General features: G+C 71.4%; 51 protein-coding genes and 1 pseudogene (2 of these 52 running past the window's edge). 16 read left to right on the forward strand and 36 right to left on the reverse strand.

Translation table 11 applies throughout. From position 1 onward, the window contains the following. Nucleotides 1-155, forward strand: the 3' end of a protein-coding gene (locus tag ACZ3ZE_RS00550) for a DUF7847 domain-containing protein (RefSeq protein WP_361626017.1). Its footprint begins 910 nt before the window's first position; only the last 155 of its 1,065 coding nucleotides appear in the window; the start codon falls outside the window, past its left edge; the stop codon is at nt 153-155. 64 nt (nt 156-219) lie between these two features. Here ACZ3ZE_RS00550 and ACZ3ZE_RS00555 read toward each other — a convergent pair whose 3' ends face one another. The 9 genes from ACZ3ZE_RS00555 to ACZ3ZE_RS00595 all read right to left on the reverse strand — a co-directional run bounded on the left by ACZ3ZE_RS00555 (nt 220) and on the right by ACZ3ZE_RS00595 (nt 7,671). Next, nucleotides 220-558, reverse strand: coding sequence for a metal-sulfur cluster assembly factor (locus ACZ3ZE_RS00555; RefSeq protein WP_017238620.1), 339 nt, complete (start codon nt 556-558; stop codon nt 220-222). Further along, nucleotides 555-1,022 carry a Fe-S cluster assembly sulfur transfer protein SufU gene (sufU, locus tag ACZ3ZE_RS00560; protein WP_329419606.1) on the reverse strand — a complete coding sequence of 156 codons (468 nt, stop codon included), beginning with the start codon at nt 1,020-1,022 and terminating at the stop codon, nt 555-557. Before sufU ends, ACZ3ZE_RS00555 begins: the two co-directional genes overlap by 4 nt. A 10-nt stretch (nt 1,023-1,032) precedes the next feature. Then, nucleotides 1,033-2,301: a cysteine desulfurase gene (locus ACZ3ZE_RS00565; RefSeq protein ID WP_361164476.1), complete on the reverse strand. Its 1,269-nt coding sequence runs from the start codon at nt 2,299-2,301 to the stop codon at nt 1,033-1,035. After that, on the reverse strand, nt 2,298-3,062 hold the full coding sequence (gene sufC / locus ACZ3ZE_RS00570; RefSeq protein WP_046907885.1) for a Fe-S cluster assembly ATPase SufC: 765 nt from the start codon (nt 3,060-3,062) through the stop codon (nt 2,298-2,300). Before sufC ends, ACZ3ZE_RS00565 begins: the two co-directional genes overlap by 4 nt. Nucleotides 3,063-3,069: 7 nt before the next feature. After that, nucleotides 3,070-3,387 carry a bifunctional 3-phenylpropionate/cinnamic acid dioxygenase ferredoxin subunit gene (locus ACZ3ZE_RS00575; RefSeq protein ID WP_361164472.1) on the reverse strand — a complete coding sequence of 106 codons (318 nt, stop codon included), beginning with the start codon at nt 3,385-3,387 and terminating at the stop codon, nt 3,070-3,072. Then, the gene (gene sufD / locus ACZ3ZE_RS00580; protein WP_361164469.1) at nt 3,387-4,568 is read right to left on the reverse strand and encodes a Fe-S cluster assembly protein SufD; all 1,182 of its coding nucleotides are present in this window, start codon (nt 4,566-4,568) and stop codon (nt 3,387-3,389) included. Before sufD ends, ACZ3ZE_RS00575 begins: the two co-directional genes overlap by 1 nt. A gap of 72 nt (nt 4,569-4,640) precedes the next feature. Continuing rightward, the gene (gene sufB, locus ACZ3ZE_RS00585) at nt 4,641-6,056 is read right to left on the reverse strand and encodes a Fe-S cluster assembly protein SufB (RefSeq protein ID WP_329419615.1); all 1,416 of its coding nucleotides are present in this window, start codon (nt 6,054-6,056) and stop codon (nt 4,641-4,643) included. Beyond that, nucleotides 6,053-6,790 carry a helix-turn-helix transcriptional regulator gene (locus ACZ3ZE_RS00590; RefSeq protein WP_361164463.1) on the reverse strand — a complete coding sequence of 246 codons (738 nt, stop codon included), beginning with the start codon at nt 6,788-6,790 and terminating at the stop codon, nt 6,053-6,055. The genes sufB and ACZ3ZE_RS00590 overlap by 4 nt, the downstream gene beginning before the upstream one ends. A gap of 104 nt (nt 6,791-6,894) precedes the next feature. Then, nucleotides 6,895-7,671, reverse strand: coding sequence for a formate/nitrite transporter family protein (locus ACZ3ZE_RS00595; protein WP_361164460.1), 777 nt, complete (start codon nt 7,669-7,671; stop codon nt 6,895-6,897). A gap of 110 nt (nt 7,672-7,781) precedes the next feature. Between ACZ3ZE_RS00595 and ACZ3ZE_RS00600 the strand changes: the two genes are divergently transcribed. From ACZ3ZE_RS00600 to ACZ3ZE_RS00610, 3 genes are all read left to right on the forward strand, one after another. Next, on the forward strand, nt 7,782-8,717 hold the full coding sequence (locus ACZ3ZE_RS00600) for an ABC transporter ATP-binding protein (RefSeq protein ID WP_467256899.1): 936 nt from the start codon (nt 7,782-7,784) through the stop codon (nt 8,715-8,717). Continuing rightward, complete coding sequence (locus ACZ3ZE_RS00605; RefSeq protein WP_361164454.1) at nt 8,714-9,481, forward strand: ABC transporter permease; 768 nt, start codon at nt 8,714-8,716, stop codon at nt 9,479-9,481. The genes ACZ3ZE_RS00600 and ACZ3ZE_RS00605 overlap by 4 nt, the downstream gene beginning before the upstream one ends. Nucleotides 9,482-9,600: 119 nt before the next feature. After that, nucleotides 9,601-10,569, forward strand: a complete 969-nt coding sequence (locus ACZ3ZE_RS00610; RefSeq protein ID WP_467257492.1) for a COX15/CtaA family protein — start codon at nt 9,601-9,603, stop codon at nt 10,567-10,569. A 39-nt stretch (nt 10,570-10,608) separates the two neighbouring features. Here ACZ3ZE_RS00610 and ACZ3ZE_RS00615 read toward each other — a convergent pair whose 3' ends face one another. From ACZ3ZE_RS00615 to ACZ3ZE_RS00630, 4 genes and pseudogenes are all read right to left on the reverse strand, one after another. After that, nucleotides 10,609-11,532: an Imm49 family immunity protein gene (locus tag ACZ3ZE_RS00615; RefSeq protein WP_467256901.1), complete on the reverse strand. Its 924-nt coding sequence runs from the start codon at nt 11,530-11,532 to the stop codon at nt 10,609-10,611. A 171-nt stretch (nt 11,533-11,703) separates the two neighbouring features. Next, a pseudogene (locus ACZ3ZE_RS00620) lies at nt 11,704-11,954 on the reverse strand (amidohydrolase); the annotation flags it as partial. A gap of 78 nt (nt 11,955-12,032) precedes the next feature. After that, on the reverse strand, nt 12,033-12,353 hold the full coding sequence (locus ACZ3ZE_RS00625; protein ID WP_361164448.1) for a hypothetical protein: 321 nt from the start codon (nt 12,351-12,353) through the stop codon (nt 12,033-12,035). A gap of 115 nt (nt 12,354-12,468) precedes the next feature. Continuing rightward, entirely contained in the window at nt 12,469-13,416 is a 948-nt protein-coding gene (locus ACZ3ZE_RS00630; protein WP_361164445.1) for a heme o synthase, read from the reverse strand. Between the two features lie 349 nt (nt 13,417-13,765). Here ACZ3ZE_RS00630 and tkt point away from each other — a divergent pair, with 349 nt between their 5' ends. Genes tkt through pgl form a run of 5 tightly spaced genes read left to right on the forward strand, consistent with a single transcriptional unit; the run spans nt 13,766 to nt 20,374 of the window. Then, on the forward strand, nt 13,766-15,853 hold the full coding sequence (tkt, locus tag ACZ3ZE_RS00635) for a transketolase (protein WP_361164442.1): 2,088 nt from the start codon (nt 13,766-13,768) through the stop codon (nt 15,851-15,853). 36 nt (nt 15,854-15,889) lie between these two features. After that, the gene (gene tal / locus ACZ3ZE_RS00640; protein ID WP_361164439.1) at nt 15,890-17,008 is read left to right on the forward strand and encodes a transaldolase; all 1,119 of its coding nucleotides are present in this window, start codon (nt 15,890-15,892) and stop codon (nt 17,006-17,008) included. Between the two features lie 5 nt (nt 17,009-17,013). After that, on the forward strand, nt 17,014-18,546 hold the full coding sequence (zwf, locus tag ACZ3ZE_RS00645) for a glucose-6-phosphate dehydrogenase (protein ID WP_132918533.1): 1,533 nt from the start codon (nt 17,014-17,016) through the stop codon (nt 18,544-18,546). Next, complete coding sequence (opcA, locus tag ACZ3ZE_RS00650; protein ID WP_361164435.1) at nt 18,543-19,595, forward strand: glucose-6-phosphate dehydrogenase assembly protein OpcA; 1,053 nt, start codon at nt 18,543-18,545, stop codon at nt 19,593-19,595. The genes zwf and opcA overlap by 4 nt, the downstream gene beginning before the upstream one ends. Continuing rightward, a complete protein-coding gene (gene pgl / locus ACZ3ZE_RS00655) occupies nt 19,592-20,374 on the forward strand; it encodes a 6-phosphogluconolactonase (protein ID WP_467256903.1) in 783 nt (260 codons plus the stop codon). Before opcA ends, pgl begins: the two co-directional genes overlap by 4 nt. A 22-nt stretch (nt 20,375-20,396) precedes the next feature. On the opposite strand, the gene ACZ3ZE_RS00660 is transcribed toward pgl, so the two are convergent. From ACZ3ZE_RS00660 to ACZ3ZE_RS00680, 5 genes are all read right to left on the reverse strand, one after another. After that, nucleotides 20,397-22,043, reverse strand: coding sequence for a PH domain-containing protein (locus tag ACZ3ZE_RS00660; RefSeq protein ID WP_467256905.1), 1,647 nt, complete (start codon nt 22,041-22,043; stop codon nt 20,397-20,399). Then, complete coding sequence (locus tag ACZ3ZE_RS00665) at nt 22,040-22,543, reverse strand: PH domain-containing protein (protein ID WP_361164426.1); 504 nt, start codon at nt 22,541-22,543, stop codon at nt 22,040-22,042. Before ACZ3ZE_RS00665 ends, ACZ3ZE_RS00660 begins: the two co-directional genes overlap by 4 nt. 3 nt (nt 22,544-22,546) lie before the next feature. Further along, a complete protein-coding gene (gene pgi / locus ACZ3ZE_RS00670) occupies nt 22,547-24,211 on the reverse strand; it encodes a glucose-6-phosphate isomerase (RefSeq protein WP_467256907.1) in 1,665 nt (554 codons plus the stop codon). A gap of 75 nt (nt 24,212-24,286) precedes the next feature. After that, nucleotides 24,287-25,051, reverse strand: coding sequence for an SIS domain-containing protein (locus ACZ3ZE_RS00675; RefSeq protein ID WP_361164423.1), 765 nt, complete (start codon nt 25,049-25,051; stop codon nt 24,287-24,289). A 211-nt stretch (nt 25,052-25,262) separates the two neighbouring features. After that, the gene (locus ACZ3ZE_RS00680; protein ID WP_467256909.1) at nt 25,263-26,195 is read right to left on the reverse strand and encodes an N-acetylglucosamine kinase; all 933 of its coding nucleotides are present in this window, start codon (nt 26,193-26,195) and stop codon (nt 25,263-25,265) included. Nucleotides 26,196-26,255: 60 nt separating this feature from the next. On the opposite strand from ACZ3ZE_RS00680, the gene ACZ3ZE_RS00685 reads away from it, so the two are divergent. Next, nucleotides 26,256-27,107: a MurR/RpiR family transcriptional regulator gene (locus tag ACZ3ZE_RS00685; protein ID WP_361164417.1), complete on the forward strand. Its 852-nt coding sequence runs from the start codon at nt 26,256-26,258 to the stop codon at nt 27,105-27,107. A gap of 72 nt (nt 27,108-27,179) precedes the next feature. On the opposite strand, the gene ACZ3ZE_RS00690 is transcribed toward ACZ3ZE_RS00685, so the two are convergent. From ACZ3ZE_RS00690 to uvrC, 10 genes are all read right to left on the reverse strand, one after another. Further along, nucleotides 27,180-27,515: an RNA polymerase-binding protein RbpA gene (locus ACZ3ZE_RS00690; RefSeq protein WP_079060169.1), complete on the reverse strand. Its 336-nt coding sequence runs from the start codon at nt 27,513-27,515 to the stop codon at nt 27,180-27,182. Between the two features lie 77 nt (nt 27,516-27,592). After that, nucleotides 27,593-27,823: a preprotein translocase subunit SecG gene (gene secG, locus ACZ3ZE_RS00695; RefSeq protein WP_361164414.1), complete on the reverse strand. Its 231-nt coding sequence runs from the start codon at nt 27,821-27,823 to the stop codon at nt 27,593-27,595. 97 nt (nt 27,824-27,920) lie between these two features. Then, nucleotides 27,921-28,715 (reverse strand): triose-phosphate isomerase, encoded by a 795-nt coding sequence (gene tpiA / locus ACZ3ZE_RS00700; protein ID WP_361164411.1) that lies wholly within the window; start codon nt 28,713-28,715, stop codon nt 27,921-27,923. A gap of 7 nt (nt 28,716-28,722) precedes the next feature. Continuing rightward, nucleotides 28,723-29,934: a phosphoglycerate kinase gene (locus ACZ3ZE_RS00705; RefSeq protein WP_467256911.1), complete on the reverse strand. Its 1,212-nt coding sequence runs from the start codon at nt 29,932-29,934 to the stop codon at nt 28,723-28,725. A gap of 110 nt (nt 29,935-30,044) precedes the next feature. Then, a complete protein-coding gene (gene gap, locus ACZ3ZE_RS00710; protein ID WP_361164405.1) occupies nt 30,045-31,055 on the reverse strand; it encodes a type I glyceraldehyde-3-phosphate dehydrogenase in 1,011 nt (336 codons plus the stop codon). 246 nt (nt 31,056-31,301) lie between these two features. After that, the gene (locus ACZ3ZE_RS00715) at nt 31,302-34,262 is read right to left on the reverse strand and encodes a M14 family metallopeptidase (RefSeq protein WP_467256913.1); all 2,961 of its coding nucleotides are present in this window, start codon (nt 34,260-34,262) and stop codon (nt 31,302-31,304) included. A gap of 167 nt (nt 34,263-34,429) precedes the next feature. Continuing rightward, nucleotides 34,430-35,419: a DNA-binding protein WhiA gene (gene whiA, locus ACZ3ZE_RS00720; RefSeq protein WP_046911893.1), complete on the reverse strand. Its 990-nt coding sequence runs from the start codon at nt 35,417-35,419 to the stop codon at nt 34,430-34,432. Continuing rightward, nucleotides 35,410-36,435, reverse strand: a complete 1,026-nt coding sequence (locus ACZ3ZE_RS00725) for a gluconeogenesis factor YvcK family protein (protein WP_361164398.1) — start codon at nt 36,433-36,435, stop codon at nt 35,410-35,412. The genes whiA and ACZ3ZE_RS00725 overlap by 10 nt, the downstream gene beginning before the upstream one ends. Then, nucleotides 36,432-37,340 carry an RNase adapter RapZ gene (gene rapZ, locus ACZ3ZE_RS00730; protein WP_361164758.1) on the reverse strand — a complete coding sequence of 303 codons (909 nt, stop codon included), beginning with the start codon at nt 37,338-37,340 and terminating at the stop codon, nt 36,432-36,434. The genes ACZ3ZE_RS00725 and rapZ overlap by 4 nt, the downstream gene beginning before the upstream one ends. 107 nt (nt 37,341-37,447) lie before the next feature. Next, a complete protein-coding gene (gene uvrC, locus ACZ3ZE_RS00735; protein ID WP_361164395.1) occupies nt 37,448-39,439 on the reverse strand; it encodes an excinuclease ABC subunit UvrC in 1,992 nt (663 codons plus the stop codon). 58 nt (nt 39,440-39,497) lie between these two features. On the opposite strand from uvrC, the gene ACZ3ZE_RS00740 reads away from it, so the two are divergent. Next, nucleotides 39,498-40,253, forward strand: a complete 756-nt coding sequence (locus ACZ3ZE_RS00740; RefSeq protein WP_467256915.1) for an SDR family NAD(P)-dependent oxidoreductase — start codon at nt 39,498-39,500, stop codon at nt 40,251-40,253. Between the two features lie 154 nt (nt 40,254-40,407). Here the strand turns inward: ACZ3ZE_RS00740 and ACZ3ZE_RS00745 are convergent, their stop codons facing one another. Then, entirely contained in the window at nt 40,408-41,211 is an 804-nt protein-coding gene (locus tag ACZ3ZE_RS00745) for a hypothetical protein (RefSeq protein WP_361164389.1), read from the reverse strand. A 5-nt stretch (nt 41,212-41,216) separates the two neighbouring features. Further along, the gene (locus ACZ3ZE_RS00750; protein ID WP_361164386.1) at nt 41,217-41,822 is read right to left on the reverse strand and encodes a papain-like cysteine protease family protein; all 606 of its coding nucleotides are present in this window, start codon (nt 41,820-41,822) and stop codon (nt 41,217-41,219) included. Between the two features lie 235 nt (nt 41,823-42,057). Between ACZ3ZE_RS00750 and ACZ3ZE_RS00755 the strand changes: the two genes are divergently transcribed. After that, nucleotides 42,058-42,987 carry a hypothetical protein gene (locus ACZ3ZE_RS00755; protein ID WP_361164383.1) on the forward strand — a complete coding sequence of 310 codons (930 nt, stop codon included), beginning with the start codon at nt 42,058-42,060 and terminating at the stop codon, nt 42,985-42,987. Nucleotides 42,988-43,023: 36 nt separating this feature from the next. On the opposite strand, the gene ACZ3ZE_RS00760 is transcribed toward ACZ3ZE_RS00755, so the two are convergent. Continuing rightward, complete coding sequence (locus ACZ3ZE_RS00760; protein WP_361164380.1) at nt 43,024-43,449, reverse strand: Rieske (2Fe-2S) protein; 426 nt, start codon at nt 43,447-43,449, stop codon at nt 43,024-43,026. A gap of 136 nt (nt 43,450-43,585) precedes the next feature. Between ACZ3ZE_RS00760 and ACZ3ZE_RS00765 the strand changes: the two genes are divergently transcribed. Next, entirely contained in the window at nt 43,586-44,479 is an 894-nt protein-coding gene (locus tag ACZ3ZE_RS00765; RefSeq protein WP_467256916.1) for a carbohydrate kinase family protein, read from the forward strand. Between the two features lie 60 nt (nt 44,480-44,539). On the opposite strand, the gene uvrA is transcribed toward ACZ3ZE_RS00765, so the two are convergent. Further along, nucleotides 44,540-47,551, reverse strand: a complete 3,012-nt coding sequence (uvrA, locus tag ACZ3ZE_RS00770; RefSeq protein ID WP_467256917.1) for an excinuclease ABC subunit UvrA — start codon at nt 47,549-47,551, stop codon at nt 44,540-44,542. Nucleotides 47,552-47,717: 166 nt separating this feature from the next. Here uvrA and ACZ3ZE_RS00775 point away from each other — a divergent pair, with 166 nt between their 5' ends. The 3 genes from ACZ3ZE_RS00775 to ACZ3ZE_RS00785 all read left to right on the forward strand — a co-directional run bounded on the left by ACZ3ZE_RS00775 (nt 47,718) and on the right by ACZ3ZE_RS00785 (nt 50,490). Beyond that, nucleotides 47,718-48,410 (forward strand): maleylpyruvate isomerase family mycothiol-dependent enzyme, encoded by a 693-nt coding sequence (locus ACZ3ZE_RS00775; protein ID WP_361164371.1) that lies wholly within the window; start codon nt 47,718-47,720, stop codon nt 48,408-48,410. A 47-nt stretch (nt 48,411-48,457) separates the two neighbouring features. Then, complete coding sequence (locus ACZ3ZE_RS00780) at nt 48,458-49,114, forward strand: MBL fold metallo-hydrolase (protein ID WP_361164368.1); 657 nt, start codon at nt 48,458-48,460, stop codon at nt 49,112-49,114. A gap of 83 nt (nt 49,115-49,197) precedes the next feature. Continuing rightward, entirely contained in the window at nt 49,198-50,490 is a 1,293-nt protein-coding gene (locus ACZ3ZE_RS00785; RefSeq protein WP_467256918.1) for an MFS transporter, read from the forward strand. A gap of 113 nt (nt 50,491-50,603) precedes the next feature. On the opposite strand, the gene ACZ3ZE_RS00790 is transcribed toward ACZ3ZE_RS00785, so the two are convergent. The 4 genes from ACZ3ZE_RS00790 to uvrB form a co-directional block, all read right to left on the reverse strand. Next, the gene (locus tag ACZ3ZE_RS00790) at nt 50,604-51,632 is read right to left on the reverse strand and encodes a TerC family protein (protein WP_467256920.1); all 1,029 of its coding nucleotides are present in this window, start codon (nt 51,630-51,632) and stop codon (nt 50,604-50,606) included. Nucleotides 51,633-51,853: 221 nt separating this feature from the next. Then, nucleotides 51,854-53,716 (reverse strand): TerD family protein, encoded by a 1,863-nt coding sequence (locus ACZ3ZE_RS00795; RefSeq protein ID WP_361164359.1) that lies wholly within the window; start codon nt 53,714-53,716, stop codon nt 51,854-51,856. A gap of 34 nt (nt 53,717-53,750) precedes the next feature. Then, nucleotides 53,751-54,329, reverse strand: a complete 579-nt coding sequence (locus tag ACZ3ZE_RS00800) for a TerD family protein (protein WP_361164356.1) — start codon at nt 54,327-54,329, stop codon at nt 53,751-53,753. A 128-nt stretch (nt 54,330-54,457) separates the two neighbouring features. Continuing rightward, a protein-coding gene (uvrB, locus tag ACZ3ZE_RS00805; RefSeq protein ID WP_361164353.1) for an excinuclease ABC subunit UvrB crosses the window boundary here: on the reverse strand, nt 54,458-56,533 show its 3' portion. 57 nt of this gene lie beyond the right edge of the window; the window shows 2,076 of its 2,133 coding nt (coding positions 58-2,133); its start codon lies off the right edge, out of view; the stop codon is at nt 54,458-54,460.

Consider the following 56,533-nt stretch of genomic DNA (forward strand, 5'->3'; position numbering starts at 1 on the left):
CCGGCGCGATGGGCATCGCCCTGATCGGCGGCACCGCCTCCCAGGCCCTGCTGGCCCCCCTCCAGCCCCTGGTCTCCGCCCTGCTCTACGTGGACCAGCGCATCCGCAAGGAGAACCTGGGCCCGGTACTGGCCCAGACGGCCGGTCTGCTCTGAGACACGCGTGAGGGCCGCACTCCCGAAGGAGTGCGGCCCTCAGCACGTGAGCGCGGCGGTGCCGTCAGACGTTGAACCCGAGCGCGCGCAGCTGCTCGCGGCCGTCGTCCGTGATCTTGTCCGGGCCCCACGGGGGCATCCAGACCCAGTTGATCTTCAGCTCGTTGACGATGCCGTCGGTGGCGGACTTCGCCTGGTCCTCGATCACGTCGGTCAGCGGGCAGGCCGCCGACGTCAGGGTCATGTCCAGCGTCGCGACGTTCGAGTCGTCGATGTGGATGCCGTAGATGAGGCCCAGGTTGACCACGTCGATGCCCAGCTCGGGGTCGACGACGTCGTACAGCGCCTCGCGGACTTCTTCTTCGGAGGCCGGCTTCATCGTGGCCTCGGCGTTCTCGGTCATGCCGACTTCCTCTCAGCGACACCGTCACCCAGGGCCTGGGCGGTCGCGTCCTTCCACGCCATCCAGCTGAGCAGCGCGCACTTCACCCGGGCCGGGTACTTCGAGACACCGGCGAACGCGACCGCGTCCTCCAGGATCTCCTCCATCGCGTCGTCGGGCTCGAGCTGGCCCTTGGACTGCATCAGCTCCAGGAAGGTGCCCTGGATCTTCTGCGCCTCGGCCAGCTCCTTGCCGACGAGCAGTTCGTTGAGGACGGAGGCCGAGGCCTGGCTGATGGAGCAGCCCTGGCCCTCGTACGACACGTCCTCGATCCGCGAGCCGTCGTACTTCACGCGGAGCGTGATCTCGTCACCACAGGTCGGGTTGACGTGGTGCACCTCGGCGTCGCCGTCCCGCAGACCGCGCCCGTGCGGGTGCTTGTAGTGGTCCAGGATGACGTCCTGGTACATCGAATCCAGCTTCACGAGGCGTCCCCTAGCCGAAGAAGTTCCGTACGTGCTCCAGACCCTCGACGAGGGCGTCGACCTCGCCGGGGGTGGAGTACAGATAGAACGACGCTCGCGTGGTCGCGGGAATTCCGTACCGCAGGCAGACCGGCCGCGCGCAGTGGTGCCCGACCCGGACCGCGATGCCCTGCTCGTCGAGGACCTGGCCCACGTCGTGCGGGTGGATGTCGCCGAGCGTGAAGGAGATCGCCGCGCCGCGGTCCTCGGCCGTGGTGGGGCCGATGATCCGCAGGTCCGGAACCTCCTGGAGGCGGCGGACGGCGTACTCGGTGATCGCGTGCTCGTGGCGCGCGATGTTCTCCATGCCGATCGCCGACAGGTAGTCCACGGCCGCGCCGAGGCCGACGGCCTGGGCGATCGGGGGCGTACCCGCCTCGAACTTGTGCGGGGCCGGGGCATAGGTGGAGGAGTGCATCGAGACGGTCTCGATCATCTCGCCGCCACCGAGGAACGGCGGCAGGTCCTCCAGGAGCTCCTGGCGTCCCCACAGCACGCCGATGCCGGTCGGGCCGCACATCTTGTGGCCGGTGAAGGCCACGAAGTCGGCCTGCAGCGCCTGCACGTCGAGCACCATGTGCGGGGCGGCCTGGGAGGCGTCGATGCAGACCAGCGCACCGACCTCCTGGGCCCGGCGGATGATCGTCTCGACCGGGTTGATCGTGCCGAGGAGGTTGGAGACCAGGGTGAAGGAGACCACCTTGGTCTTCTCGGTGATGAGCTCCTCGATGTTGGACAGGTCGAGCCGGCCCTCGTCGGTGAGCCCGAACCACTTCAGCTTCGCGCCGGTGCGCTGCCCGAGCAGCTGCCACGGGACGATGTTGGAGTGGTGCTCCATCTCCGTGATGACGATCTCGGTCTCGTGGTCCACGCGGTAGGGCTCGTCGGCCCAGCCCAGCATGTTGGCCACGAGGTTGAGCGACTCGGAGGCGTTCTTGGTGAAGATCACCTCGTCGCGGCTCGGCGCGTTGATGAAGGCGGCGACCTTGTCGCGGGCGCCCTCGTACAGCGCGGTGGCCTCCTCGGCGACCGTGTACACACCGCGGTGCACGTTGGCGTTGTGCCGCTCGTAGTACGCGTTCAGAGCGTCGAGGACCTGGCGCGGCTTCTGCGAGGTGGCCGCGGAGTCCAGGTAGACGATCTTCTTGTCGTCGTGGACCAGACGATCCAGGAGCGGGAAGTCCTTGCGGATCGCCTCGGTGTCGAGGAGGCCGGTCAGCCCCGGATGGGCGGAAGTCACGCGGATGCGCCACCCTTCACGTACTTGTCGTAGCCCTCGTTCTCCAGCTGGTCGGCGAGCTCGGCGCCACCGGACTCGACGATGCGGCCGTTCGCGAAGACGTGCACGAAGTCGGGCTTGATGTAGCGGAGGATCCGCGTGTAGTGCGTGATCAGCAGGGTGCCGACCTCGCCGGTCTCGCGGACGCGGTTGACGCCCTCGGAGACGATGCGCAGCGCGTCGACGTCGAGGCCGGAGTCGGTCTCGTCGAGGATCGCGATCTTCGGCTTGAGCAGTTCGAGCTGGAGGATCTCGTGGCGCTTCTTCTCGCCGCCGGAGAAGCCCTCGTTGACGTTGCGCTCGGCGAAGGCCGGGTCCATCTGGAGCTGCTCCATCGCGGACTTGACCTCCTTCACCCAGGTGCGCAGCTTGGGCGCCTCGCCGCGGACGGCGGTGGCGGAGGTGCGCAGGAAGTTGGAGACCGAGACACCGGGGACCTCGACCGGGTACTGCATGGCCAGGAAGACACCCGCGCGGGCGCGCTCGTCGACCGACATCTCCAGGACGTCCTCACCGTCGAGGGTGACGGTGCCGCCGGTGATCGTGTACTTCGGGTGGCCGGCCAGCGAGTACGCCAGGGTCGACTTGCCGGAGCCGTTCGGGCCCATGACGGCGTGGGTCTCGCCCTGCTTGATGGTCAGGTCGACACCCTTGAGGATCTCGCGCGGACCGTTCTCGGCCTCGACGGAGACGTGCAGGTCGTGGATTTCAAGCGTTGCCATGGGTGACTCAGGACTCCTGGGTGACGGAGACGAGCACATCGTCCCCTTCGATCTTTACGGGGTATACGGGGACGGGGCGCGTCGCGGGGAGGCCGGACGGCTTGCCGGTGCGGAGGTCGAACGCGGAGCCGTGCAGCCAGCACTCGATCTGGCAGTCCTCCACCTCGCCCTCGGAGAGGGAGACGTTCGCGTGCGAGCAGATGTCGTGGATCGCGTACACCTCGCCCTCGGTGTGGACGAGGGACACCGGCGTGCCGTCGAGTTCCACCCGCTTCGGGGTGTCCTCCTCCAGCTCGCTCAGCGCACAGGCGCGGACGAAGGCCATCAGACGGACGCCTCCAGCTCGGCCTCGATCTTGGCCAGCAGGCGCTCCTGGACGTCCGGCAGACCGATCTGCTGGACCAGCTCGGCGAAGAAGCCGCGGACGACGAGGCGGCGGGCCTCGGTCTCCGGGATGCCCCGGGACATCAGGTAGAAGAGCTGCTCGTCGTCGAAGCGACCGGTGGCGGAGGCGTGGCCCGCGCCGGCGATCTCGCCGGTCTCGATCTCCAGGTTCGGCACCGAGTCGACCCGGGCACCGTCGGTGAGGACCAGGTTCCGGTTGAGCTCGTAGGTGTCCGTGCCCTCGGCGGCGGCCTCGATGAGGACGTCACCGATCCAGACCGCGTGGGCGTTCTGGCCCTGCAGCGCGCCCTTGTAGGCCACGTTGGACTTGCAGTGCGGGACGTTGTGGGTGACCAGGAGGCGGTGCTCCTGGTGCTGGCCCGCGTCGGTGAAGTACAGGCCGAAGAGCTCGGCCTCGCCGCCGGGGGCCGCGTACGTCACGCGCGGGTGGATGCGCACGACGTCGCCGCCGAAGGTGACGACGACCGACTTGAAGGAGGCGTCGCGGCCGATCAGCGTGTTGTGCTGGGCGACGTGGACGGCCTTCTCGTCCCAGTCCTGCACGGAGACGACGGTCAGCTTGGCGCCGTCGCCGAGCACGTAGTCGACGTTGGCGGCGAGCACCGCGTCACCGGTGTGGTCGATGACCACGACGGCCTCGGCGAAGGCGCCGAGCTCGATCACCTGGTGGCCGAAGGCGACTCCGCCCTGGCCGTGCACCGCGATGCGGATCGGCTCGGTGAGGACGGCCTCCTTGGCGACGGTGACGACCGAGGCCTTCTCGAAGGAGGTGTACGCCTGGGCGGCGACGCGGTCGACCGGCGTGCCGGCCTTGCCGAGGCGCGCGTCGTCGCGGCCCACGGTCTCCACGGTGACGCCCTCGGGGGCCTCGACGTCGACGCGGACGCCCTCGCCGGACACGACGGCGGTGCCGTCGTGCAGGCCGCGCAGGCGCTCCAGCGGAGTGAAGCGCCACTCCTCCTCGCGGCCGTGCGGGACGGGGAAGTCCGCGACATCGAAGGAGGGCGGGGCGCTCATGCGCGTGGCGACGGTGGACTCGGCGGCCACCGCGATCGAGCCCGCGGTGGTGGAGCCCGCGGGGATGTTCTGAGCCTCAGCCATGGCTGTCGTGTTGCTCTCTTCCTGCGTACGTAAAGAAAATCGGTCGCTGCGTGGCGGTGCGGGGCGGGGCTTTTAGCCGACCGCGCCTTCCATCTGCAGCTCGATCAGCCGGTTGAGCTCCAGCGCGTACTCCATCGGCAGTTCCTTCGCGATGGGCTCGACGAAGCCGCGGACGATCATGGCCATCGCCTCGAACTCGGTGAGGCCGCGGCTCATCAGGTAGAAGAGCTGGTCCTCGGAGACCTTGGAGACGGTGGCCTCGTGGCCCATGGAGACGTCGTCCTCGCGCACGTCCACGTAGGGGTACGTGTCCGAGCGGGAGATCGTGTCGACGAGCAGCGCGTCGCACAGGACGTTCGACTTGGAGCCCGGGGCGCCCTCGCCGATCTCGATGAGACCGCGGTAGGAGGTGCGGCCGCCGCCTCGCGCCACCGACTTGGAGACGATGTTGGAGGAGGTGTTCGGGGCCATGTGGACCATCTTGGCGCCGGCGTCCTGGTGCTGGCCCTCGCCCGCGAAGGCGATGGAGAGGGTCTCGCCCTTGGCGTGCTCGCCCATCAGGTAGACGGCCGGGTACTTCATGGTGACCTTGGAGCCGATGTTGCCGTCGACCCACTCCATGGTGGCGCCCTCGTAGGCGACGGCGCGCTTGGTCACCAGGTTGTAGACGTTGTTCGACCAGTTCTGGATGGTCGTGTAGCGGCAGCGGCCGCCCTTCTTCACGATGATCTCGACGACGGCGCTGTGCAGCGAGTCGGAGGAGTAGATCGGGGCGGTGCAGCCCTCGACGTAGTGGACGTAGGCGTCCTCGTCGACGATGATCAGCGTCCGCTCGAACTGGCCCATGTTCTCCGTGTTGATACGGAAGTAGGCCTGGAGCGGGATCTCGACGTGCACGCCCTTCGGCACGTAGATGAAGGAGCCGCCGGACCACACGGCCGTGTTCAGGGAGGCGAACTTGTTGTCGCCGACCGGGATGACGGTGCCGAAGTACTCCTTGAAGAGCTCCTCGTGCTCCTTCAGCGCGGTGTCGGTGTCGACGAAGATGACGCCCTGCTCCTCCAGGTCCTCACGGATCTGGTGGTAGACGACCTCGGACTCGTACTGCGCGGCGACACCGGCGACGAGGCGCTGCTTCTCCGCCTCCGGGATGCCCAGCTTGTCGTACGTGTTCTTGATGTCCTCCGGCAGGTCCTCCCAGGACTCGGCCTGCTTCTCGGTGGACCGCACGAAGTACTTGATGTTGTCGAAGTCGATGCCGGAGAGGTCGGAGCCCCAGGTCGGCATGGGCTTCTTGCCGAAGAGCCGCAGGCCCTTGAGACGCAGCTTCAGCATCCATTCGGGCTCGTTCTTCTTCGAGGAGATGTCGCGGACGACGTCCTCGTTGAGACCGCGCTTGGCGGTGGCACCGGCGGCGTCGGAGTCGGCCCAGCCGTACTCGTACCGACCCAGGCCCTCGAGCTCGGGGTGGCTGATCTCGGTGGTCATGCGGGGTTCCTCCCGGCCGTACTTACGGATGCTGATGATGAAGTGGTCTGTGGGCCCTGGGGGCCGCCGTGCGGGATGAAGGTCGTGCAGACGCCGTCACCGTGGGCGATGGTGGCCAGGCGCTGGACGTGGGTCCCGAGGAGGCGGGAGAAGATCTCCGTCTCCGCCTCGCACAGCTGGGGGTACTGCTCGGCGACGTGGGCGACCGGGCAGTGGTGCTGGCAGAGCTGCTCGCCGACCGGCGCGTGACGCGCAGTGGCAGCGTACCCGTCGGCGGTCAGCGCCTTGGCGAGGGCCTCGGTGCGCTCCCGCGGGTCGGCGGACTCGACGGCCTCGCGGTACGACTCGGCCTGGGCCTCGACGCGGTCGCGGGCGAAGGCGGCGACGGCCGCCTCTCCACCGGCGTTGCGCTCGATCCAGCGGAGCGCCTCGACGGCCAGGGAGTCGTACGACTGGTCGAAGGCGTCGCGGCCGCAGTCGGTGAGCGCGAAGACCTTCGCGGGGCGGCCGCGGGTGCGGGTCCCGTAGACGCGCTTCTCGCGGGCCTCGACCACGGAGTCGGCGACCAGCGAGTCGAGGTGGCGGCGGACGGCGGCCTGGGTGAGGCCGAGCCGCTCGGCGAGATCGGCGACGGTCGAGGGCCCGTGGTCCAGGATCGACCGCGCGACCCGGTTGCGCGTCGAACGCTCTCGGGTCGCGAGTTCCTCCACCGGAGCCGCGCCAACGTTTTTCACAACGCCATTGTTGCGTAATTAATCGGCGAGTGACAAGCCGCACCCCGAGCGGGTCACGGTGCCTTGCATCACTCAGGTAAGGCTTACCTGACCTGCGGGAATGATCATTCGTGGGATGTTTCCGGCCGCCCGGTGAACCAGTACGCCCCGCCCACCAGCAGCCCTCCGCCCACGATGTTGCCCGGCACGGTGAAGAGCAGATTGCGCAGCAGATCGCCGAAACCGGCCGTGCCGTCGAGGATCGCGAGCGAGAACAGCGCCATGTTCGCCACGCAGTGCTCGAAACCCACCGCCACGAAGACGAGCACCGGCAGCCACAGCACGAACAGCTTCGCCGCGTCGCCCCGCGCCCGGTAGAACATCCAGACCCCCAGGCACACCAGCAGGTTGCAGAGCACCGCCCGCCAGAACAGCTGCCCGCCGCCCAGCGCCTCCTTGCCCGCCACCAGCTCCGCCAGCATCGCCTTCGCCGACGGCGCCGACAGCACCCCGGAGGCGTGCACCATCGCCCCGAAGGCGAAGGCCCCGACGAGGTTCCCGCCCAGCGACAGGGCCCAGCTGCCCGCCAGGTCCTTCCAGCCCGTACGGCCGGACAGCGCGCCCAGCAGCATCACCATGACGTTGCTGGTGAACAGTTGCGCCCCCGCGAACATCACGATCGTCAGCGCGATCGGGAAGACCGCCCCCTCCAGCAGCCTCACCGCCGGCGAGTGCCGGGCCACGAAGGGCGAGACCGCCACCAGCAGCAGCACCTCACCCACGCCGATGTACGCACCGGCCAGCACCGCCGAGACCGCGTACCGGCCGGGGCGCGCCAGTTCGTGCGCCTTGTGCTCGGCCTGTCCGGCCGTCTCCCGCAGGTTCTCCGCCACACTGATCACTCTGTCGACGCTAGATCCGGCCGCGGCGGCGACGTGCGCGAAAAGGTCCCGTCTCAAGGGACCCGGGCCCCGCGCCGGAGGGACCTTCGCCCCCTCTCTAGACTTCCGGCATGCGAAACGAGTCCGTCGAATCCGCCGTCCGGGTCCGGGGCCTGGTCAAGCGGTACGGGACGAAGACCGCCGTCGACGGCCTCGACCTCGACGTCCGGACCGGCACCGTCACCGCCGTCCTCGGCCCCAACGGCGCCGGCAAGACCACCACCGTCGAGACCTGCGAGGGCTACCGGAGGCCGGACGCCGGCAGCGTGCGCGTCCTCGGCCTCGACCCGGTCGCCGACGCCTCGGCGCTGCGCCCCCGGATCGGCGTGATGCTCCAGTCCGGCGGCGTCTACTCCGGCGCCCGCGCCGACGAGATGCTGCGCCACATGGCGAAGCTGCACGCGCACCCGCTGGACGTGGACGCGCTGATCGAGCGCCTCGGCCTCGGCTCCTGCGGCCGGACCACCTACCGGCGCCTCTCCGGCGGCCAGCAGCAGCGCCTGTCGCTCGCCATGGCCGTGGTCGGCCGCCCCGAGCTGGTCTTCCTCGACGAGCCGACCGCCGGACTCGACCCGCAGGCCCGCCGCGCCACCTGGGAGCTGGTCCGCGAGCTGCGCGCCGACGGCGTGACCGTCGTGCTCACCACCCACTTCATGAACGAGGCGGAGGAGCTCGCCGACGACGTCGCCATCATCGACGCCGGCCGGGTCGTCGCCCAGGGCAGCCCCGAGGAGCTGTGCCGGGGCGGCGCCGAGAACACCCTGGGCTTCACCGGCCGCCCCGGCCTCGACCTCGGCTCGCTCCTGAAGGCGCTGCCGGACGGCACCGCCGCGGCGGAGCCGACCCCGGGCACGTACCGGCTCACCGGCACCGTCGACCCGCAGCTGCTCGCCACCGTCACCAGCTGGTGCGCGCAGCACGGTGTGATGCCGGACCGGCTCTCGGTCGAGCGGCACACCCTCGAAGACGTCTTCCTCGAACTGACCGGCAAGGAGCTGCGCGGATGAGCACGGGTACGTACGCGCCGAAGCCGGGGGCCGCGCCCGTCGGCCGGATGATCGCCGCGCAGACCGCGCTGGAGACCCGGATGCTGCTGCGCAACGGCGAGCAGCTCCTCCTCACGGTGATCATCCCCTCCCTCCTGCTCGTGCTCTTCTCGACGGTGGACATCGTCGACACGGGCACGGACAAGGCCGTCGACTTCCTCGCCCCGGGCGTACTCGCGCTCGCCGTGATGTCGACCGCCTTCACCGGGCAGGCCATCGCGACCGGCTTCGAGCGCCGCTACGGCGTGCTCAAGCGGCTCGGCGCCTCGCCGCTGCCGCGCTGGGCGTTGATGACCGCCAAGACGCTGGCGGTGCTGGTCACCGAGGTGCTCCAGGTGGCGCTCCTGACGGCGATCGCGCTGGGGCTCGGCTGGTCGCCGCAGGGCGACCCGTTCTCCGTCCTGGTGCTGCTCGTCCTCGGCACCGCGGCCTTCTCGGGGCTCGGCCTGCTGATGGCCGGCACCCTCAAGGCCGAGGCGACGCTGGCCGCGGCGAACCTGGTCTTCCTGCTGCTCCTGGTGGGCGGCGGGGTGATCGTGCCGCTGGACCGCTTCCCGGAGGCGGCCCGCTCGGTCCTGGAGCTGCTGCCCATCTCGGCGCTCTCCGACGGCCTGCGGGACGTGCTGCAGGGCGGGGCGGCACTGCCCTGGGGCGACGCGCTGATCCTCGCGGTCTGGGCGGTCCTCGGGCTCGGCGCGGCGGCACGTTTCTTCCGCTGGGAGTGAGCGGGGAGCGCGCCCCCGGTGCGCCCCGCGGGCGCCGAGGGTGAGCGTGCGGTGACGTTTCGCGGCGCAAAAGCCCGTAACGCACCCCTCGTGAAAACGCGCACAAGCCCGTGCCTACGATAGGGCCCGTGCAGACCCCCCTCGCCTTCATCGCCCAGCGCTGGACCCCGTCCCCCCGGACGCTCCGGCGCGCCGCGCTCTCCGCCGTCGTGATGAGCGTGGTCATCATCGTCACCGGCGGCGCGGTCCGGCTGACCGGCTCCGGTCTCGGCTGCGACACCTGGCCCAAGTGCACGGACGACAGCCTCATCGTCACCGCCGAGCAGGGCTTCCACGGCTTCGTCGAGTTCGGCAACCGCATGCTGACCTACGTCCTGTCGGCGGCCGTCGGCTGGGCGATCATCGCCGCCCGCTCCACCAAGCCGCGGCGGCGCGGCCTCACCCGGCTCGGCTGGGCCCAGTTCTGGATCGTGATGAGCAACGCCGTCATCGGCGGCATCACGGTGTGGATGGGCCTCAACCCGTGGACGGTCGCCGGCCACTTCCTGGCCGCCAACTCGCTCCTCACCGTGGCCGTCATCACCTGGCACCGCACCGGCGAGGGCGACGGCACCCCGAAGCCGCGCGTCCCGGGCCCGGTGCGCAAGCTGTCCTGGGCGATCGTCCTGGTCTCCGCGCTGCTCATCGCCCTCGGCACGACCGTGACGGGCGCCGGCAAGCACGCCGGCGACTCCAGCGACGTGCCGCGCATGCCGTGGGACTGGACGGACGCGGCCCACATCCACGCCATCGCCGCCTGGGCGGTCTGCGCCCTGGCCGTCGCCATGTGGCTGGTCCTGCGCGTGGTCGACGCCCCCGACGACACCCGGGCGCGCGCCCGCGACCTGCTGATCGTGCTCGTCGCGCAGGGCGTCATCGGCTACGTCCAGTACTTCACCGGCGTGCCCGAGGTCATGGTCGCCGCGCACATGCTCGGCTCCTCGCTGATGTGGATCGCGGTCCTGCGACTCGCCCTGAGCCTCCGCGAGCGCCCGGTGACCACGGCCCCGATCCCGACCCAGCCGGACGCACAGCTCACCTCCGCCTGAGCCCTTGGGGCGGCCCACCACCCACACGGCCCCGCCCGCCTACCCGACGGTCTCCCGCTCCGGCTCCACCAGCAGCGCGTCGGGCAGGTAGGCGGAGCGGACGCCCGGTGCCCAGCCGTGGGCCTGGCGGGCGAGGGCGGCCAGGGCCGCCGTCCGGACCGGCAGCAGGCTTCCGGGGGCCTGGTCCCCCGCCGCCTCGGCGCTCGCGCGGTACGCGTCGAGCCGGTCCGCGAGGGCCCCGTCGAAGGCGTCCCGGTCGGCGTCGAGGAGCACCCGCAGCAGCCGCTGGTCCGGGTCGAGCTCCCCCGCCTCGTCGAGCGCCCGGGCCAGCGCCCCGCGCTCCTCGGCGTCCGGCAGCCGGAGCGGGACGGGCCGCTCCCAGGACTGGTCCGCGCTCAGATAGGCGCAGAGGGCGTCCATTTCCGCGAGCTCGGCCGGCCGGGAGACCGACTCGAAGCGCGAGTACGGGACTCCGGAGCGGATCGCGGGCGCGTAGTCCGCGTGGAGCAGCGGCCCGACCACCCGCCGCGGCGTCCAGAGCGCGCCGCCGAGCAGGCAGAGCGCGAAGGTCTCGGTCCAGGTGCGCGCGGTGGGCACCTCGTGCCCCGCGTCCCAGCTCTCGTCGAAGAGCTGCTCGTCGCTGCTGAGCGTCTCGTCGACGAGGGGGAGGAACCTGACGTCCCAGTCCCCCTCGGGGAAGCAGCCGAGCCCGAGGGCTCCGATGGCGCACTCGGCCGCGGTGAGCAGCGCCTGGCGGGGGTCCGGCCCGTCCGGCCCGGGGCCCGCCACGGAGCACGCCCCGACGTGGTCGAGCAGCTCGTCCCGCGCCTTCGCCAGGCCGCTCAGCGACACGCCGCCGCCGTAGCGGAGGTCGTGCCAGTGTCCGAAGGTCCGGCTGCGGATGCCCTCCAGGGCCCGCTCGATCCGCTCTCCGTCGACCTCGTGGCTTGTCACGTCCCGCACGGCTTGCCGCCTCCCCCATGATCCATTCGCTTGGACCCGAAGCTACCAGCGGCCACTGACAGCGCCCCGGGCCGCCCGTCCGGGCCGCCGTTCACACCAGCCGGTACACCCGCCGCGCGTTGCCCGCCGCGCGTCCGTACGGGACCAGGTGCCGTCGCCGACCCACTCGCCCAGGTAGTGGGCCGGCGGGCAGTGCGGTTCGAGGCCGAGGAGCGGCGGGCACCAGCGGCGTACGGCGAAGCCGGTCTGCGTGTCGAAGAAGGTGGTGCCGGCCGCCGGGAGCGGCGGGGGCGTCCTGCGGTGGGCGGAGCGGGTCATGGGGGGGGCGCCGGCGCGAGGTGCGTCTCGAAGGTGCCGAGGCCGAGCTCCGTACGGAGCACCCCGTGGCAGTACTGGTCCACCAGGCTCGGAGTGTCGATCATTCGGGGGGCTCCCACGTGTGGACGGGTTTCCACCCCTCCTGACGGGTGAGCCCCGCGTGAGGTTGTCGCCTCCCGGCGTCAGCTGTTGGCCGGGCCGCCGATCTGGATACCGGCCATACGGGTCCACTCGTACGGGCCCGTGACGACCTTGGCGGCGAACTCGCCGTCGAACTCGTCGTGCAGCGTGAGGCCCGCCTTCTCGGCCGCCAGCCGGGCGGTCTCGTGCGTCGGGGCCACCAGGTCGCCCCAGCCGCCGTCCTCGCCGACGAGGACGATCCGGGTCCCCGCCTGGCCGATGTGGGCGAGCTGTCCCTCGGCGCCGCCGTGCTGACCGGCGAACGCCTGGATCTCCTTGGCCAGCTTGGCCGCCCTGCGCTCCACCTGCTTCGTGTCTGCCATGGCAAGGATGCTACTCGCGGGTAGATCAACTGGCGACGGCCGGGGCACGTGGCGTGGGCCACGCACCCCGGCCGTCGGCCGGAGCGATCCCGGAGCGATCAGGGAGAAGAGCGCGTCAGCGCAGGAAGGGGTCCACCGCGACCGCCACGAAGAGCAGCGACACATAGGTGATGGACCAGTGGAAGAGGCGCATCTCCTTCAGCTTGGCGCCCTGGGCGCCCGCCTTCGCCCGGTGGAGCAGGGCGTGCGCCTCCCAGAGCCACCAGCCGCCGGTGGCCAGCGCCACCGCGGTGTAGAACCAGCCGGTGTAGCCCAGCGGGGTGAGCAGCAGGGAGACGGCGACCATGATCCAGCTGTAGACCACGATCTGCTTGGCGACGACCTTGTTGGAGGCGAGCACCGGCAGCATGGGCACGCCCGCGCGGGCGTAGTCGTCCTTCACCTTCATCGACAGCGGCCAGTAGTGCGGCGGCGTCCAGAAGAAGATGACGAGGAAGAGGATGATCGCGGCCCACGACATCGAGTTCGTGACGGCCGACCAGCCGATGAGCACCGGCAGGCAGCCGGCGATGCCGCCCCAGACGATGTTCTGGGCGGTGCGCCGCTTGAGGATCATCGTGTAGACGACGACGTAGAAGAGCAGCGCGCCGAGCGAGAGGGCGGCGGACAGCCAGTTGACGAGCAGGCCGAACCAGAGCGTGGAGACCACGGCGAGGGTGAGTCCGAAGACCAGGCCCTCACGCGGCGTGAGCACACCGGTGACGAGCGGACGCTGGGACGTGCGGTCCATCAGGGCGTCGATGTCGCGGTCGATGTACATGTTCAGCGCGTTGGCGCCGCCCGCCGACAGGTATCCGCCGAAACACGTGGCGAGTACCAGCCACAGGTCCGGCACGCCCTGCTCGGCGAGGAACATCACCGGAACCGTGGTGATGAGCAGCAGCTCGATGATCCGCGGCTTGGTCAGCGCCACGTATGCCTTGACGCGGGCCCCGAACGGCCGATGGCCCCCCGGGCTGGGAGTCAAGACGACCCCTGCGGGTCGGGACTCGACGGCCGTCACGCACACCCCTGACAGAGAAATTCCCAGCAAGCTCCCCGGATGAAGACGGGGTGAAGACTTGCGCGTACCACGCCACTGTAGACGTTGCCCATACGCCGATCTTCGCGGGGGTGGGGTCGTGTTGGCGGGACCCACACGCACCTGCGACAGGGGTGTGTCCCAAGGCGTGGGACGCACCTGTGTCCGGCTCGGGAGGCGAAGTCCCGCAAGCCCCGGCAGTCTTTGCTGTGAGCGCACATATGAGCGGCATGAACACGAAAAGAGGGACGAATTCCGGGGGTAGGCTCGACATCGCCGGGACACCCTCAGTCACCGGCTACAGACATGCGGAGAGGAGCCCTGACTCAGGGTGAGCACTAAGCCGACGACCACAGACCTCGAGTGGACCGAACTGGACCAGCGGGCCGTGGACACCGCCCGCATCCTTGCCGCCGACGCCGTGCAGAAGGTCGGCAACGGCCATCCCGGTACGGCGATGAGCCTCGCGCCCGCCGCGTACACCCTCTTCCAGAAGGTGATGCGGCACGACCCCGCCGACCCGGAGTGGGTGGGCCGTGACCGCTTCGTGCTCTCCGCCGGGCACTCGTCCCTGACCCTCTACACCCAGCTGTACCTGGGCGGCTTCGGTCTCGAGCTCGACGACCTGAAGGCGTTCCGCACCTGGGGCTCCAAGACTCCGGGCCACCCGGAGTACGGCCACACGGCCGGCGTGGAGACGACCACCGGCCCGCTGGGCCAGGGTGTCGCCAACGCCGTGGGCATGGCCATGGCGGCGCGTTACGAGCGCGGCCTGTTCGACCCGGAGGCCGCCCAGGGCGCCTCTCCCTTCGATCACCACATCTACGTGATCGCCGGCGACGGCTGCCTCCAGGAGGGCATCTCCGCCGAGGCCTCCTCGCTCGCCGGACACCAGAAGCTGGGCAACCTGATCCTGCTGTGGGACGACAACCACATCTCGATCGAGGGTGACACCGAGACCGCCGTGTCCGAGGACACGATGAAGCGGTACGAGGCCTACGGCTGGCACGTCCAGCGCGTGGAGCCGCAGGCCAACGGCGACCTGGACCCGGCCGCCCTGTACGCCGCGATCAAGGCCGCCGAGGCCGAGACCGAGCGCCCCTCCTTCATCGCGATGCGCTCGATCATCGCCTGGCCGGCGCCGAACGCCCAGAACACCGAGGCCTCGCACGGCTCGGCTCTCGGCGACGAGGAGATCGCGGCCACCAAGCGCGTCCTCGGCTTCGACCCGGAGCAGACCTTCGAGGTCTCCGACGAGGTCATCGGGCACACCCGCTCCCTCGGCGACCGCGGCCGCGAGGCCCGCGCCGCCTGGGAGAAGTCGCTGGCCGAGTGGCGTACCGCCAACGCGGACCGGGCGGCCGAGTTCGACCGCATCCAGGCCAACGAGCTGCCGGCCGGCTGGGAGGACAAGCTCCCGGTCTTCGAGGCGGGCCAGGGTGTCGCGACGCGTGCCGCGTCCGGCAAGGTCCTGCAGGCGCTCGGCGCGGTGATCCCGGAGCTGTGGGGCGGCTCGGCCGACCTCGCCGGCTCCAACAACACCACGATCGACAAGACGTCCTCCTTCCTCCCCGAGGGCAACCCGCTCCCCGAGGCGGACAAGTACGGCCGGACGATCCACTTCGGCATCCGCGAGCACTCCATGGCCGCGGAGATGAACGGCATCGCCCTGCACGGCAACACCCGCGTCTACGGCGGCACCTTCCTGGTGTTCTCCGACTACATGCGCAACGCCGTCCGCCTGTCCGCGCTGATGCACCTGCCGGTGACGTACGTGTGGACGCACGACTCGATCGGCCTCGGCGAGGACGGCCCGACCCACCAGCCGGTGGAGCACCTGGCCTCGCTGCGCGCGATCCCGGGCCTGAACGTGGTCCGCCCGGCCGACGCCAACGAGACGGCGATCGCCTGGCGCGAGATCATGAAGCGTCACACCAAGGTGTTCGGCAAGGGCGCCCCGCACGGTCTGGCCCTCACCCGCCAGGGCGTGCCGACGTACGCGCCGAACGAGGACGCGGCCAAGGGCGGCTACGTGCTGTTCGAGGCCGATGGCGGCGAGGCCCGACTGGTGCTCATCGCGACCGGCTCCGAGGTGCACCTGGCCGTCGAGGCCCGGGAGCAGCTGCAGGCCGCCGGCGTCCCGACCCGCGTGGTCTCGATGCCGTCGGTGGAGTGGTTCGAGGAGCAGGAGCAGGCGTACAAGGACTCGGTCCTGCCGCCGGCCGTGACGGCGCGTGTCGCCGTCGAGGCCGGGATCGGCCTGACCTGGCACAAGTACGTCGGCGACGCCGGCCGGATCGTCTCGCTGGAGCACTTCGGTGCCTCGGCGGACGCGAAGGTGCTGTTCCGCGAGTTCGGCTTCACGCCGGAGGCGATCGTCGCCGCCGCGCGGGAATCCCTCGCCGCCGCCGCGCGCTGACGCCCATACGTACGACTTAATGGAGATGCAATTCCCATGACAGACGCTCTCAAGCGCCTCTCCGACGAAGGCGTCGCGATCTGGCTGGACGACCTCTCGCGCAAGCGGATCACGTCCGGCAACCTGGCCGAGCTCATCGACCAGAGCCATGTGGTGGGTGTGACCACCAACCCGTCCATCTTCCAGAAGGCGATCACCTCGGGCGACGGTTACGAGCAGCAGCTCGTCGACCTGGCCGTCCGCAAGGTGACCGTGGACGAGGCCATCCGGATGATCACGACGGCCGACGTGAGGGACGCCGCCGACATCCTGCGCCCCGTCTTCGACGCGACCGAGGGCCAGGACGGCCGGGTCTCCATCGAGGTCGACCCGCGGCTGGCCCACCAGACGGCTCCCACCATCGCCGAGGCCAAGCAGCTGGCCTGGCTGGTGGACCGTCCCAACACCCTCATCAAGATCCCGGCCACCAAGGCGGGTCTGCCGGCGATCACCGAGGTCATCGGCCTCGGCATCAGCGTCAACGTGACGCTGATCTTCTCGCTGGAGCGTTACCGCGAGGTCATGGACGCCTACCTGGCGGGCCTGGAGAAGGCCCGCGAGCGCGGCCTGGACCTCTCGAAGATCCACTCCGTGGCGTCCTTCTTCGTGTCCCGCGTGGACACCGAGATCGACAAGCGCCTCGACGTCCTCGGCACCGACGAGGCCAAGGCCCTCAAGGGCAAGTCCGCCCTGGCCAACGCGCGTCTCGCCTACGAGGCGTACGAGGAGGTCTTCTCCTCCGAGCGCTGGGCCGCCCTGGACAAGGCGCACGCCAACAAGCAGCGTCCGCTGTGGGCCTCGACCGGCGTCAAGGACCCCGCGTACAAGGACACCCTGTACGTGGACGACCTGGTCGCCCCGGGCACGGTGAACACCATGCCGGAGGCCACCCTGGAGGCCACCGCCGACCACGGCCAGATCGTCGGCGACACGATCCGCGGCACGTACGAGGAGGCCCGTTCGGTCCTCGCCGCCGTGGCGAAGCTGGGCATCTCCTACGACGACGTCGTCCAGATCCTCGAGGACGAGGGCGTCGACAAGTTCGAGGCCTCCTGGAACGACCTGCTCAAGTCGACCGAGGCGGAGCTCGCCCGCCGCGCACCTTCGGAGGCGTAATCACCTTGAGCGCAGTCACCGGAGCGAACCCGCTCCGTGACGCCGCAGACCGACGGCTCCCGCGCATCGCGGGGCCGTCGGGTCTGGTGATCTTCGGTGTCACGGGCGATCTGTCCCGCAAGAAGCTCATGCCCGCGGTCTACGACCTCGCCAACCGCGGTCTGCTCCCGCCGGGCTTCTCGCTGATCGGCTTCGCCCGTCGCGAGTGGCAGGACGAGGACTTCGCGCAGGAGGTCCACGACGCCGTCAAGCAGCACGCCCGCACCCCGTTCCGCGAGGAGGTGTGGCAGCAGCTGATCCAGGGGATGCGCTTCGTCCAGGGCGACTTCGACGACGACGACGCCTTCGACCAGCTGAAGACCACCATCGAGGAGCTGGACAAGGCGCAGGGCACCGGCGGCAACTTCGCCTTCTACCTGTCCGTGCCGCCGAAGTTCTTCCCCCTGGTCGTCCGGCAGCTGAAGAAGCACGGCCTGGCCGACCAGAAGAACGGCTCCTGGCGCCGTGCGGTCATCGAGAAGCCCTTCGGTCACGACCTGACCTCCGCCAAGGAGCTCAACGAGGTCGTCCACGAGGTCTTCCCGCCCGACGCGGTCTTCCGCATCGACCACTACCTCGGCAAGGAGACCGTCCAGAACATCCTGGCGCTCCGCTTCGCCAACACCCTCTTCGAGCCGATCTGGAACCGGTCGTACGTCGACCACGTGCAGATCACCATGGCCGAGGACATCGGCATCGGCGGCCGGGCCGGGTACTACGACGGCATCGGCGCCGCCCGTGACGTCATCCAGAACCACCTGCTCCAGCTGCTGGCGCTGACCGCGATGGAGGAGCCCGCCTCCTTCGACGCCGACGCGCTCGCCGCGGAGAAGACCAAGGTGCTCGGCGCGGTGAAGCTGCCGAAGGACCTGGGCAAGTCCACGGTGCGCGGCCAGTACGCGGCCGGGTGGCAGGGCGGCGAGAAGGCCGTCGGCTACCTCCAGGAAGACGGCATCGACCCCCAGTCGAAGACCGACACCTACGCCGCCATCAAGGTGGAGATCGACAACCGCCGCTGGGCGGGCGTCCCCTTCTACCTGCGCACCGGCAAGCGGCTCGGCCGCCGGGTCACCGAGATCGCGGTGGTCTTCCAGCGCGCCCCGCACTCGCCGTTCGACCAGACGGCGACGGAGGAGCTCGGCCAGAACGCGCTCGTCATCCGCGTCCAGCCGGACGAGGGCGTCACCATGCGGTTCGGCTCCAAGGTGCCGGGCACGCAGATGGAGGTCCGGGACGTGTCGATGGACTTCGCCTACGGCGAGTCCTTCACCGAGTCCAGCCCCGAGGCCTACGAGCGGCTCATCCTCGACGTCCTGCTCGGCGACTCCAACCTCTTCCCGCGTGTCGAGGAGGTCGAGCTGTCCTGGAAGATCCTCGACCCGATCGAGCAGTTCTGGGACAAGCACGGCAAGCCCGCGCAGTACCAGTCCGGGACCTGGGGTCCGGTCGAGGCGGACGAGATGCTCGCACGAGACGGCAGGAGCTGGCGCCGGCCATGAAGACCGACCTGACGGACACCACGTCCTCCAAGATCAACAAGGCGCTGGTGCTCGGGCGGCGGGCCATCGGCACCCCGGCCGTCGGCATGGTGCTCACCCTCGTCATCGTCACCGACGAGGAGAACGCCTACGACGCGCTGAAGGCGGCCAACGAGGCGTCCCGCGAGCACCCCTCGCGGACCCTCGTCGTCATCAAGCGGGTCTCGCGCTCCCCGCGGGACCGCGCCAAGGCGCGGCTCGACGCCGAGGTCCGCCTCGGCGCCGACGCCAGCACCGGCGAGACGGTCGTGCTCCGGCTGTACGGCGAGGTCGTCGACCACGCCCAGTCGGTGGTGCTGCCGCTGCTGCTGCCGGACGCGCCCGTCGTCGTCTGGTGGCCGGTGAACTCGCCGACCGACCCGGCGAACGACCCGCTGGGCGCCCTCGCCCAGCGCCGTGTGACCGACACGTACGCCGCCGAGCAGCCCATCCAGGAGCTGACCGCGCGCGCGGACGCGTACACCCCGGGCGACACGGACCTCTCGTGGACCCGGATCACCCCGTGGCGTTCGATGCTGGCCGCCGCGCTCGACCAGGTCGCGTGCGAGGTCACCTCGGCCGAGGTCGAGGGCGAGGAGTTCAACCCGAGCGTCGAGCTGCTCGCCATGTGGCTCGCGGACCGGCTGAAGGTGCCGGTGCGGCGCGCCACGTCGGCCGGGCCCGGCCTCACCTCGGTGCGGATGGAGTCCAGCTGCGGCCCCATCGTGCTCGACCGGCCGGACGCCTCGCTCGCCACGCTCTCCATCCACGGGCAGCCGGACCGTGCCGTGGCGCTCAAGCGCCGCGAGACCTCCGAGCTGATCGCGGAGGAGCTGCGCCGCCTCGACCCGGACGACACCTACGCCTCGGCGCTGCGGTTCGGCCTGGAGCGGCTCGACGAGGAGGCGGCGACCACCGCCCCGGTCCCCGACGAGCCGGCCGACGGGACCGGGACGGACGCCGCCCCGGCCGCGGCGCCCGCGGCGAAGACCGCGAAGAAGGCCCCGGCCAAGAAGGCGGCGGCCAAGTGAGCGCCCCTCAGCTCGTCGTCCACCGGGACAAGGAGCTGATGGCCCAGGCCGCGGCGGCCCGGCTGATCACGAAGATCGTGGACGCCCAGTCCGCCCGCGGCACCGCCTCGGTGGTGCTCACCGGCGGGCGCAACGGCAACGGGCTGCTCGCGGCGCTGAGCACGGCGCCCGCGCGGGACGCCGTCGACTGGTCGCGGCTGGACCTGTGGTGGGGCGACGAGCGCTTCCTGCCCGAGGGCGACCCGGAGCGCAATGTCACCCAGGCCCGCGAGGCGCTGCTCGACAGCGTCCCGCTGGACCCGGCGCGCGTGCACGCGATGCCGGCCTCGGACGGCCCGTACGGCGACGACGTCGAGGCCGCTGCCGCCGCCTACGCGGCGGAGCTCGCGGCGGCGGCCGGCCCCGAGGACCGTGCCGGGGTGCCCACCTTCGACGTGCTGATGCTGGGCGTCGGCCCGGACACGCACGTGGCCTCGCTCTTCCCGGAGCTCCCGGCGGTCCGCGAGACCGAGCGGACGGTGGTGGGGGTGCACGGCGCTCCCAAGCCGCCGCCGATCCGGGTCTCGCTGACCCTTCCGGCGATCCGGGCCGCGAAGGAGGTCTGGCTGCTCGCGGCCGGCGAGGACAAGGCGAAGGCCGCGGCCATCGCGCTGTCCGGCGCGGGCGAGGTGCAGGCCCCGGCGGCCGGCGCCTACGGCCGCTCGCGCACGCTGTGGCTGCTCGACGCGGCGGCGGCCTCGGAGCTGCCGCGCGATCTGTATCCCCCGGCCGTGGCCTGAGGACGCGTCACGGAGGCCCGGTTCACCTCTCGGTGGGCCGGGCCTCCGGCGTTTCCGGGGCCGGTACGGGTTCCTCTCGTACGGGTTCCTCTCGTACGGGTTCGAGGAAGGGCGCGAGGAGGTCCGGTACGGCGTGGGCGGCGAAGGTCAGGCCCTGGCTCTCGCCCGCGTCGTAGACGGCGTACGCGCCCTCCCCCGCGGCCGTCGTGGCGCTCAGCGTGAGCACCCCCGCCCGCCGCTGGAACCAGGACTGCTTGACGGTCCAGCCGATGACCCCGGCCCGCTGGAGGGCGACGGTGGAGCGGCGCACGGTACCCGAACGGGTCACCAGGTACGCGCCGCTGACGCCGTGTCCGAGGTTGCGGTAGGCGTCGACGGCGAGGAGGAGCGCGAGCGGGGTCAGCAGGACGGCGAGCACGGCCGCCGCGTATCCGAGGACCGGGCTGCTGAGCCAGGTGCCGAGCACGGCGAGCACGGCCGCGGGGCCGAGCCCGGTCCACAGCGCCCAGCCGAGCCGCCTGCGCAGGGCCGCCCGGGGGTGCCGGGCGAGCGGGGCGCCGGTGGGCGGCACGGGCTCGCGCAGCACCTGGGCGGCGACCCGGTCGGCGACGGCGCGGGGCACCGGCGGCAGCAGGTTCTTGAGGTCGGCGTGCTTGTCGTCGTCGTTCTGCGCGAGCCCGGTGGCGACGGCGTCGACACGGGCCCCGCGGAAGAGGCGTACGCCGAGCGGTTCGACCAGCTCGACCCCGCGCAGCCTGCGCTCCTCCAGGGAGATCGAGCGGGCGGTGAACAGGCCGCGGCGGACCCGCAGGGTGCCGCCCGGCTCACGCTCCAGCCGGTAGCGGAACCACATCTCGACCCACAGGCCGAGGGCGCCGAACAGTCCGGCGACGCCGGCGAGCAGGACGAGGTCGGCGATCATCCAGGGCAGCGAGACGTCCTCGAAGCGGTCCCCTATCCAGTGGATCACCTCGCCCTGCGCGCCGAACCAGTCGCTGACCTGCATGACGGCGCCGGCCGCCGCCGTGGCGAGCAGCGGGGTGACGAAGGAGACCGGGGCGTAGCGGATCCAGCGCGGGTCCACGCTCGCGAGGACACCGTCGTGAGCGGGGTCCTCGGGGCCCTGGAGACGGGCGAGCAGGGTGTGGCGGAGCAGCTCGCCCTCGGCGCGGGCCACCAGTTCGAGTTCGAGGGTGGACTCGCCCGCGGTGTGCTCGCCGGTGCCGATCCCGACCTTGACCAGGCCGAGGACGCGTTGCAGCGGGTTGGCGGTGAGGTCGACGCTGCGGATGCGCTCGCGGGCCAGGGAGCGCCGTTTCACCACGAGGAGACCGGTGTGCAGCTCGACCAGTTCGGGGCCGACGCGGTAGCGGGTGCGGCGCAGCCGGACCCAGTCGGCGGCCGTGCCGCCACCGATGAGGAGCAGCGCCCCGGCGAGGACCCAGGCGGCGGCCTGCCACGCGGGCCGGGAGCCGGAGGACAGGCTGAGGAACGCGGGCAGGGCCGCGCCGCCGGCGACCCCGCACAGGACGGCGGCACCGGCGAGCAGGGACCGCGGGTGGAGACGGCGCCACTCCCGTACGGGGTCGGCGGCCGGGTCCGGGGACTGGTCCGGGCCCTGGTCCGGGGCCCCGTCAGGAACGAAGGGGGCCGCCGTGCCCTCGCTCATGTCGCGTCCCCCGGGGTGACCCGGGTGATCGCCGTGAGCCGCTCGGCCAGTTCGGCGGCGAGTTCGTGGTCGAGGCCCGCGATGCGCAGCTCCCCCTTGGAGGAGGCGGTGGTGACGGTGACCGTGGCGAGCCTGAAACTCTGCTCCAGCGGGCCCCGTACGGTGTCGACCGTCTGGATCCGGGACATGGGGGCGATCCGCCACTCCTGCCAGAGGGCGCCGGTCCGCACGTACACGGCGTCCTCGGTGACCTCCCAGCGGTGCACCCGGAACCACCAGGCGGGGAGGAAGGCGGCGCAGAGCAGTCCGAGGACCGCCGCGATCACGGCCGCGGTCAGCAGCCAGGGCCGTGCCGGGGTGATGAGCCACCCCAGCACGGCCAGGAGGGCCACCGGCACGCCCGTCGTCACCAGCAGCTGCGCTCGCCACCAGGGGACGGCCCGGCCGTCCACGGCGTTCCTCGGCGGGCGCAGCCGCACCGCTTCCTCCCCCGTGGGCATCGATCAGTCCCGGCCGCGCAGCGAGCGGTACGCGGCGACGAGTCCGGCGGTGGAGCTGTCGAGGCGGTCGCCGCCCTCGCCCTCGGTGAGCACCGGCTCGATCTTCTTGGCGAGGACCTTGCCGAGTTCGACGCCCCACTGGTCGAAGGAGTCGATGTCCCAGACGGCGCCCTGGACGAAGACCTTGTGCTCGTAGAGGGCGATGAGCTGGCCGAGCACGGACGGGGTGAGCGCGTCGGCGAGGATCGTGGTGGTCGGGTGATTGCCCTGGAAGGTCTTGTGCGGGACGAGCTCCTCGGGGACGCCCTCCGCCCGTACCTCCTCGGGCGTCTTGCCGAAGGCGAGCGCCTGGGTCTGGGCGAAGAAGTTCGCCATCAGCAGGTCGTGCTGGGCGACCAGGCCGGGCAGCAGGTCGGCGACGGGGCGGGCGAAGCCGATGAAGTCGGCCGGGATGACCTTGGTGCCCTGGTGGATCAACTGGTAGTAGGCGTGCTGCCCGTTGGTGCCGGGGGTTCCCCAGACGACGGGGCCCGTCTGCCAGTCGACCGGCTGTCCGTCACGGGTGACGGACTTGCCGTTGGACTCCATGTCGAGCTGCTGGAGGTACGCGGTGAACCTCGACAGGTAGTGCGAGTACGGCAGCACGGCGTGCGACTGGGCGTCGTGGAACGCGCCGTACCAGATGCCGAGGAGGCCGAGCAGGAGCGGGGCGTTCTCCTCGGGGGCGGCCGTACGGAAGTGCTCGTCGACGAGGTGGAAGCCGTCGAGCATCTCACGGAAGCCGTCCGGGCCGATGGCGATCATCAGGGACAGGCCGATGGCGGAGTCGAAGGAGTACCGGCCGCCGACCCAGTCCCAGAACTCGAACATGTTCGCCGTGTCGATGCCGAACTCCTCGACCTTCTCGGCGTTGGTCGACAGGGCCACGAAGTGCTGGGCGACGGCCTCCTGGCCGGCCCCCAGCCCGGTGAGCAGCCAGGTGCGGGCGGAGGTGGCGTTGGTGATCGTCTCGATGGTGGTGAAGGTCTTCGAGGCGACGATGAAGAGGGTCTCCGCCGGGTCGAGGTCGCGGACGGCCTCGTGCAGGTCGGCGCCGTCGACGTTGGAGACGAAACGGAACGTCAGGTCGCGCTGGGTGAAGGAGCGCAGGACCTCGTAGGCCATGGCGGGGCCGAGGTCCGAGCCGCCGATGCCGATGTTCACGACGTTCTTGATCGGCTTGCCGGTGCGACCGGTCCACTCGCCGGCGCGGACCCGGTCGGCGAAGGCGGCCATCTTGTCGAGGACGGCGTGCACCTCGGGGACGACGTTCACGCCGTCCACCTCGACCACGGCACCGCGCGGGGCACGCAGCGCGGTGTGCAGGACCGCGCGGTGCTCGGTGTTGTTGATCTTCTCGCCGCGGAACATGGCGTCGCGCAGCTCGGCCACGCCGGTGGCGGCGGCCAGGTCGCGCAGCAGCGCCAGGGTCTCCTCGGTGACGAGGTTCTTCGAGTAGTCCAGATACAGGTCGCCGACGCGCAGCGTGTAGCCCGTGCCGCGCTGGGGGTCGGAGGCGAACAGCTCGCGCAGGTGCGTCTCGCCCAGCTGCTCGCGGTGCTTGGCGAGGGCCGCCCACTCGGGCAGCTGGTTGAGCCTGGTACGGCCTTCGTTACTCATCTCGGACATCGCCCATTTCTTCGTCTTACTGCGTGTGTGCCCCGCTGCCCCACCAACCTAATTGATCCGGTGTGCGAAACGCGTTCAGTGACCGCCGCGGTGCAGCCGTCCCGCGTAGCGGGCTTCGAGGAGGGCGTTGCGCTCGTGGCCGCCGGGCAGGTTGGCCGAGACGTAGACGGGCGGCTCGTGCCCCTCGGCGAGCAGGAGCGCGACGGCGTCGGCGACGACCATCTGGATCAGCAGGGAGGAGGTGAGCGTGGAGATCCCGCACAGCGCGGCACCGTCGGGCAGCGGGAGGACGGCGTCGCCGGCGGGGGCGCAGTTGTCGAGCACGGCGTCGGCGAGGTCGGCGAGCCGCCGGCCACCGGCGTGCAGCGCGGGGACGGCGTGGGTGTGCTCCAGCGAGGTGAGCGCGACGAGGGGGTGACCGGCACCGGTCACCTTCAGCGCCATGTCCACGATCGAGTTGTTGACGCCGGAGTTGGAGATGATCACGAACAGGTCCTGGGGGCGGGGCGTGGCGAGCGCGTACAGCCGGTCGGCGAGCCCCGGCGCCCGTTCGAGCAGCGGGTCCCGGAGGATCGCCGGATCCTCACCGCCCCGCAGCACCAGATCGGCGAGCGCGATCCGGCTGGTCGGCACCAGACCCCCGGCCCGCCCCGCCACCTCAAGCGCGGCAGCCTGCGAATGTCCGGTCCCGAACGCGTGAATCACCCCGTCGGCCGCCACACAGTCAGCGAAGAGCCGCGCGGCGAGCGGCACGGAGTCCTTGTTGACGGCGACGGCCCGATCGACCGCGGAACGGGCGAGCTCGGCGAAGTGGGCGGAGGTGGGGGCGGGTTGGGGCATGGGGGGGGCACTCCCGTGGTTGAGTGAACCGGTTGCTTCGAGCCTCTTCGGCTCAATGAACCAGCGGATCCCAGGCGCGTCAAGGGCGCCGCTCCCCCGCCCCCGTTGTGGGCATTCGTTCCGCTGGGGCGGAACGGGTGGGCACAACGGAACGGCGCCCTCTGCGGGTGCCTCCGCTCCCTGCTCGTACGGCGCCCACGACGGCGGCGCGTCAAACCAACAGCCGCGCCAACGCCACCGCCCCACCGAGCCCGTCGCGAACCGGATCCGGAACCAACCCCAGCACCGAGACCCGCGCCGTCAGCCGCGACAGCAGCGGACCCCCCGGGCCGAGAAGTCCACCGGTCACCACCAGGGGTTCACCGGGCCGGGGGTCCAACGCGGCGACGGTCGAGACCAGTTCGTCCGCCGCCCGGTCCAACAACCCACAAGCCACCCCGTCCCCGAAGGCCGCCACCTCCACCACCACCGGACTGAGCGAAGCCAACCGCACCGGCTCCGCCCCGTACGCGTACCGCACGACGTGCTCCTTGCTCAGCCCCCCGCACAGCACCCCCACCCGCTCCGTGAGCGCGGTCGACGGCCCCCGGCCGTCCAGCGCCCGCAGCACCGCGCGCAGCGCCTCCCGGCCCAGCCAGAAGCCGCTTCCGGCGTCGCCGAGGAGCCAGCCGTCGCCGTCGGCGGCGCGGATCTGGCGCCGGTCGGCCACGCGGGCGGCGGCCGCGCCCGTGCCGGCGATGAGCACGAGCCCGTCGGCGGGGTTCCCGGCGCCGCCGGCGAACGCGATGTCGGCGTCGCCCCGCACCTCGACCCGGCCCGCCCGGACACCCGCGAGGGCCAGCGCCCGCGTCAGCGCCGTGTGCGCCCGCTCCCGGCCCCCGCCGGGCCCGCCGCCCGCGAAGCCGCCCACCACGGCGGCGACGGTTCCGCCGCCCGGTGGCAGGGCCCCGCGCAGGGCCTCCCCCACGTGGCGTACGAGCGTGTCGGGGGGCACGCTCAGCGCGTTGCCGGGGCCTCCGGCGCCCTCGCCGAGCACCCGGCCGGTCGTCGCGTCGGCGAGCCGTGCCCTGGTCCGCGTACCGCCCGCGTCGACGCCGACGACCCCAACGGCCCCGCCGGCCCACTGAATCCCGGATTCGTTCATCAGCCCGCATGGTGGTTGATAGATTCAGCGGAACACAAGACCCACGAAGGCCGGCCCCTCATGATCACCGCGCTGATCCGCTCCGAACTCCCCCGGATGTCCGGCTCCTTGCGCAAGGTCGGCAGCTGGGTCCTCGCCGATCCGGCCCGGGTCCCCGGGCTCTCCGCCGCCGAGCTGGGCCGCCGTACGGGGACCTCGCAGGCCACGGTGACCCGGTTCTGCCACGCCCTCGGGCTCGACTCGTACCAGCGGCTGCTGCTCGAACTCGCCCGGGAGCAGGGGCAGGAGAGCGAGGCGGCCGAACGGACGCCGCTCGGCCCGGAGATCGGGCCAGACGAGCCGCTGGAGCAGGTCGTCGCCGCCGTCGCCCGCGCCGACCTCCAGGCTCTGCGCGCCACCGCCGAGCAGCTCGACCTCGGCGCCCTGGAGCGGGCCGCCCGCGCCCTCGCCCAGGCCCGCCGGATCGACGTCTACGGGGTGGGCGCCTCCGGGGTGCTCGCCCTGGAGACCCAGGCCCGGCTCTTCGGCATCGGCTGCGAGGCGCGCGCCTGGACCGAGGTGCACGCGGCGGAGACCTCGGCGGCCCTGCTGACCCCGGCGGACGCGGTCGTCACCCTGTCCCACTCGGGCGCCACCCGCGAGGTGCTCGGGCCGCTGCGGCTGGCCGCCGAGCGGGGCGCCGCGACCGTCGCGGTGACCGGCGATCCGCGCTCCCCGGTGGCCCGCGCGGCCGGCGTCCACCTCACGTCGACGGCGGCCGGGACCGGCTTCCGGCACGGCGGTTTCGGCACCCGCCACTCGGTGCTGCTGCTCCTGGACTGCCTGTACGCGCGCGTGGCGCAGCTGACCTACGCGCGGGCCACGGCCGCCCTGGCGCTCACCGCGCACATCGCGGACGCCCATCGCGGCTGAGAACGCCGACGGGCCCCGCGCGCGAACTCGGTTCGCGGGCGGGGCCCGTTCGGTCACATCGTCACACCGCGCTCAGATCTCGCCGCGCAGCTTGGCAAGCGCCTCGGCGAGGATGGCCTCTCCGTCCGCGTCGCTGCGCCGCTCACGTACGTACGCGAGGTGCGTCTTGTACGGCTCGGTGCGCGGCGGGTCCGGCGGGTTGTCCTGGTCCTGACCTGCCGGGAAGCCGCAACGCGGGCAGTCCCAGGTCTCCGGGACCTGTGCGTCACTGGCGAAGCTGGGCTGGGTCTCGTGCCCGTTCGAGCACCAGAAGGAGATGCGGAGACGGGGTGCTGACTCGCCCCGCTCAGCCTCTCCCATCGGCCCCGCTCCGACCCGGCTTCCCCGGATCGCGTTGCCACTTGCCACGGTCGTAACTCCCTGCGTGATGGTGCTCGAAGATGCCCCAGTCTACGTAAGGCCCAACGCGCGTCCAGTGATTGGAGTTACCCGTCCAACTTCATCATCAGACCGAGCACCACAATGCAGGCGAACCAGAGCAGACCGATCACCACGGTGATGCGGTCCAGGTTTCGCTCGGCGACCGAGGAACCACCGACGGACGACTGCATGCCGCCACCGAACATGTCGGAGAGGCCGCCGCCCTTCCCCTTGTGCATCAGCACGAGCAGCATCAGCAGCGCGCTGAAGACGATCAGGGCGATCGAGAACCCCATAACCACGGCTGGACCAACTTCCTCGGACTTATACGGACGGGGGCCGGGCGCCTGCCCGACCCCCGCAAGGGTACGACGTATCTCCGCTACCGCATACTCACTGGTCGCGGAAGCGCACGATCTTGACGAACTCGTCGGCGTCCAGCGAGGCACCGCCCACCAGCGCGCCGTCGATGTCGGGCTGCGCCATGATCTCGGCGACGTTCGAGCCCTTGACGGACCCGCCGTACTGGATGCGGATCTTGTCGGCCACGTCCTGCGTGTACAGCTCGGCCAGCTTGCCGCGGATCGCCCCGCAGACCTCCTGCGCGTCGTCGGCGCCGCAGACCTTGCCGGTGCCGATGGCCCACACGGGCTCGTACGCGATCACGATGGTCTCGGCCTGCTCGGCCGGGAGGCCCTTCAGACCGCCCTCGACCTGGGCCAGGGTGTGCGCGACGGCGTCGCCGGCCTCGCGGACGTCCAGCTCCTCGCCGACACAGAGGATCGGGGTGATCCCGTGCTGGAAGGCGGCCTTCACCTTGGCGTTGCACAGCTCGTCGGACTCGCCGTGGTACTGGCGGCGCTCCGAGTGGCCGACGGCCACGAAGGCGCACTTCAGCTTGGACAGCATGAGGCCGGAGATCTCGCCGGTGTAGGCACCGGACTCGTGCGCCGAGATGTCCTGGGCGCCGTACTTGATCTTCAGCTTGTCGCCGTCGACCAGGGTCTGCACGGAGCGCAGGTCGGTGAAGGGCGCGAGGACCGCGACCTCGACGGCGTCGAAGTCCTTGTCGGTGAGGGCGAAGGCCAGCTTCTGGACGTGGGCGATGGCCTCAAGGTGGTTGAGGTTCATCTTCCAGTTGCCCGCCATCAGCGGGGTGCGGCCAGAAGAAGTAGATGCGGTGCTCATGAAGAGGTCAGTCCTCCAGTGCGTCGAGGCCGGGAAGCGTCTTGCCCTCGAGGTATTCGAGGGAGGCGCCGCCGCCGGTCGAGATGTGGCCGAAGGCATTCTCGTCGAAGCCCAGGATCCGGACGGCCGCGGCGGAGTCGCCGCCGCCGACCACGGTGAAGGCCGGGGAGTCGACGAGCGCCTGGGCGACGGCCTTGGTGCCGTTGGCGTAGTCGGGGTGCTCGAAGACGCCCATCGGGCCGTTCCAGAAGACGGTGCCCGCGTCGGCCAGCTTCGAGGCGTACAGCTCGCGGGTCTTCGGGCCGATGTCCAGGCCCTCCTGGTCCGCGGGGATGGCGTCCGCGGCGACGAGCGAGGGGTGGGCCGGGGCCTTGGTCTTCAGGTCCGGGAAGTCGGGCGAGACCAGCACGTCGACGGGGAGGACGAACTCCACGCCGCGCGCTTCGGCGCGCTTGAGGTAGTCCAGGACCGCCGGGATCTGGTCCTCCTGGAGCAGCGAGATGCCGACCTCGTGGCCCTGGGCCTTGAGGAAGGTGTACGCCATGCCGCCGCCGATGAGGATGCGGTCGGCCTTCTCCAGGAGGTGGTCGATCACGCCCAGCTTGTCGGAGACCTTGGCACCGCCGAGGGCGACCACGTACGGGCGCTTGACGTCCTCGGTGAGCTTCTTGAGGACGCCGACCTCGTTGGCGATGAGGTAGCCGGCGGCGTGCGGAAGCCGGGCCGGGAGGTCGAAGACCGAGGCGTGCTTGCGGTGCACGGCGCCGAAGCCGTCGCCGACGTACAGGTCCGCGAGTTCGGCCAGGCGGTCCGCGAAGGCGCCGCGCTCGGCGTCGTCCTTGGAGGTCTCGCCGGCGTTGAAGCGCAGGTTCTCGACGACGGCCACCCGGCCGTCGGCCAGGCCCGCGACGGTCGCCTTGGCAGAGTCGCCGACGGTGTCGGTCGCGAAGGCCACGTCGTCGCCGAGCAGCTCGCCGAGCCGCGCGGCGGCCGGGGCGAGCGAGAACGCCGGGTCCGGGGCGCCCTTGGGGCGGCCCAGGTGCGAGGCGACGACCACGCGGGCGCCCGCGTCGGCCAGCGCCTTGACGGTGGGGACGACGGCGCGGATGCGCCCGTCGTCCGTGATGGTCGTGCCGTCGAGCGGCACGTTGAGGTCGGCGCGGACGAACACCCGCTTGCCGGAGACGCCTTCGGCGAGAAGCTCGTCGATCGTCTTCATCTGTTCACTGACTCCCTTGGTACACGCGGTGGAGCACACGAGACAGGGCTCGTACAGCGCGTCTTCGCGCTGCCCGAGCCCTGCTCACATCGAAAACCCGCCTCTAGAGTCTAGAGCTGCCCGCCGACGAAGACGGTGAGGTCGACGAGACGGTTGGAGTAGCCCCACTCGTTGTCGTACCAACCGAGGATCTTCACCGAGTTGCCGTCCTGGACCATGGTCAGGGAGGCGTCGAAGGTGCAGGACGCCGGGTCGCTGACGATGTCCGAGGAGACGATCGGGTCCTCGGTGTAGAACAGGTAGCCCTTCAGGTCGCCGTCCTCGGCGGCCTTCTTGAAGGCCGCGTTGACCTCGTCCTTCGTGACCTCACGGTCGAGGGTCACGACGAGGTCGGTGGCGGAGCCGGTCGGGACCGGGACGCGCATCGCGATGCCGTCCAGCTTGCCCTTGAGCTGCGGGAGGACCAGGGCGGTGGCCTTGGCGGCACCCGTCGTGGTCGGGATGATGTTCTCCGCGGCGGCGCGGGCGCGGCGCAGGTCCTTGTGCGGGAAGTCCAGGATGCGCTGGTCGTTGGTGTACGCGTGGACCGTGGTCATCAGGCCCTTGACGATGCCGAAGTTCTCGTCGAGAACCTTGGCCATCGGCGCCACACAGTTGGTGGTGCAGGAGGCGTTGGAGATGACGTGGTGGTTGGCCGCGTCGTACTTGTCCTGGTTGACGCCCATCACGATGGTGATGTCCTCGTCGCTGGCCGGAGCCGAGATGAGGACCTTCTTGGCGCCGCCGGCGATGTGCTTCTCGGCGTCGGCCTTCTTGGTGAAGATGCCGGTCGACTCGATGACGATGTCGACGCCCAGCTCACCCCAGGGGATGTCGGCCGGGTTCCGCTCGGAGAGGACCTTGATGGTGTGGCCGTCGACGGTGATGGTGTCGGCGGTGTGGGTCACCTCGGCCTTGAGGCGGCCCAGGATGGTGTCGTACTTCAGCAGGTGGGCCGTGGTCGCGGTGTCACCCAGGTCGTTGACAGCCACGATCTCGATGTCGGCACCCTGCTCAAGGAGCGCGCGGAAGTAGTTGCGACCGATACGGCCAAAGCCGTTGATGCCTACGCGGATCGTCACGAACCGATCTCCTCGTTAGGTACGCCGGGTTTCGACGCCCGGCGAGCTTCTGTTTGGGATGTCCCCGACCGCTTACGACCCTACCTCTCTCAGCGGCCGAGAGTGACATCCAGTGGAGCCGTACGCGCCCTGAAAGTGCCGGAAAAAGGCCGACAGCCCTTACCTACCAAGAGGTAAGGGCTGTCGAGGGACCTTCGCCCCCACTACGGAGAGTGACGAAAACGCGTGCTCGACTGAGCGGCCGGATCAGCGTCGGAGCGAATTAAGGGCCTTTCCGAGCAGAGCCGCCCGATCCGCCGCATTCGGGACGTGCTCCAGACCGAATCCGAAGAGCACGGTGTCACGGGTGGTGACCGATGCCTGGGAGTGGAAGAGCGCCTCGGAACGGGTCCAGTCGGATCCGTTCCCCGGGCTGCCGGCCGGCGCTCCCGGTACGGACCAGTTTCCGGTCCCGGTCTCGAAGCCCTCGGTCTCGGAGACGGCCCCGGCGCTGAGCCGGACGTCGTCGACGAAGGCGCCCATCTCGCCGGTGCCGGGGTCGGAGACGTACGAGATCGCCAGCTCGACCTGCTTGCCCGCGTAGGCGCTCAGGTCGACCTTCGCCTGCCGCCAGCCGTTGGACGGGCCGGTGAAGGCGTTCCAGGCTCCGGTGGTGCCGGAGGCGGTGCAGCCGTCCTTGCCGACGGTGAGGTAGTGGGCGAGGAAGGGGTGCCCGCGGACGTAGTAGCCCTCGCCGCAGTCGGCGGGCGGCTCGGCGGAGGTGCCGCCGTTGAGGTCGGGCAGGGTGGTCCAGTCGTCCTGGCCGACGGTGTGGGCCTCGACGATCAGGTTGTCGTACCCCGGCTCGGTGTCGTAGCTGACCTGGAAGCTCAGGTTCGGCTGCGAGGCGGCGGCGACGCCGGTGAGGTCCACGGTCCTGGCGAGCCGCGCCCAGGTGCCGTCCGAGTGGCGCAGGGCCTCGAAACGGCTGCCCTCGTAGGGCTCGAAGGGGGTGCGGATGCCCGGGTAGTCGCCCGCGGAGGCGCTGCTCGCGAACTGCGGGAACAGGTCGGGCTTCAGGGTGTCCGAGGTGACGGTGTAGGCGCCCGCGTTGTCGAGCGGGTTGCCGGCCGCCGCGCCCAGGGGCGCGCCCGCGCCGCCGAGGCGGCCGGCTCCGGCGAAGGAGACCGGGCCGTTCAGTCCGGCCCTGCGGTAGGCGCCGAGGTAGTACTGGGCGAAGTCGTTGGACTCGGCGCGGCCGATCGCGACCAGGCCGCCGGACTTCTCGCCCGCGTTGACCAGCTTGCCGCCCTCGTTGAGGTAGGAGCGGACGGCGAGCAGCGAGCTTCCGGAGGGCTGTTCGGCGCCGGTGTACCAGACGACGGTACGGAAGTGGCCGAGCACGCCGAGGGCGTGCGGGGCGCCCTGGGTGGCGACGTCCCAGACGGCGGCGCGGCGCCCGTTGGCGGCGAGGGCCTTCACATAGGCGTCGGTGTTCCTGGCGGCGGCGGTGCCGCCCTCCTCGGCGAGGACCAGGACGTCGCCGCGGGGCCGTTCGGCCACGGTGTACGTGAACGGGGTGGACGCGGTGGCCTTGCCCTCGCGGGTGCGGGCCGTGTACCAGACCTCGACCTTGTCGCCGGGCCCGGCGCCCTCGATCTCGGCGCGGTACTGGTCGAAGTAGAGGTTGTCCTCGCCCCCGTAGGTCTCCCCGCCCTTCCAGGGCTCCAGGCCCTCGCGCTCGGTGCGGCCGCCGTTGATCCGGTAGTGGAGGGTCTTGGCGCGCAGCGACTTGCGGGCGGTGACGGCGACCTCCTGCTCCTGGCCGCGGGCGGCGTAGGAGGTGGCGAAGGTGTCCGGGGTGAAGTCGGGGGCCTCGATGCCCACCGGGGAGACGGGCCGGTCCGGGTGGGCGGCGGTCTCGGCGACGGCGAGCGCGAAGGGGATGTTCTTGGCGAACTCGGCCTGGATCAGCTTCTCGTCGTCGGGGAAGGTGAAGACGGAGGCGCAGTCCGCCGGGTCCCAGGCGTCGTTCGGGTCGACGCGGGAGGCGGTGGCGCAGGTCGACATCTCCGGGGTGAACATCTGCATCCCGTTGACGTTGGCGGCGTGTCCGTCGGCCTCGCCGTTGGTGATGTAGAGCTCCGAGGAGACCTGCGGGCGGTAGCCGGGGACCGCGGACTTCTGCGGGGTGCCGGCGAGCGCCTTGAGGGCCACGTCGTCGGGCGTGTCGGTGGCGACCTGCCAGCCCACGCCGTAGAGCAGCAGCTGGGCGGCGGAGTGGTAGTTGATGCCGTAGCGGAAGCCGACGCGCTTCTCGAAGCGGTCGAGGGCGCGGGTCTCGGGCTCCGAGTTCGGTCCGGCACCCCGGAAGGTCTCGTCGGCCCGGTCGGGCGACGAGCCCTCGTCGTCATAGCCCCACTTGTAGGCGAAGTTGCGGTTGAGGTCGACGCCGTCGCCGGACCCGATGCGCCCGTCGCCGTCGTTGTCGCGCAGGTTCTTGCGCCACTGGCGGTTGTCCGGGTCGGCGTGGGTGTAGTCGTAGCCGTCGGGGTTGGCGGAGAGCACGAACCACAGCTCGGTCGTGTCGACCAGCCGGGTGAGGCGGCTGTCCTTGCCGTAGCCGTCGAGGTAGTGGTGCATCAGCCGCCGGGTCATCTCGGGGGTGATCCACTCGCGGGCGTGCTGGTTGGACATGTAGAGCGTGGCGGGCCGCGAGCCGTCCCTGGTCTTCGCGGCGCCCTTGCTGATCTTGAGGGCGAGGATGTCCTGGCCCTTGACGGTCTTGCCGATCGAGACGACCTTGGTGAGCCCGGGGTGGGACCGGGCGGTGTCCATGATCTCCTGCTTGAGGCCGCCGGGACCGCCGTACGGACGGAAGACGCCGTCCCCGGCGCCGGCGACGCGCTTCTCCGCCTGGGCGGAGAGGGTGTGCTCGGTGATCTCGACGCCCTCGCCGCGCAGCTTCCCCGCCTGCTCGGCGGTCAGGTAGAGCTCGACGGTGGCGGAGCCCTTGGCGGGCACCTGCTCCGTCAGCTCACGGGCGTCGGTGCCGGCGTCGAGAAGGAGCGGCACCTGCTCCTTGCTGACCTTGGCACGCCAGACGGAGAGCCCGTCGCCCTGGGGCGAGCCGTCGGTGTTCGGCTGTGCTCCGGCGACGGGTGCCGCCACCAGTCCCGCGATCAGCAGTGACCCGGCGGCGAGCACCGCTCTCGCTCTGCGTCTCATAAGCCCCCCTTGCTCTTGTCTGCCACGAAAGTGAACAGACGTCAGGCTCGTGGTGACTCACGGGCTTCGTCAAGGGTGCGTACGGCGTGCCGAAAAGGAAGCTGCCGATGCCTCAGAAAGGCACCGGCAGCGGGGAGTTGAACGGAATCGCCCGTTCTGGTGAAGGGTCAGCCGACGAGGCTGTCGTCCAGCTCCTCCGTCAGGTTGGACTCGGTCCCCGGGATGCCCAGGTCCTGCGCCCGCTTGTCGGCCATGGCCAGCAGCCGGCGGATCCGGCCGGCCACCGCGTCCTTGGTCAGCGGCGGGTCGGCGAGCGCGCCCAGCTCCTCCAGGGAGGCCTGCTTGTGCTCCATGCGCAGCCGGCCCGCGGCGGCGAGGTGCTCGGGCACCTCGTCGGCGAGGATCTCCAGGGCCCGCTGCACCCGGGCGCCCGCGGCGACCGCCGCGCGGGCCGAGCGGCGCAGGTTGGCGTCGTCGAAGTTGGCCAGCCGGTTGGCGGTGGCGCGGACCTCGCGGCGCATCCGCCGCTCCTCCCAGGCCAGCACCGACTCGTGCGCGCCGAGCCGGGTGAGCAGGGCTCCGATGGCGTCGCCGTCACGGACGACCACCCGGTCCACGCCGCGCACCTCGCGGGCCTTCGCCGCGATGGAGAGCCGGCGGGCCGCGCCGACCAGGGCCAGGGCGGCCTCGGGGCCGGGGCAGGTCACCTCCAGGGAGGAGGAGCGGCCCGGCTCGGTCAGCGAGCCGTGCGCCAGGAAGGCGCCGCGCCACGCCGCCTCCGCGTCACAGGTGGCACCCGACACGACCTGCGGGGGCAGGCCCCGGATGGGACGGCCGCGGCCGTCCACCAGGCCGGTCTGGCGGGCCAGCTGGTCGCCGCCCGCCACCACGCGCACCACGAACCGCGAGCCCCGGCGCAGTCCGCCCGGTGCCATCACGATCAGCTCCGAGCTGTGCCCGAAGATCTCCAGAATGTCCCGCTTGAGACGTCGGGCCGCCATCGCGGTGTCCAGCTCCGCCTCGATCACGATCCGGCCGCTCACCAGGTGCAGCCCGCCCGCGAACCGCAGGATCGACGAGACCTCTGCCTTCCTGCAGCAGGTCCGGGTGACGGGGAGCCGGGAGATCTCGTCCTTCACCGCTGCCGTCATCGCCATGGGCCGATCCTTCCATGCATCCGAAAAATACGGTCGTACGCGGCGGCCAACAGCTCCGGGTCATGCTTCGGAGCACCGTCGGGCCTGGCCACCGGCGCCAGCTCGACCGCGGCGCCGAGCCGCTTGGCGGCATCGGCGAGGGACTCGCGATCGGGCACGGCGGCCTCGTCGGCCAGCACCACGTCCAGGGCGAGTTTAGGGGCGTGTCGTGCCAAAACCTCCAAATGACGCTGCGGGGAGAAGCCCTCTGTTTCTCCGGGCTGCGGCGCGAGGTTCAGCGAGAGCACCCGACGGGCCTTGGTCTCCACCAGGGCGTCGAGCAGCTCGGGCACCAGCAGGTGCGGGATCACCGAGGAGAACCAGGACCCCGGGCCGAGTACCACCCAGTCCGCGTCCAGGACCGCCTCGACGGCCTCGGGCACCGCCGGCGGGTCGTGCGGCACCAGGTGCACGGACTGCACCTCGCCGGGGGTGAGGGCCACGGTCGCCTGTCCGGCCACGGTGTCCACGTCGAGCGGGCGCTCCGGGTCGTGGCCCCTGACCAGAGCCTGGAGCTCCAGCGGCACGGCGGACATGGGCAGCACCCGGCCCTGCGCGCCGAGTAGGCTGCCGACCAGGTCGAGGGCCTGCACGGGGTCGCCCAGCTGCTCCCAGAGGGCGACGATCAGCAGGTTGCCGACCGCGTGGCCGTGCATCTCGCCCTTGGACTGGAAGCGGTGCTGGATCACCCGGGCCCAGGTCTGGCCCCAGTCGTCGTCGCCGCAGAGCGCCGCGAGCGCCTTGCGCAGGTCCCCGGGGGGCAGCACGCCCAGCTCCTCACGGAGCCGGCCGCTGGAGCCCCCGTCGTCGGCGACGGTGACCACGGCGGTCAGGTCGCCGGTGATGCGGCGCAGGGCGGCGAGGGAGGCGGAGAGCCCCATGCCGCCGCCGAGCGCGACGACCTTGGGCTGGGCGCCGCGCCTGCGGAGCGCGCGCCGCACCGACAGCGTGGACACGCGCCGTTTGTACGGCTTCACTCGCGCCCCATGTCCCGGTGGACGACGACGGTCTCCACGCCCTCCGAGGCGAGCCGGGCGGCCAGCTTCTCGGCGGTGGCCACGGAGCGGTGCTTGCCGCCCGTGCAGCCGACGGCGATCGTCACGTACCGCTTGCCCTCGCGGCGGTATCCGGCGGCGATCAGCTGGAGCAGCTCGGTGTAGCGGTCCAGGAACTCCTTGGCGCCGGGCTGGTTGTAGACGTAGTTGGCGACCTCTTCGTTGAGCCCGGTGAAGGGACGCAGCTCGGGGACCCAGTGCGGGTTGGGCAGGAAGCGCATGTCGACGACGAGGTCGGCGTCGACGGGCAGGCCGTACTTGAACCCGAAGGACATCACGGTGGCCCGCAGCTCGGGCTCCTCGTCGCCGGCGAACTGGGCGTCCATCTTGGCGCGCAGCTCGTGGACGTTGAGGCTGGAGGTGTCGATCACCAGGTCGGCGTCGCCGCGCAGCTCGCGCAGCAGGTCGCGCTCGGCGGCGATGCCGTCGACGATGCGCCCGTCGCCCTGGAGGGGGTGCGGGCGGCGGACCGACTCGAAGCGCCGGACCAGCGCGTCGTCGGAGGACTCCAGGAAGACGATCCGGCGGGTGACCTGCTTGGAGTCGAGGTCGGCGAGGGAGTCGCGGAGGTTGTCGAAGAACTGCCGGCCGCGGACGTCGACGACGACGGCGATGCGGGCGACGTTCCCCTGGGAGCGGGCGCCGAGCTCCACCATGGTGGGGATCAGCGCGGGCGGCAGGTTGTCGACGACGAACCAGCCGAGGTCCTCCAGACACTTCGCCGCGGTGGACCGGCCGGCTCCGGACATGCCGGAGATGATCACCAGTTCGGGGATGGCCGCGTCGGCGTTGTCGCCGCCCGCGGGCTCGGTGGTTCCCGTATCCATGTCCGGCGCTCCGTCTTCGTGCTTCTGCTGCTCTTGCTGCTCTTGCTGCTCTTCGTGCGGGTCGTTCTCGGCGTGCGGGTCGTTCTCGTGCTGCCGGTCGTGCGTGGTCATGCCGTCGTGCCCCCGTCGTCTTCCATGATCTCTCCTGTTGCCGTGTTCACGGCGGGCGCGGCCGGGGCCGCCTGCGCGAGGGCCACCGCCACGGCCTCGGCCGTCTTGCGGCCCATGCCGGGGACCTCGCAGATCTGCTCGATTGTCGCCTGCCGGAGGCGTTTGACCGAGCCGAAATGCTTGATGAGTGCCTGCTTGCGCGTTTCGCCCAGGCCCGGGACGGCGTCCAAGGGGCTGCTGCGGATGCGCTTGTTCCGCTTGGACCGCTGGTAGCGGATGGCGAAATCGTGAGCCGTGTCACGTACCCGCTGAAGGAGGTACAGGCCCTCGCTGGAGCGGGGCAGCACCACCGGGTCGTCGTCGCCGGGCAGCCAGACCTCCTCCAGGCGCTTGGCGAGCCCGCAGACGGCGATGTCGTCGATGCCGAGCTCGTCCAGGGCGCGCCGGGCCGCCGCGACCTGCGGCTGCCCGCCGTCGACCACGACGAGCTGCGGCGGGTACGCGAAGCGCTTGGGCCGCCCGTCGTCCTCCCGGCCCTCGGGCCCCTCGTCCGCCGGGACCTCCCCGTCCACCCACTCGCCGGTCTTCTCCTTCTCGGCGAGGTAGCGCTTGAAGCGGCGGCTGATCACCTCGTGCATGGACCGGACGTCGTCCTGTCCCTCGAAGCCCTTGATCTGGAAGCGGCGGTACTCCCCCTTGCGGGGCAGGCCGTCCTCGAAGACGACCATGGAGGCCACGACGTCCTCGCCCTGGAGGTGGGAGATGTCGAAGCACTCGATGCGCAGCGGCGCCGAGTCCAGGTCCAGGGCGTCGGCGATCTCCTCAAGCGCCCGGGAGCGGGTGGTGAGGTCGCTGGCCCGCTTGGTCTTGTGCAGCACGAGGGCCTGCTGCGCGTTGCGCGCGACGGTCTCCATCAGGTCCTTCTTGTCGCCGCGCTGCGGGATCCGCAGCGAGACATTGGACCCGCGGCGGCCGGAGAGCCAGGCGGTGACCGCGTCGGCGTCCTCCGGGAGGGCGGGGACCAGCACCTCCTTGGGGACCGTGTCGCCGCTCTCCTCGCCGTACAGCTGCTGGAGGGCGTGCTCGACGAGCCCGGCCGTCTCGACGGCCTCGACCTTGTCCGTGACCCAGCCGCGCTGGCCGCGGACCCGGCCGCCGCGGACGTGGAAGATCTGGACGGCGGCCTCCAGCTCGTCCTCGGCGAGCGCGATGAGGTCGGCGTCGGTGGCGTCGGCGAGGACGACCGCGCTCTTCTCCATGGCCTTGCGCAGCGCCCCTATGTCGTCACGCAGCCGGGCGGCCTTCTCGTACTCCATGTCCTCGGCCGCGATCGTCATCTGCTTCTCCAGCCGGCGCAGATACGTGCCGGTGCGGCCGGTCATGAAGTCGCAGAAGTCCTCCGCCAGTTCGCGGTGCTCCTCGGGGGTGACCCGGCCGACGCAGGGCGCCGAGCACTTGCCGATGTAGCCGAGCAGGCAGGGCCGCCCCGCCGAGGCGGCGTTGCGGAAGACGCCCGCCGAGCAGGTCCGCACCGGGAACACCCGCAGCATCAGGTCGACGGTCTCGCGGATCGCCCACGCGTGCCCGTACGGCCCGAAGTAGCGCACGCCCTTCTTCTTGTGGCCGCGCATGACCTGGACCCGCGGATACTCCTCGTTCAGGGTGACCGCGAGGTACGGGTAGCTCTTGTCGTCCCGGTACTTGACGTTGAACCGGGGGTCGAACTCCTTGATCCAGGAGTACTCCAGCTGCAGCGCCTCGACCTCGGTCGACACGACGGTCCACTCCACGGAGGCGGCCGTGGTCACCATCGTCGCCGTCCGCGGGTGCAGGCTCGCGAGCGGCTGGAAGTAGTTCGCCAGGCGCTGCCGGAGGGACTTCGCCTTCCCGACGTAGATCACCCGGCGGTGCTCGTCGCGGAATTTGTAGACCCCCGGAGAGTCGGGGATCTGTCCCGGCTTGGGGCGGTAGCTGGAGGGGTCGGCCATGGTTCCCACCCTACTGGCGGGGACCGACACTCAGACCGTGCCCGCTCGTTGGCCGGACATGGCGAACGAGGATGCGGGACGGCTCGCGGGCCGGGTGTGCGTGGTCACCGGCGCGGCGAGCGGGATCGGGCGGGCGACGGCGCTGCGCTTCGCGCGCGAGGGCGCCCGGGTGGTGGCGGCGGACGTGGACGCGGAGCGGCTCGGCACGCTCGGCGACGGCATGGTGACGGTGGTCGGCGACGTCTCGCGGGACGCGGACGCCCGCCGCATGATCGCCACGGCGGTCGAGCGCTTCGGCCGCCTGGACGTCCTGGTGGCGAACGCCGGGGTCATCCCGCTGCTCGACATCACCGAGGCGAGCGCCTCGGACTTCGACCAGGTGATGGCCGTCGACGGCCGGGGCATGTTCCTGACCTGCAAGTACGCGATCGAGGCGATGCTCCGTACCGGTGGCGGCGCGATCGTCTGCACCTCGTCGGTCTCGGGCGTCGCCGGCCAGGCCCGGCAGGCGGTCTACGGCCCGGCGAAGTTCGTGGCGACGGGCCTGACCAAGCACCTGGCGGTGGAGTGGGCCGCCCACGGCATCCGCGTCAACGCGGTCGCCCCGGGCACGATCGAGACCGAACGCGTGGCCGCCGTCCGCGAGGAACCGGGCGGCCCCGCCTACCTCGACACCGTGGCCCACGCCCACCCGATGTCCCGCTTCGGCCACCCCGAGGAAGTAGCCGCCGCCATCCTCTTCCTGGCCTCGGACGAGGCCTCCTTCGTGACGGGAGCGGTGCTGCCGGTGGACGGGGGGTACCTGGCGCAGTGAGGCCCCCACCCGTACCGCGCGTGCCACCCGTCCCGCCCCGTTGTGGGCATACGTTCCGCTGGGGCTGGGGGTCCTCCCCCGGACGAAGTCTGGGGGAGGGCGGGCACAACGGACGGCGCCCTTGCGGGCGCCTCCGCTCCCAGTCGTCAGTACCTCAGCCCTCCAGCGACCCGCGCCGCCTCCGTATCGCCGCAGCGGCCGTCAGCCCCAGAACCAGCACGGCACCCGCCCCGGCCGCGGTCGAGGCAGCGGTGACGGCAGGCCCCTCGGACACCGCTCCGACGGCGGCCGCAGACGTGTCGTACCCCCCGGCCACCCCCTTCTTCGCATACCCGGACCCCGGCAGCTTGTCCCCGTACGCCTTCACGACCCGCTCCCGATACCCACCGAGGCTGATCCCGTTCTTCCCCACCGCCCGCACCGCGTCCTCATCCAGCGGCAGCACCTTCGCCCCCTTCTGGACGTACCACGCGTCGATCTGCGGCTCGCGGAAGACGATCCCGCCGGGCAGCGCGCGGAGCCCCTGCCGGGTGTAGCGCAGCTCGTCGTCACCGGTGGCGATGTTCACCACCCGCCAGCCGCCGTCGGCCCCGCGTACGGTCCACAGCGAGGCGGTCCGCCCGTCGGCGGCGACCGCCGTGCTCGCGTGGAACTCGACGCGAGCCACCGGCGCCCCGGGCTTCCCGGCGACGAAGTCCGGCGAGAGGATCCGCACCGGCACCGACGCGCCGTCGATCCGGGGTGTGGCGGCGGACCGCGCAAGAGCGCCGTCCTTGGCGTCCCGGCTGAAGAAGCGGGCGACCGTGTCGAGGGTCTGCGGCGCGGCGACCGCCTGCTCGGGGGTGGGCGCGGCCGGCGGGACCGGGGCGGGGGCCGCGTCGGCCGGCCCGGCCCCGAGGGCGACGAGGGCGGCGGCGGTCAGCAGACCCGCGCCCAGGGCTCGTGTGCGTACGGTCATGGTCGTCACGCCCCGATCCGGTAGAGCGAGTGGGTCCAGGAGAAGGAGCTGTTGTTGACGTACCAGTCGTGCGAGGCCCAGTTGTAGCGGTCGCTGGACGGCCACGGGTCGCCCCAGTAGACCCAGCCGTTGGCGTCGTCGTAGCCGTAGATCACGTGCATGTGGCCGCCGCCGCTGGACCACTGGATCCGCGTCTCGACCGGCCGGTTGGCGTTGATCTCGGTCTGCACGGTCGAGTAGCGCAGCCAGCCGTCCACGTACGAGCCGGGGTTGATGCCCGCCCAGCTCAGGCCGGTCTGGACGTTGCCGAGGGTGGCCTGCGAGTTGGGGCAGTCGTAGCCCTGCTGGCGGTTGAAGGCGGCGTTGCAGAACTGGTTCTGGGTGTAGGTGCGCCCGAACCAGGTGGCGATGGTGTTGCCGGCCCCGGCCCAGCACCAGTTGGTCTTCTGCTGGGCCTGCATGGTGATGCCGAGGCGCTTGTACGCGTACGCCGACACCGTGTCGTTCCGCGTCCCGGACCCGGCCGGCGCGGCGGACGCCGGCGTGGCGGGCAGGACGAAGAGGGCGGCGGCCGCGGCGAGTGCCGCGAAGGAGAGCTTTCTCTTGCGCATCGCGTTCCTCCCGAGATGGGGATGTGGGGAGTTGGAGGAGAGGAGCGCGTCCGGACGCTGGTCAGGAGCATCGGCCGTTGTCCGGAACGGGTCAACACGCTTCAATGCGGGATGACGGCGAGCTGTGAACGGTGCGACCCGGCTGTGAACGACGGCCCCCGGTCCACCAGCCCGCCCGCCCCGGGAGGTGCCGTACTCGGTCCGCCCTGACGTGAACGTTCACTGAGGAGTCCTCGTGGGTCACACCGAGGCCGATCTGGCACAGTTGCTGCACACCGGCCCGTTCCACCTGGCGCTGCGCACGGCGCTCGCGGTGCGCGGGCTGCCCCTCCAGCGCGTCCAGCACCATCTGGCGCACCGGGGCATCAAGGTCGGGGTGACCTCGCTGAGCTACTGGCAGCAGGGCGCCCGCCGCCCGCAGCGGCCCGAGTCGATGAAGGCGGTACGGGCCCTGGAGGAGGTGCTCCAGCTGCCGGGGAACTCGCTGATCCGGCTGCTCGCCGAGGACACCGCCGCCCGCGCCGACGTGGAGCGCCCGGCGACCCGCTCGTACCGCTCCCTGGTGGAGGCCTCCGGGGTCGTGGAGGAGCTGCTCGCGGAGCTGGAGAGCCCGGCGGACGGCGGGCTGCACACGGTCGGGCACCACGAGCGGGTGCGGATCGGGGCGGGGCGCGAGCTGCTCGGCCGGGACTCGCAGCAGGTGGTGCGGGCGCACCGGGACGGCATCGACCGCTATCTCGCGATCCACTGGGGCGATCCCGGCTGCGATCCGGCCCGGGTGGAGGTGCGGGCGCTGGAGAACTGCCGCACGGGGCGGGTGCGGCGGCACGCGGAGACGGGGGTGCTCGTCGCGGAGCTGCTCTTCGACACGCGGCTGCGGGCCGGGGACACGTACTTCTTCTCGTACGGCTTCGAGGACGGCACCGGCGGTCCGAGCCGGGAGTACGTGCGGGGCTTCAGCTTCGCGGGCGGGCAGTACGTGCTGCAGGTGCGCTTCGACGAGGCGGCGCTGCCGGTGCGGTGCCGGCGGTTCGCCCAGGCGTCGACGGGCGCGCCGCGCGGCGGCCGTGCCGAGCTGACGGTGAGCGGCCGGCACCGCGCGGTGCACCTGGTGGAGCAGGGGGTGCGGCCGGGGATCCTGGGGATCGACTGGGACTGGGCGTAGGAGCCGCGCTCCGGGCGGACGTCCGCGCCCCCAGGCTTACGCCTCCGGCCCCGCGACCAGCTTGCCGTTCTCGACGCGGACCGGGACCTCGGGGAGCGGCACGGTCGCCGGGCCCTGGACGGCCTTCCCGGTGGTCACGTCGAAGCGGCTGCCGTGGCACGGGCAGTTGCCCTCGTTGTCCTCGATCTTGTCGAGGACGCAGCCGGCGTGGGTGCACTGGGCGCTGAACGCCTTGTACTGGCCCTTGGCCGGGCAGTGCACGAGGAGCCGCTGCTCGCGGTAGAGCTTGGCGCCGCCGACGGGGACCTCGTCGGGCGCGCCGAGGGCGACCGGGGCGGTCGGGGTCGGGGTCTCGGCGTGGCCCAGCTTGGAGTCCGTGGAGCAGGCGGAGACACCCAGGCCGGCGGCCCCGGCGAGGGCGGCGCCTTTCAGCACGGTGCGGCGGGTGGACTGGCCGGACATGAGCGCTCCACGGGTTCACGGGGAAATCGGGGACAAGACACCCGAAGCGGGTGACCCGAACGACGATACCGGCGCGCTCGCGGGGGCCTGCGGCGGGGCTGTCGTGACGGGCGGGGCATGGGTTACCTTCCGGTACGTGATCGTCGTCGCGGGTGAGTCCCTGATCGACCTGGTTCCGGACGGGGCCGGCGGCCCCCTGGCCCCGCTGCTGCCCCGGCCGGGCGGCGGCCCCTACAACACGGCGGTGGCCCTCGGGCGGATCGGCGCGGAGGCGGCCTTCTGCTCCCGGGTCTCGACCGACGCCTTCGGCGAGGCGCTGGTCGGCGGGCTGCGGGCGGCGGGCGTGGCGACCGGGCTGGTCCAGCGCGGGCCCGAGCCGACCAGCCTGGCGGTGGCCTCGGTGGGCCCGGACGGCTCGGCGCGCTACGGCTTCTACGTGGAGGGCACGGCGGACCGTCTCTTCGCGCTGCCGGAGCGGCTGCCGGAGGGTGTGCGGGCCGTGGCCTTCGGGACCTGCTCGCTGGCCCTGGAGCCGGGCGCGAGCGCGTACGAGGCGCTGCTGCGGCGCTCGTCCCGGGAGGGCGCCTTCACGCTGCTCGACCCGAACGTGCGGCCCGGTCTGATCCCGGACCCGGGGGCCTACCGGGAGCGGTTCGCGGGCTGGCTGCCGTACGTGTCGCTGCTGAAGCTGTCGGAGGAGGACGCGGCCTGGCTGGGCGGCTCCCCGGCCGAGTGGCTGGAGCGGGGCCCGGCGGCGGTGGTCGTCACCCGGGGCGCGGGCGGGCTGAGCGTCTTCACCCGGGCGTACGAGGTGGCGGTCCCGGCGGTCCGGGTGCGGGTGGTGGACACGATCGGCGCGGGCGACACGGTGAACGCGGCCCTGCTGCACGGGCTCGCCGGCCGTGATCCGGCCGGCCTGTCCCGGGAGGAGTGGCGGGAGCTGCTGTCCTTCGCGGCGCGGGCGGCGGCGGTGACCTGCACGAGGGCGGGCGCGGAGCCGCCGTACGGGCACGAGCTGGGCGACGGCTGAGGGGGTCGGCCTCGCCGGTGTCGGCGGGGCCGACCCCCTCAGGGCCGGTGGCGGCGTCCGTCAGGCCTTGCGGGCCTTGGCGGTCGTCTTCTTCGCGGCGGTCTTCTTCGCCGGCGCGGCCTTCTTGGCGGCGGCCGTCTTGGTGGCCGTCGCCTTCTTCGCGGGGGCCTTCTTCGCGGGGGCCTTCTTGGCGCTCCGCGCGGCCGGGACCGAGGCGTCGCTGACGCGGTCGGCGCCCAGGATCTCGCGGAGGAACTTGCCGGTGTGGCTGGTCGGGACCGAGGCGACCTCCTCGGGCGTGCCCTCGGCGACGACGATGCCGCCGCCGCTGCCGCCCTCGGGGCCCATGTCGATGAGCCAGTCCGCGGTCTTGATGACGTCCAGGTTGTGCTCGATGACGATCACCGAGTTCCCCTTGTCGACGAGACCGGAGAGGACCTTGATCAGCTTCGAGATGTCCTCGAAGTGGAGGCCGGTGGTCGGCTCGTCCAGGACGTAGACCGTGCGGCCCGTGGAGCGCTTCTGGAGCTCGGAGGCCAGCTTGACGCGCTGGGCCTCGCCACCGGAGAGGGTGGGCGCGGACTGCCCGAGGCGGACGTACCCGAGGCCGACCTCGTGGAGCGTGCGCAGGTGGCGGGCGATGGTCGGGACGGCCTCGAAGAAGTCCAGGGCCTCCTCGATCGGCATGTCCAGGACCTCGGCGATGGACTTGCCCTTGTAGTGGACCTCCAGGGTCTCCCGGTTGTACCGGGCGCCGTGGCAGACCTCGCACGGGACGTAGACGTCCGGGAGGAAGTTCATCTCGATCTTGATCGTGCCGTCGCCGGAGCAGTTCTCGCAGCGGCCGCCCTTGACGTTGAAGGAGAAGCGGCCGGGCAGATAGCCGCGGACCTTCGCCTCCATGGTCTCCGCGAAGAGCTTGCGGACGTGGTCGAAGACGCCGGTGTACGTCGCCGGGTTCGACCGCGGGGTGCGGCCGATGGGCGACTGGTCGACGTGCACGACCTTGTCGACGAGGTCGTCGCCGTCCACCCGGGTGTGGCGGCCGGGCACCGACTTGGCGCCGTTGAGCTCGCGCGCCAGGTGGGTGTAGAGGATGTCGTTGACCAGGGTCGACTTGCCGGAGCCGGAGACTCCGGTGACGGCGGTGAGGACGCCCAGCGGGAAGGAGACGTCGATGTCCCGCAGGTTGTTCTCGCGGGCGCCGTGCACGGTGAGGCGGCGCGAGGGGTCCACGGGACGGCGGATGTCCGGGGTGGGAATCGCCCTGCGGCCCGACAGGTACTGCCCGGTCATCGACTCCTTGTTGGCCAGGAGCTCCTTCAAGGGGCCGGAGTGGACCACCTTGCCGCCGTGCTCGCCGGCGCCGGGGCCGATGTCGACGACCCAGTCGGCGACCTTGATGGTGTCCTCGTCGTGCTCGACCACGATGAGCGTGTTGCCCATGTCGCGGAGCCGGACCAGGGTCTCGATGAGCCGGTGGTTGTCGCGCTGGTGCAGGCCGATGGACGGCTCGTCGAGCACGTAGAGCACGCCGACCAGGCCGGAGCCGATCTGGGTGGCGAGCCGGATGCGCTGGGCCTCGCCGCCGGAGAGGGTGCCCGCGGCCCGGTTGAGCGAGAGGTAGTCGAGGCCGACGTCGACGAGGAAGCGCAGCCGCTCGTTGACCTCCTTCAGGACCCGCTCGGCGATCTTCTTGTCACGCGCGTTGAGGGTGAGGCGGCCGAGGAAGTCGGCGCAGTCGCTGATCGACATGGCGGAGACCTCGGCGATGGACTTCTCCATCACGGTGACCGCGAGCACGATCGGCTTGAGGCGGGTGCCCTCGCAGGTGGGGCACGGCACCTCGCGCATGTAGCCCTCGAAGCGCTCACGGCTGGAGTCGCTCTCGGCCTCGCTGTGCCGCCGCTTCACGAAGGAGACGGCGCCCTCGAAGGCGGGGGTCGTGTAGGCCCGCTCGCGGCCGTACCGGTTGCGGTAGCGGACCTCGACCTGGGTCTTGTGGCCGTACATGAGGGCCTTCTTGGCCCGCTGCGGCAGCCCGGCGTACGAGATGTCGGTGCGGAAGCCCAGCGCCTGGGAGAGGCCGCCGATGAGCCGGCCGAAGTACTCCTTGGTGTGGCCGTGCGACCAGGGGTGGATGGCGCCCTCGTCGAGCGACTTCTCCTCGTCGGGGACGACCAGCTCGGGGTCGACCTCCATGCGGGTGCCGATGCCGGTGCAGTCCGGGCAGGCGCCGAAGGGCGAGTTGAAGGAGAAGGAGCGCGGCTCCAGCTCCTCGAAGGACAGGTCGTCGTACGGGCAGTAGAGGTGCTCCGAGTACATCCGCTCGCGCTCGGGGTCGTCCTCGGCGAGGTCGACGAAGTCGAGCACCACCATGCCGCCGGAGAGCCCGAGCGCGGTCTCGACCGAGTCGGTGAGGCGCCGCTTGGCACTGTCCTTCACGGTGAGGCGGTCGATGACCACCTCGATCGTGTGCTTCTCCTGCTTCTTGAGCGTCGGCGGCTCGCTGAGCTGGATCGTCTGCCCGTCGACCCGGGCGCGGCTGTAGCCCTTGGTCTGGAGGTCGGCGAAGAGGTCGACGAACTCGCCCTTGCGCTCGCGCACCAGCGGCGACAGGACCTGGAAGCGGCTGCCCTCGGGCAGCTCCAGGACCTTGTCGACGATGGCCTGCGGCGACTGGCGGGAGATCGGCCGGTGACACTCGGGACAGTGCGGCTTGCCGATGCGGGCGAAGAGCAGCCGGAGGTAGTCGTAGACCTCGGTGATCGTGCCGACCGTCGAGCGCGGGTTGCGCGAGGTCGACTTCTGGTCGATGGAGACGGCGGGCGACAGACCTTCGATGAAGTCGACGTCCGGCTTGTCCATCTGGCCGAGGAACTGGCGGGCGTAGGAGGAGAGCGACTCGACGTACCGGCGCTGCCCCTCGGCGAAGATCGTGTCGAACGCGAGGGAGGACTTGCCCGACCCGGAGAGCCCGGTGAAGACGATCAGGGAGTCACGGGGGAGGTCGAGCGAGACGTTCTTGAGGTTGTGCTCACGAGCGCCACGGACGATGAGACGGTCGGCCACGCCGGTCCGCACCTTTCTTGAGAGAGCGGATGTGCCTGAACACCCAACAACCAAGGATGCCTGATGCTTCCAACGAGCCTATAGCACGCACATTCGATTTCCGACGTTCCGCTGCCCCCTTCACCCGAACGAGTGGCGACACCCCGCCGGCGCTAGGGTCTGCGCCATGATCGACCATGTGCGTGACCTGACCTCCGTACGCGAGGCGACCGACCGGCTCCTCGACACTGCCGCCTCCTGGGACAACGCGGCGCTCGCCGAGCCGTCACGGCTTCCGGGCTGGAGCCGCGGCCACGTCCTCGCCCACCTCGCCCGCAACGCCGACGCTCTGGTGAACGTGCTCCGGGGCCTGCCGATGTACGAGGACGGCGCGACCCGCGACGCCGACATCGAGCGGGACGCCGGCCGCCCCCTGGACGTGCAGCTCGCCGACCTGCGCGCCACCGCGGAGCGCTTCCAGGCCGTCTGCGAGGAGCCCGCCGCCTGGGACCGGACCGTGGAGCTGCGCAACGGCGTCACCGACAGTGCCTCCCGGGTGCCCTTCCGCCGCTGGGTCGAGGTGGCCCTGCACCACGTCGACCTGGACGCCGGCTACGAGCTCGCCGACCTCCCGGAGGAGTTCCAGCTGCGCGAGATCGACTTCCTCGCCGACCGCTGGTCCGGCCGCCCCGAGGTGCCGCCGGTGACCCTGCGCACCCCGGACGGCACCGACCGCGGCCGGACCGGGGGCACCGAGGGCGCCCCGGTCACCGTCACCGGCTCCCTGGACGAGCTCCTCGGCTGGCTGGCCGGGCGCGGCGGCAAGGGCGCGGCGCTCGTCACCGAGGGCGGCCCGCTCCCCCAGCTCCCGCCCCTGTAGCCGCCGTTGCCGCCCCGTGCGCGATCACCCGGGGATAGGCTGAGGCCATGACGTACAGCGGAGCGGTGAAGGTCGGCGGACCTGCGGACGTGCACGAGCTGACCGACCTGATGATCTCGAAGGTCGCGGTCGGCGCGATGAACAACAACGCGTATCTGCTGCGCTGCCGGGCGACCGGCGAGCAGCTGCTGATCGACGCGGCCAGTGAGGCCGGGACGCTGCTCACGCTGATCGGTGACGACGGCATCGCGTCCGTCGTCACCACCCACCAGCACGGCGACCACTGGCAGGCCCTGGCCGAGGTCGTCGAGGCCACCGGCGCGCGCACGTACGCCGGGGCGTACGACGCGGAGGGCATCGACGTCCCCACCGACGTCCTCGTCCAGGACGGCGACACGGTCAAGGTCGGCCGGGTCGAGCTCACCGCCCGGCGCCTCGTCGGGCACACGCCGGGCTCGATCGCGCTGGTCTACGACGACCCGCACGGCCACCCGCACCTCTTCACCGGCGACTGCCTCTTCCCGGGGGGCGTCGGTGGCACCTGGGGCGACGCGGAGGCCTTCGCGAGCCTGATCCACGATGTCGAGACCAAGCTCTTCGACGCGCTGCCGGACGAGACCTGGGTCTACCCCGGCCACGGCAACGACACCACGCTGGGTGACGAGCGCCCGCACCTGGAGGAGTGGCGCGAGCGCGGCTGGTGATCCCGACGCGCCCCCGCACGCCCCCGTAACCCGGACGGCCGGCGGGTAGTTGGCGCCACATGCGCCACAGTCACTCTCCGTCGATGGGGCGGCTCGCCGCCGCCTCACTCGTCGGCACCGCCATCGAGTTCTTCGACTTCTTCGTCTACGGGACCGCCGCCGCGCTCGTCCTCGGCCCGCTCTTCTTCCCGAACTTCTCGCCCCTCGCCGGCACCCTGGCGGCCTTCGGCACCTTCGCGGTCGGCTTCGTCTCGCGCCCGCTCGGCTCGGTCCTCTTCGGACACGTCGGCGACCGGTACGGGCGGCGGCCGGTGCTCTTCGCCTCGCTGCTGGTCACCGGCTGCGCCACGGTCGCCGTCGGCTGCGTCCCGACGTACGAGAGCATCGGCATCGCCGCGCCCCTGCTCCTGCTCGTCCTGCGCTTCCTCCAGGGGCTCGGCCTCGGCGGCGAGTGGGGCGGCGCGGTGCTGCTCACCGCCGAGCACGCCCCGGAGCGGCGGCGGGCGCTGTGGGCCAGCTTCCCGCAGATCGGGCCCGCGGTCGGCTTCCTGCTGGCGAACGGGGTGATGCTGGCGCTGACGGCCGGGCTGAGCGACGCCGAGTTCCGCTCCTGGGGCTGGCGGGTGCCGTTCTGGGCCGCCGGGCTGCTCGCCGCGGCCGGTCTCGCTCTGCGCTCCTCGCTCGCCGAGACGCCCCAGTTCGAGAAGCTGGCCGCCTCGGGGCAGCGGGCGGAGGCGCCGCTCACCGAGGTGTTCCGCGGGCACTGGCGGCTCGTGCTGTTGACGGGGGGCGCGCTGGCCGTCGGCTACGCGGTCTTCTACACGGTCTCCACCTGGGCGCTGACCTACGGCACCGAACGGCTCGGCGTGTCCAGCACGGTGATGCTGGTCTGTGTGATGTCGGCGGTGGCGATCAAGGGGGCGGTGACCCCGTTCGCCGCGATGCTCGGCGACCGTTACGGGCGCCGGACGCTGTGTCTGGCGGGCTGTGCGGCCTCGGCGGTGTGGATGTTCCCGATGGTGGCGCTGCTGCACACCGCGGAGCCGCTGCTGATGTTCCTGGGATTCCTCGGCTCGCTGCTGGCGTTCATCACCATGTTCTCGGTGGTCGCCGCGTACCTTCCCGAGCTGTACGAGCCGCGGGTGCGCTGCACGGGCGCCGCGGTCGGCTACAACCTGGCCGGTGTGCTCGGCGGGGCGCTCACCCCGATCGTCGCGACGGCGCTCTCCGAGGGTGGTGAGGGGCCGCCGTGGGGCGTGGCCGCGTATCTGACGGTGGTGGCGCTGGTGAGCCTGGGCTGCTTCGCCCTGCTCCCGGAGACGCTGCCCTCGCGGACTGCCGCGCCGGAGCCCGCGCCCGAGCCGGAGCCCGCCTAGGGCCTACCCGACCCTGATCCGCCGGACAGGCCCTAGCGGCGCGGGGAAACGGCACAGGGGCCGGTACGGGTGGCGTGACACCACTCGTACCGGCCCCTTCTCCGCGTCGGGTGTCAGGCTCCGACGCTGTCCTTCTCGGCCTCGCCGGCGTCGGCCGCCGGGGCCGCGGCGGCCGCCGCGGCCGCCGCGGCGGCCAGCCGCTCCTGCTTCCGGTTCGCGATGAGGCTCGTGATCGTGGTGACGATCAGGACGCCGCAGATCACGGTGAGCGAGAACGGGATGGAGATCTCCGGGACGTGCACCCCGGACTCGTGCAGGGCGTGCAGCACCAGCTTCACACCGATGAAGCCGAGGATCACCGACAGGCCGTAGCTGAGGTGGACCAGCTTCTTCAGCAGACCACCGATCAGGAAGTACAGCTGGCGCAGACCCATGAGGGCGAACGCGTTGGCGGTGAAGACGATGTACGGGTCCTGCGTGAGGCCGAAGATCGCCGGGATGGAGTCGAGGGCGAAGAGCACGTCGGTGGTGCCGATCGCCAGCATGACGACCATCAGCGGGGTCAGGATCCGCTTGCCGTTCTCACGGATGAAGAGCTTGGTCCCGTGGTAGCGGTCGGCTACGCCGAACTTCTTCTCGATCGACTTGAGGAGTCGGTTCTCCTCGAAGTCGTCCTCCTCCTCGCCGGCACGCGCCTCCTGGATCAGCTTCCAGGCGGTGTAGATGAGGAAGGCGCCGAAGAGGTAGAAGATCCAGGAGAAGTTGGCGATGACGGCCGCACCGGCGGCGATGAAGATCGCGCGGAGCACCAGGGCGATCAGCACACCGACGAGCAGCACGCGCTGCTGCAGGTGCGAGGGCACCGAGAACTTCGCCATGATCAGGACGAAGACGAACAGGTTGTCGACACTCAGCGACTTCTCGGTGATGAAGCCGGCGAAGAACTCGCCCGACGCCTGGGTCGTGCCGAACACCATCAGGCCCAGCCCGAACAGCACGGCCAGGGCGATCCAGACGATGGTCCAGATGCCGGCTTCCTTCACCGACACGTCATGGGGCTTGCGCCCGATGAAGAAGTCGACCGCGATCAGGGCACCCAGACCGAGAATGGTCAGTACCCACAGGGTCATCGAAACGTCCACTGCGCCTCCGGCGTCGTACGGCTTGTGATCAGCGTCGTCGCTGCCGGAGGTCTCTTCCACCCGGGCACGGCCCGGGCCGACGCCCCGGGATCAGATCATCCGAATCCGTCCGTACTGACGGGCACGTCGCGCTTGGGGAGTACTCCCCTCCGCGTAAAGAAGACTACCCGAAAAACCAAGGGAAGGTAAAGAGATGGGTAAAGCCGACCCAAACCCGCAGGTCAGGAGCCCCATTCCCGTCGGGCGTCGGCCACCTGGGAGAGGACCTGCCGTAGCACCGCGCTCCCCTGAGGAACCCTCGGCGGCTCGTACGTCCAGGCATGACCGACCCAGGGATCGGCGAGGTGGTCGTCGGGCACCGGCGTGAGCCGCGTCAGCGAGCGCCACAGCGGATCGAGCACCGGCCCGTACGCGGCGGCGTCCGCGCGGTCCGCGACCATCAGCAGATGCAGGCCGACCTCCGGGCCCTCGTCGGCGAGATAGCGCAGCTGGTTGACCGCGCGGTCGTCGAAGCCGTGCGGGAAGTCGTGCACGACCAGGAGGTGCTCGGCCGTGTCGACGCCGGGCGGCAGGTCGTCCGCGGCACCGGCGCGGACGGCCATCTGCAACAGGTCGACCCGCTCGGTGAGCTGGGCGAGGACGGCCGAGACCCCGGCGGCGCCGGCCGCGGGCGGGCCGGCGAGCACCCCGGCCTCCACCAGCGGGGCGAACGCGCCCGCACCCGCACCGGCCGGGTCGATCACCCGCACCCGGAAGCCGTCCGCCGGATACACCGCGACCAGCCGGGCCACGAGCGCGACGGTCGTCTCCAGGGCCAGCGCGCGCAGCTCGGCCTCGTCGAGAAGGGCGGCCGCCTCGGAGTGTCCGCGCCCCGAGTCCACCCAGAGTCCCCGGGCCAGCGGGAGCCGGGCCAGGAACGGGATGCGCAGCCCGGTGCGCTCGGGGAGGTGGAGGTCACCGAGGCGGACGGCCATCGGCGCCTCCATCGGCACCCGGTACGCCTGCCAGACGGGGCTGTCCCAGCGGGCGTAGGCGGCGGGCAGCGCCGGCTCGACGACCTCGGACTCGGCGGTGAGCTGCGCCAGGTCGCGGTCGAGGGCCTCCTGGGCGCGGGCGGTGAGCTCGTCGTGCTTCGCCCGGGCCGCGGCCCGGGCGGCGTCCCCGGCGCCGCCGATGCGGGCGCGCGGGTCGGACAGGGCCCGGTCGATCTCCTGGTCGAGGCGGGACTCCGCGAACTGGCAGGCGCTGCGGTAGGCGGCGGCCGTGCGGGCCAGGTCCTCGAACATGCCCCACACCTGGTTGTAGAGGCGCTCGTCCATGGACCAGCCGGTGGCGTCGCCCGCGACGGGGACCGGGTGGGCGGGCGGGGCCGGGGGCTGCTCGGGGCGCGGCGGGGCGGCGTCGGGTGCGGGGCGGCGGCCCCGGTGCGTGTAGTCGATGGGCCCGCCGGAGGCGGCGGGGGCGGCCGGGGCGGGCTGCCGGACCCGGTCGGCCTCGGGGACGCGCGGGGGCGGGGCGGCGACGGAGCGGGCCAGACCCTGCGCGACGGCCTCCAGGATCGAGCCGGCGAGCTCCGCGGGGCGGTCCAGGCCCTGGTCGGCGAGGAGCGCGGCGAGCCCGCCCTCGTACCCCTGGCCGACGGCGCGGACCTTCCAGGCGCCCTGGCGGCGGTAGAGCTCCAGGGCGACGAGTGCGGACTCCCGGTCGAGGCCGGTGATGGTGTAGTCGGCGATGCCGGTGCCGTCGGGTGCCGTCACGGTGACGACGGGGGCGGCGGAGGCGCCGAAGCGGGGCGGGCCCTCCACGCCGACGGGCAGGGCGAGCAGGACGCAGACGCGGTGGACGGCGTCCTCGACGGCCTCCAGGTCGACCGCGAGGCGGTGCGCGGTCGCGGCCTGCCGGGGGACCTCGACCCCGGGCAGCGCGGTCGCCCCGGGGTGGGCGACGGCCCCGGTGCCCGGGACGCGTCCCCCTTCGTCGACCAGGGTGACCACGGCGAGGACCGGATGACCGGCCGAGACCCGGATCTCCAGACGGGTGTGGGGCAGGGGGTGGTTCTGTCCCCGGACCAGCTCGGCGGTCATCTGCTGCGTCTCTCCGTATGTGCGAACGTGCTGCTTACAGGACCGGGAAGATCGACGGCATCAGGTCCTGGAAGGTGCGGCCGTCGGCCGGGTTGCCCAGGGCCGTCATCTGCCAGCCCGCACCGGCCCGGTGCACCTTGGCCATGATCTGGGCGGTGTACTGGCCGCCGCCGGCGAGCGTGTAGCGGGCGAGCTCCTGGCCGTTGGTCTCGTCGACCAGGCGGCAGAACGCGTTCTGCACCTCCTGGAAGGTCTGGCCGGTGAAGGAGTTCACCGTGAAGACGATCTGGTCGATGTGGACCGGGACGCGCTGGAGGTCGACCAGGATCGCCTCGTCGTCGCCGCCCTGGCCGACGCCGCCCACCAGGTTGTCGCCGGTGTGGCGGACCGAGCCGTCGTCGCTGACGAGGTGACGGAAGAAGACGACGTCCACCGGCTGCTTGTCGGCGAACAGCACGGCGGAGGCGTCCAGGTCGATCTCGCGGGTGCGCGAACCGAACAGGCCGCGGCGGGGCGCCGCCTGCCAGCCGAGGCCCATCCGCACGGACGTGAGGCTGCCCCCGTCCTTCTTCTCCAGGCTGATGGCCTGCCCCTTGGTCATGTTGACCGTCACGCGCTGCCCCTCTCATCGGTGTGAGCAGCACCCTACGCAGGGGCACTGACAACGCGCCGGGAGCGGCCCGGTTTTGTGTCGCTCTTGCAACACACCGGGTCGCCGCCCGCGGCCGCACAACCGGCCGGTCAGGCCAGTCCGGCCTCCTTCATCTGGCGCAGCTCCTTCTTCAGCTCCGAGACCTCGTCGCGCAGCCGCGCGGCGACCTCGAACTGCAGCTCGGCGGCGGCGGCCCTCATGCGGTCGGTCATCTCCTCGATGATCGAGGCCAGTTCGGTCGCGGGGCGGTCGCCGAGCTCGACGGTGGAGCCGGACTTGCCCGCCCTGCCCTTCGGGGCGTGCGCGGCGAGCGCGGGGACGGGCGCCTTGGCGCCCTTGCCGTCCTTCGACACGCGGTAGCCGCTGCCGAGCAGCTCCTCGGTGTCGACCTCCTCGCGCGCGATGGTGGCGACGATGTCGTTGATCTTCTTGCGGAGCGGCTGCGGGTCGATGCCGTGGGCCTTGTTGTAGGCGACCTGCTTCTCCCGGCGCCGGTTGGTCTCGTCGATGGCCTTCGCCATCGCCGGGGTGATGGTGTCCGCGTACATGTGGACCTGGCCCGAGACGTTGCGCGCGGCGCGGCCGATGGTCTGGATGAGCGAGGTGCCGGAGCGCAGGAAGCCCTGCTTGTCGGCGTCGAGGATGGCGACCAGGGACACCTCGGGCAGGTCGAGGCCCTCGCGGAGCAGGTTGATGCCGACCAGCACGTCGTACTCGCCGGCCCGCAGCTCGCGCAGCAGCTCGATCCGGCGCAGGGTGTCGACGTCGCTGTGCAGATAGCGCACCTGGATGCCCAGCTCCAGGAAGTAGTCCGTGAGGTCCTCGGCCATCTTCTTGGTGAGCGTGGTGACCAGCACGCGCTCGTCGCGCTCGGTGCGCAGCCGGATCTCGTGCACCAGGTCGTCGATCTGGCCCTCGGTGGGCTTGACCACGACCTCGGGGTCGACGAGTCCGGTCGGGCGGATGATCTGCTCGACGAAGCCGTCACCCCGGGAGAGCTCGTACGTGCCGGGGGTGGCGGAGAGGTAGACGGTCTGGCCGATCCGCTTCTGGAACTCCTCCCACTTCAGCGGCCTGTTGTCCAGGGCGGAGGGGAGCCGGAAGCCGTGGTCCACGAGGGTGCGCTTGCGGGAGGCGTCGCCCTCGTACATCGCGCCGATCTGCGGGACGGTGACGTGCGACTCGTCGATGACGAGCAGGAAGTCCTCCGGGAAGTAGTCCAGGAGGGTGTGGGGCGGGGAGCCGGGCTCGCGGCCGTCGAAGTGCATCGAGTAGTTCTCGATGCCGGAGCAGGAGCCGATCTGGCGCATCATCTCGATGTCGTACGTGGTCCGCATGCGCAGGCGCTGGGCCTCCAGCATCTTCCCCTGCTTCTCCAGCTCCTTGAGGCGCTGCTCCAGCTCGCGCTCGATGTCGTTGACGGCCCGCTCCATGCGCTCGGGGCCCGCGACGTAGTGGCTGGCGGGGAAGACGTACAGCTGCCGGTCGTCGCTGATGACCTCGCCGGTGAGCGGGTGCAGCGTGGAGAGCGCCTCGATCTCGTCGCCGAACATCTCGATGCGGACGGCGAGCTCCTCGTAGACCGGGAAGATCTCGATGGTGTCGCCGCGGACGCGGAAGGTGCCGCGGGTGAACGCCAGGTCGTTGCGCGTGTACTGGATCTCGACGAAGCGGCGCAGCAGCTGGTCGCGGTCGATCTCGTCGCCGACCTTGAGGTCGACCATCCGGTCGACGTACTCCTGCGGGGTGCCGAGGCCGTAGATGCAGGAGACGGAGGCGACCACGATGACGTCGCGGCGGGTCAGCAGCGAGTTGGTCGCGGAGTGGCGCAGCCGCTCGACCTCCTCGTTGATCGAGGAGTCCTTCTCGATGTAGGTGTCGGACTGCGGGACGTACGCCTCGGGCTGGTAGTAGTCGTAGTACGAGACGAAGTACTCGACCGCGTTGTTCGGCAGGAGCTCGCGGAACTCGTTGGCCAGCTGGGCGGCCAGCGTCTTGTTCGGCGCCATCACCAGGGTGGGGCGCTGGAGCTTCTCGATCATCCAGGCGGTCGTCGCCGACTTTCCGGTACCGGTGGCGCCGAGCAGGACGACGTCCTTCTCGCCGGCGCGGATGCGCCGGTCGAGCTCGGCGATCGCGGCGGGCTGGTCACCGCTGGGCTGGTA

This window comes from Streptomyces sp. NPDC023157, from assembly GCF_055560575.1.

Excerpts from the sequence above, each read along its gene's own strand:
- ACZ3ZE_RS00555 (WP_017238620.1), bottom strand. The coding sequence starts at position 558 with ATGACCGAGAACGCCGAGGCCACGATGAAGCCGGCCTCCGAAGAAGAA.
- sufC (WP_046907885.1), bottom strand. The coding sequence starts at position 3,062 with ATGGCAACGCTTGAAATCCACGACCTGCACGTCTCCGTCGAGGCCGAG.
- ACZ3ZE_RS00575 (WP_361164472.1), bottom strand. The coding sequence starts at position 3,387 with ATGGCCTTCGTCCGCGCCTGTGCGCTGAGCGAGCTGGAGGAGGACACC.
- sufD (WP_361164469.1), bottom strand. The coding sequence starts at position 4,568 with ATGGCTGAGGCTCAGAACATCCCCGCGGGCTCCACCACCGCGGGCTCG.
- sufB (WP_329419615.1), bottom strand. The coding sequence starts at position 6,056 with ATGACCACCGAGATCAGCCACCCCGAGCTCGAGGGCCTGGGTCGGTAC.
- ACZ3ZE_RS00600 (WP_467256899.1), top strand. The coding sequence starts at position 7,782 with ATGCGAAACGAGTCCGTCGAATCCGCCGTCCGGGTCCGGGGCCTGGTC.
- ACZ3ZE_RS00605 (WP_361164454.1), top strand. The coding sequence starts at position 8,714 with ATGAGCACGGGTACGTACGCGCCGAAGCCGGGGGCCGCGCCCGTCGGC.
- ACZ3ZE_RS00625 (WP_361164448.1), bottom strand. The coding sequence starts at position 12,353 with ATGGCAGACACGAAGCAGGTGGAGCGCAGGGCGGCCAAGCTGGCCAAG.
- tal (WP_361164439.1), top strand. The coding sequence starts at position 15,890 with ATGACAGACGCTCTCAAGCGCCTCTCCGACGAAGGCGTCGCGATCTGG.
- opcA (WP_361164435.1), top strand. The coding sequence starts at position 18,543 with ATGAAGACCGACCTGACGGACACCACGTCCTCCAAGATCAACAAGGCG.
- ACZ3ZE_RS00660 (WP_467256905.1), bottom strand. The coding sequence starts at position 22,043 with ATGAGCGAGGGCACGGCGGCCCCCTTCGTTCCTGACGGGGCCCCGGAC.
- ACZ3ZE_RS00665 (WP_361164426.1), bottom strand. The coding sequence starts at position 22,543 with ATGCCCACGGGGGAGGAAGCGGTGCGGCTGCGCCCGCCGAGGAACGCC.
- pgi (WP_467256907.1), bottom strand. The coding sequence starts at position 24,211 with ATGTCCGAGATGAGTAACGAAGGCCGTACCAGGCTCAACCAGCTGCCC.
- ACZ3ZE_RS00675 (WP_361164423.1), bottom strand. The coding sequence starts at position 25,051 with ATGCCCCAACCCGCCCCCACCTCCGCCCACTTCGCCGAGCTCGCCCGT.
- ACZ3ZE_RS00680 (WP_467256909.1), bottom strand. The coding sequence starts at position 26,195 with ATGAACGAATCCGGGATTCAGTGGGCCGGCGGGGCCGTTGGGGTCGTC.
- ACZ3ZE_RS00685 (WP_361164417.1), top strand. The coding sequence starts at position 26,256 with ATGATCACCGCGCTGATCCGCTCCGAACTCCCCCGGATGTCCGGCTCC.
- secG (WP_361164414.1), bottom strand. The coding sequence starts at position 27,823 with ATGGGGTTCTCGATCGCCCTGATCGTCTTCAGCGCGCTGCTGATGCTG.
- tpiA (WP_361164411.1), bottom strand. The coding sequence starts at position 28,715 with ATGAGCACCGCATCTACTTCTTCTGGCCGCACCCCGCTGATGGCGGGC.
- ACZ3ZE_RS00705 (WP_467256911.1), bottom strand. The coding sequence starts at position 29,934 with ATGAAGACGATCGACGAGCTTCTCGCCGAAGGCGTCTCCGGCAAGCGG.
- ACZ3ZE_RS00715 (WP_467256913.1), bottom strand. The coding sequence starts at position 34,262 with ATGAGACGCAGAGCGAGAGCGGTGCTCGCCGCCGGGTCACTGCTGATC.
- whiA (WP_046911893.1), bottom strand. The coding sequence starts at position 35,419 with ATGGCGATGACGGCAGCGGTGAAGGACGAGATCTCCCGGCTCCCCGTC.
- rapZ (WP_361164758.1), bottom strand. The coding sequence starts at position 37,340 with ATGGATACGGGAACCACCGAGCCCGCGGGCGGCGACAACGCCGACGCG.
- uvrC (WP_361164395.1), bottom strand. The coding sequence starts at position 39,439 with ATGGCCGACCCCTCCAGCTACCGCCCCAAGCCGGGACAGATCCCCGAC.
- ACZ3ZE_RS00740 (WP_467256915.1), top strand. The coding sequence starts at position 39,498 with ATGGCGAACGAGGATGCGGGACGGCTCGCGGGCCGGGTGTGCGTGGTC.
- ACZ3ZE_RS00745 (WP_361164389.1), bottom strand. The coding sequence starts at position 41,211 with ATGACCGTACGCACACGAGCCCTGGGCGCGGGTCTGCTGACCGCCGCC.
- ACZ3ZE_RS00750 (WP_361164386.1), bottom strand. The coding sequence starts at position 41,822 with ATGCGCAAGAGAAAGCTCTCCTTCGCGGCACTCGCCGCGGCCGCCGCC.
- ACZ3ZE_RS00760 (WP_361164380.1), bottom strand. The coding sequence starts at position 43,449 with ATGTCCGGCCAGTCCACCCGCCGCACCGTGCTGAAAGGCGCCGCCCTC.
- ACZ3ZE_RS00775 (WP_361164371.1), top strand. The coding sequence starts at position 47,718 with ATGATCGACCATGTGCGTGACCTGACCTCCGTACGCGAGGCGACCGAC.
- ACZ3ZE_RS00780 (WP_361164368.1), top strand. The coding sequence starts at position 48,458 with ATGACGTACAGCGGAGCGGTGAAGGTCGGCGGACCTGCGGACGTGCAC.
- ACZ3ZE_RS00785 (WP_467256918.1), top strand. The coding sequence starts at position 49,198 with ATGGGGCGGCTCGCCGCCGCCTCACTCGTCGGCACCGCCATCGAGTTC.
- ACZ3ZE_RS00795 (WP_361164359.1), bottom strand. The coding sequence starts at position 53,716 with ATGACCGCCGAGCTGGTCCGGGGACAGAACCACCCCCTGCCCCACACC.